Here is a 57,671-nt window from a genome sequence, read left to right on the forward strand (position 1 = left end):
ATATTGTTGTAACTGGTATTTCAGACCATGCACAGGATGCCTTAGGCGATTTAGTCTATGTTGAAACACCAGAAGTTGGTCAGCAAATCACTGCAGGCGAACAAGCGGGTGTGGTTGAATCTGTAAAAACGGCTTCTGATATTCATGCACCGGTTTCTGGCACCGTGGTAGAAATCAATGCCAATTTGGAAGATGATCCTGACTTCGTCAATGATGACCCCTACGGCAAAGGTTGGATTTATAAAATCAAACCAGACAATATCGCAGATGTAGAACAACTCCTTTCAAGCACAGCCTATGAAGCAGGTCTATAAGCCTAGTATTCATATTTGCGGCTCAAAAAATCAGTCTGCGGACTGATTTTTTTACAACAATTCTCTTATTTTGATAAATTAACTAGATATTTATGTATTCATCTCGATTAAATATCTGTATTTATCACTATAATTATACTTTTCACGTGCATTATCTTATAATTTGATTGTTTCAATTTCACAGCCGTAACCTAGCTTCTGCATAAAATAATAACAACAGTTTACGTTCTGTGGCCTCATCTTCGAGCCAAGGGTTCTGCATGTCTGCTCTCAATACATCATCACTATGGAATAAGTCTTTTATTCTTTGCTTAGCGAACAATCTGTTTTTGTTCATTTTTTACTTTGCACAGACCTCAATCCTTCCAATCTATATTTTGAATGATTTGGGTGGAAGTCTTGCACAAGCAGGCTTAGCTATGACTTTGTTCATGGCATCGTCTATCGCAGTTCGTCCTTTTAGCGGACTCATTATTGAAAAATTTGGCAGTAAGAAAACGCTTTTTATCGCGGAAGCCCTATTTTGTTTGTTTTCCTTGGCTTATTTGTTTGCTGATAATTTACACCTATTGTTACTGATTCGTTTTCTACATGGCATTTGGTTCAGTATAGTCACAACAGTTGCCGTACCTATCGTCAATGAGTTTATTCCAGAAAAACGTAAAGGCGAAGGCATGGGCTATTTTATCATGTCCATAAATCTAGGGATTGTACTTGGGCCATTCCTCGGCTTAACCCTGATCCAATCTGCATCCTATCCAATGATCGCAGGGATTTTAGCGTTTAGTGTCTGTCTCGGTTTCTTGTTTTGCTTCTTTATCCCAATTCAGCAGACCACTCAAAAATTGACACCACCCGTGAAGCGCAAGCTCAGTATCCATGACTTTGTTGAAACTAAAGCCTTAAATATTTCAATTATGGGCATGATCGTTTCTTTTTCCTATGCCAGTATCATGTCGTTCATTTCAACTTATGCAGAGTCTAAACATCTGCTGAACTATGCAAGCCTGTTTTTTATCGTCTTTGCAATTTCTATGATGAGTCTACGCCCGATTACAGGAAAAATTTATGACCATCACGGAGCGAGCTATGTGATTTACCCAGCGATTATATTATTTAGCTTGGGGCTTGTGATTCTCAGTCAGATTCAATCTCTGACGGGTTTATTGGTTGCGGCAGTATGCGTTGGCATGGGCTTTGGTTCTGCACAGCCTTGTCTACAAACTTTAGCTATTCAAGGTACGGAAAAGCATCGGATTGGCCATGCGACCTCTACATTCTTTACCATGTATGACTTAGGCATTGCATTTGGCTCTGTATCGTTGGGCATACTCATTTCTAAGCAAGGTTATAGCTTTACCTATTTATTCTGTGCTCTGACAACTATTTTAAGTTTAACTTTCTATGCCTTTATTACGAATAGAAAGAAAACCGCTTAAAACATCAATCCGTATGCCCATAGTAATGAACATACGGACTCAAAAATTAAGCGTCGTCTTTCTCTTCTTCAGCTTCTTTGGCCTTTTCGGCAACCGCTTGATCAAAAGACAAAGCACTACTTGAGTTTAACTGTGGATTAGCACGACTACTCTTTAATTTAATCTGTAGACGTAATTCATTGACCGAGTCTGCATTTCGCAGCGCTTCTTCATAAGCAATTGCACCTTGATTGTATAAATCAAACAAAGCCTGATCAAAGGTCTGCATACCTAGCTCTCGTGACTTCGACATCACTTCTTTGAGTTCATGAAAATTCCCTTTAAGTATCAAGTCTGACATCAACGGGGTATTGAGCATGATTTCCACTGCTGCTCGGCGACCACGACCATCTTCAGTTCGCACCAGACGCTGTGAAATAATCGCCTTCATATTGGAAGATAAGTCCATCAAAAGTTGATTGCGACGTTCGTCTGGGAAAAAGTTAATAATTCGATCTAAAGCCTGATTTGCATTATTAGCATGTAATGTGCCTAGGCATAAGTGGCCTGTTTCTGCAAAAGCTATGGCATGCTCCATAGTCTCTGTGTCACGAATCTCACCAATTAAAATGACATCGGGCGCTTGGCGCAAAGTATTTTTCAAAGCATTGTGCCAAGAATGACAGTCTACACCCACTTCCCGATGAGTAATCATCGATTTCTTATGTTTATGTACATACTCCACAGGGTCTTCAACCGTAATAATGTGCCCTGCCGAGTTTTCATTTCGATGATCAATCATGGCTGCCAAAGACGTCGATTTACCCGACCCTGTACCACCGACAACAAGTACCAAACCACGTTTTTCCATAATCACGTCTTTTAAAGACGTTGGAAGTTGTAACTTAGTGAAGTTGGGAATTTCCGCGGTAATCGTACGAATCACCATCCCCACATGCTGTTGCTGCTGAAAAACATTGACACGAAAACGCGAAACATTGGGAACGCTAATTGCAAAATTACACTCAAGCTCAGTTTCGAACTCCAATCGTTGCTTTTCGTTCATTAAACTATAAGCAAAGAGTTTGGTCTGATCAGATGGCAAATTTTGTTGACCCAATGGCTTCATAAGGCCCTGATGCTTAATACTTGGCGGAAAGTCTGCAGATATAAATAAGTCTGAGCCACCATACTCAACCACTTTGCTGAGCATGTGAAACATCATCCGACGGGCTTCTTCTAAAAGTTCTGCAGAATACATAGTGTTCTCTAAAAATTAGTGCAAATAGCTGACTTAAAAAGCATTTCTTTTATTCAAAATACAATTTTTTATCGTGTTATTTCAGGCTTCTGATTTTGCATAAGTTTTTGCTCTAGCTCAACCTAATTTATCGTTTGATAAATAACTTTTAGCTTATTTTTCAATTTATTATCTTCATTTATTGAACTGGATCACAAAAAAAAGACCTTTCATTGAAAGGTCTTTTTGGCTGCGTTGATTAAGCACTACGTTGAACGGCATGGCTGCGTAATGTGTCGGCAACCTCTAAAAGGACTTGCTCAGTTTTTTCCCAGCCTAAACAGCCATCCGTAACAGACTGACCATAGACCATGTCATCTGAAATTTTCTGGTTACCATCAACCAAGTGACTCTCAAGCATGACACCACACACATTGCTTTGCGTGCGTTCCGCAACAATTCGACGCAGTACATCAGGTTGATTAAGTGGATTTTTACTACTGTTCCCATGACTACAGTCAATCACCAACGCGGGTAATTCACCTTTGACTTTATCTTGCATATGACGAATATCTGCTAAAGCATAGTTAGGCCCTGAGTTTGCACCACGTAAAATCAAGTGTGTCTTCGGATTTCCTTGGGACTGAAGCATACATGCCATGCCTTGCTGCCCAATTCCCATGAGCTGGTGCGGGTTTGATGCAGACTGAATCGCATCCAGTGCAATTTGAATTGAACCATCTGTACCATTTTTGAAACCAATGCTGAACGGCATATGACTCGAAATTTCACGGTGAATCTGCGACTCGCTGGTACGCGCACCAATGGCTCCCCACGCCAACAGATCATCGAAATAAGCAGTCGCCATTGGGCTTAAAATTTCTGTAGCAATCGGCAGACCCATTTCAATAATCGCTAAATACAATGCTCGAGACTGCTCTAGTCCCAACTGCATATTGGAAGATCCATCGAGTAGAGGATCGTATAAAAAACCTTTCCAACCCACTGTAGTCCGAGGTTTTTCAATATAAGCACGCATTACGAAGAAAATCTGATCTGAAACTTTGGTTTGTAATTGTTTTAACTTTTCAGCGTATTCTAAAACCGCAATAGGGTCATGAATGGAACACGGGCCAGTAATGACCATTAAACGATGGTCTTTGCCTTCTAATATATTTTGAATGGTTTGACGCTGTTCAGCAATTTGTAGTTTTAATGGCGCTGAAAGTGGCAACTGCGCTTTAAGTTGCTGCGGCAAACTTAAAAGTGTTTCTTGAACTGTTGTTTGTGTACTTTGTAGTGCAGTATTTAGAGCATTCATTGGTTTGTATCCTTTGGACTGTGTTCTTCAGTCCGATCTTTTATTTGAGCGTTATGGGTCTAATGGATTGCTGGGCTAAAGTCATAAATTGACTAAAGTAAAACCAATAAAAGTTGCTAAAGTATGAATAGTTAGTTGTTTTCATGAAATACTCCAAAATTTATTAAAACAGCAGATATAAAAAAACCTGACCAGGGTTGCCGATCAGGTATTAACTAGGTGGGCAACCTTTTGATGCCCGAACGCATTCAGGCAATTATCTAAATTGCCAAAAGTAATAATTTGCGTTAGAGGTTACAGGTTGCTTTAACATTTTTATATCTTCAAAAATATGTTATCTGAATTTTAAAATACGCTGATTTTTTTGCTTTTACAACACTTTTTTATACAAAAAATTCTGTTCTATCCTGTTTAAGTTGCTGTCTTAGCCTTTAGCTCAATTGCCTCATCATATTTGAGTTCATGAGAACTGAAGCCAAGCCTAGTGCAGTTTTAGCAACTGCATTTCTGCCTGCTGAGCACAAACAGGCGGGCTAAATAAATAACCTTGCCCAATATGGCAGCCCATATCTCTTAAAAGCTGCAATTGCGTTTCAGTTTCAATCCCTTCAGCAACGATATCCATCGATAAAATCGGGCCAAGTTTGGCTAACCCTTCGACGATGGCATAAATCGATTTATCATCACTTAAACGTTGCACAAAAGAGCAGTCAACTTTAATAATATCAACAGGATAGTCACGTAAATGAGTAAGAGAAGAATGTCCAGTACCAAAATCATCCAGTGCTATTCGCACACCATTTGCTTTGAGTTTTTTTAAGGCGCGAACCACGTATTCATAGCCACGTTCAGCCAAATGATATTCAGTAACCTCGATTTCAACAAATTTCGAGGGGATGCGGTAGGCTTTGAGACGTTTTAAAAAGATCTCTGCAAAATTATCACGCATAAACTCAACAGGTGCTGCATTAATTGAAATGGGTACAATCTGTAAGCCTTTTGCCCGCCATTCAGTAATCTGCTTGAAGACCTGATGCTGCATAATCTCACCAATACGGCTGGATAACTCATAATCATTAAAGGCTGCTGCAATTCGTGCAGGGCTTTGAATGTTATTTTGATCATCACGCCAGCGTAATAGCGCTTCATAACCAATAATTCGTTCTGAATCTAAACAGACTTTCGGTTGAAAGAAAGCCTCGATTGCAACATTACGAATAATTTGATGCGCACAATTAAGTTGTTCAGATTGCTCCCGTACCGCATTAAACATATCCTGATCAAACATGCGCATACCACCACGCCCTTGTGCTTTAACATCATTGAGTGCTGTGTCAGCACACTTGAGTAACTCACTGAGGTCATTGGCGTCATCTGGATAGAGGCCACATCCAATGCTCATGCCGCCATTGATGTAGTTACCCGAAAACGTAATGGGGATTTCTAGTTGTTGCAAAATCTGTTGGGCAATTTGATTGAGCTCGCCTATATCCTGCACATGCGGAATAATCACACCAAACTCATCCCCACCAAGACGCGCCAAGAAAGCACGTCCTTCTAAAATTTGTTTTAAGCGTTTCGATAAAATTCTTAAAAGGTGGTCACCTGCGGCATAACCGAGTGTGTCATTGATGGTTTTAAAGTGATCTAAATCCATCAACATGACGGCTAACTTTTGTTTTTTATCACGTGCACTACTATACAGTTTTCTGATTTTTTCTTTAAACGCACGTCGGTTATTTAAACCGGTTAACTCATCACGTTCACTGCCTTGTTTTAATTTTTTTTCTGTCAGATATTGTAGCGTGATATCACGTGAAACACATAAAATACTCTGGGTCTCTCCGTCAACATCAAGTACAGGTGTCAGAACATTATCCCAATAATAAACTTTACCGTCCGATAAACTCATGCCGTTAAAACGGGAAATTTGGCCTTGGCCTGCGTCATGCAATGCTTTTTTGGCTTTTTTACGCACCGCAGGAGGCAAAAGTTCGACCCAAGACATACCAAAGTCCTTAGCATCTGCACTTCCCAATAACATGACACATGCCGACTTATTCATATGGGTGACCATACCATCTGGCTCAACCACAATAATGCAGTCTACGCTGGCATTTAACATATCCGAATGGGCACGTAACAGCGCCAAAGACTCGATATAAATTTTCATGCCCTGATGAATATCAGTGCAACTCAGTTGAAATCCAGCCGTAGAGCGATCCATTTCACCTTGGACTAAGAACCAATGATACTGGCCCTGATGATTACGAATCCGACAGGTTTTTTCAAATGTGAGCTCGGCAATTATCGGTTGATGCAAAAATTCATCTAATGCTGGCACATCTTCTGGATGAATATATTCGACCAAATTGAAGCTATCTGCGGATAAATCCATTCCTCCCACATACTGGCGTAAGGGTAAATTTATATATTTGCAGACGTCATTATGAATCCAAAAAAGCTGAGGAATAATATCAATCAGATGGTGGTCTTTTTTTGAAGTAGAACTCTTTCCTGCCTGTTGATCATAAGCAATATTTTTAGATTTATTCTTAGGCTGTGAATGGGTTCGAGACATAATAATTATCTGCAACTTAAACTTGCTGGTTTAGTCCATAACCAGACATATTGTTTAAAAAAGAAATCAAGCAAAGTCATGAAAAACAATGAAAAAACAAAAAGTAAATATAAGTATAATGACGCTGCGTGATTACCATCACAATATGCATCATATACAACTTATATAAGCGTATACCAATGAAAAATTGCAACTATTACACAAATTAGACAAATAACTGAGAGCCGTTTTCAATAGCAAATGAGCATGCATTTGAGCGACATAGCAAAGCTAAACAACTTTCACTGAAAAACCAATATTAACAATAATTTATTTTAAGTAAATACCGACTATTCACATAATGATTAAATTTAATCCGACTTACACAAAGACATCATATAGAGGGGTTTTACGCCCTACTTTTGTGCAAAAAAAAAGCAGAAACCTAATGGGTCAATATTATCCAATAAAGTTTCTGCTCTGGTACATACTTGTGAGCTATGATTTAAAGATTTTTTTCTTCAATAAACTCAAATTATGTTTCAGAAAAGACTGTGTAGGGTCACTTTTTTCATAACATTCATTTGGCAGCGAGTATTTAGCCAATTTCACCCAAACAGATGAAAACTGTTTGATAAAGCTCGCTTCATTGTAATGAATTCCATACTCTGCACACAGTGCTTTAATTTTGGGCGCGACTTGTGCGTAGCGATTGGCTGGCATGTCCGGGAAAAGATGATGTTCGATTTGATGACTCAAGTTCCCGCTTAAGATATGCAAGCCCTGTGTCCCACTAAAATTACTTGAGCCTCGAATTTGACGCAGATACCATTCGGCCCGTGTTTCATTGTCGATATTGTCCATTTCAAAGTTTTCAGCGTCTTCGGTAAAGTGACCATTAAAAATCACCGCGGATGCCCATAAACTACGAATAACATTGGCTACCGCATTTCCTGCAAAAACTGGCAGTGCATTTGGCCCGGCAATGATTGGGAAAAAGACATAGTCCTTAATCACTTGGCGTTTCATTTTCTGCCTAAAATCATATGACTCTGCCCAAACTTCGTGCCAAGTTTTTGTTTTATAGGCGACCACATCCTCTATATGCAGATTTTGTATACCAACATACCACTCAAAAAACACCATCAATTGTGCAGCTAAAGGTAGATTCAACAAAAAGCGAGGTTCCCAGACCTGTGCATCGCTCACACGGACTAAGCCATAGCCGACATCATGGTCCATACCAACAATATTGGTGTAGGTATGATGGATATAATTATGCGTATGTTTCCAGTCGGGGCCTGTGGCCATAGTATCCCAGTCATAATTTGCCCCATTGAGACTCGGGTCATTTAACCAGTCAAACTGACCATGCATGACATTATGCCCAAGCTCCATATTTTCTACGATTTTAGATACCCCCAATAAACCTGTGCCCAAAATCCATACTGGAGGCAGCCATCCTGCAAACATAAGCATCGTTCGTGCGCTTATTTCGCTATAGCGCACAAAATTTCGAATTTTATAAATATACTCAGCATCTTTTTCATTGAGACTTTCCATCACTTCACGACGGATCGCTTCAACTTTCGCACCAAACTCTTCGACTTGCGCAGGGCTTAAATATTTGGATTTACTGCTTTCACTAAAATAAACGGGAAGATTCATATCTATGCCTTCTTAAAGGTTGATCACAACAGGACTAACCGCCTGTGAAATGCATAATTTAATTTGTGTGTTATTGTTTTGATCAAGCTCGCCTGTGAGCAGATTCCGCACCACACCCTGAACTTTGGTACATGAACAAGTATTACAAATGCCCATACGACAACCATGTGCGGGACGTAAACCCGCCTGTTCTGCACTGTCTAATAAATTGCTTTTGGCCTGAAACTGTTGCTGCGAACGTTGAAACGTGACCACTTGAGCACTTTGGGTGTGATCGACAACAATTTGAAAGTATTCGGTATGCAGATGGTCCACTAAGTCTAAAGCTTGATAAATTTCTGTCAGGCTTTGCATCATATTGGCAGCACCGCAGGCATAGCATTCACGTTGTTCAAAACCTTCAACCTTTTGGCTAAGCAACTCTAGGCTCAAATGTTGTTTATGATTCAGTGTATTAATATGGTGGTATTTAAACTGCGGATAATGTTCCGTCAGAAGTTGTAGTTCTGCATGAAAGCTATCATCCCGCGTAAAGTAAATGAGATCAATATTGGAAACTGTTTGTGGGCGTTTTAATGCAGCCTTAATCAATGCGTAAATTGCAGTAACACCACTTCCCGAGGCAATCATCAGTGCAGAGTGAGGCCGAGTTTTCAAAACAAATTCGCCCTGCGTTTGGGAAATTTCAACTACACTTTTTACAGGCTGTTGAGTGAGCGCATTTGAGACTTTGCCCTGTTGTTTGACAGCAACCACAAGATTGCCATTTTCTATAATCTCGACAATCGAATAGCTGCGCTGCCAACGTACACCAGCAATGAGTACTGTCACTAAGATACTTTGCCCAGCTTGATAGTCGGTTGCTTTAAAATGATGATTTGGCTGTAACTGCATGTACACGAAGTCATCTGACAAGTGATGTTTTGCAACAATCCGCGCTTTGGCTTTTTTCCATGCCCATAGCGGATTGACTTTTTCAGCCAGAAAATCGATGAAATCTTCACGTACCCATTCAGGACGGTATTCAACATTCTTTCCCATAGTCACCCTCTGCTTTAGTTTATTTTTATACAAGTGTGCATTATTGAGACATCAAGATAAGGTGAGAACCTATTTTCGACTATGTCATAAAAGGACAAAATCTAACGAATTGACATTTTTTATCATTTTTGTCTAACAACATGAACAGTTTTGCCAATTCCCTTTTCTTCTAATCAAAAACAAAAAACCAAGCCGAAGCTTGGTTTTTTAAACATATTACAGCGAATTAGTCTTCAAAATGAATCACAGTACGGATTGATTTTCCATCATGCATTAAGTCAAAGGCTTCATTGATTTTGCCGAGACCCATGGTATGCGTAACAAATGGAGCTAAACGAATGTCGCCAGTCATTGCTTCTTCAACCATACCAGGCAGTTGCGAACGACCTTTTACACCACCAAAAGCTGTCCCTTTCCAGGTACGGCCAGTGACCAGTTGGAATGGACGCGTTGAAATCTCTTGGCCTGCACCTGCCACACCAATAATCACCGACTGGCCCCAACCACGGTGTGCACATTCAAGTGCTGAGCGCATGACATTAGTATTACCAATACATTCAAATGAGTGATCAACTCCCCAACCAGTCATTTCAACAATGACTTCTTGTACAGGACGGTCATGATCCTTTGGGTTTACAAAATCAGTTGCTCCGAATTCTGCTGCTAATTTATATTTGTCAGGGTTCGTATCAACCGCAATAATACGGCTGGCTTTGGCTTTTTTTGCACCTTGTACAACTGCTAGACCAATACCACCTAAACCAAAGACTGCAACGGTATCACCCTCTTGTACTTTGGCTGTATTTTTGACTGCACCTAAACCAGTGGTCACGCCGCAACCCAATAGGCAGACGTGTTCAGGGTTAGCATCTGGATTGATTTTAGCCAAAGACACTTCTGCGACAACGGTATATTCAGAAAAGGTTGAACAGCCCATGTAGTGATAAATCGGTTGTCCATTATAAGAAAAACGCGTTGTACCATCGGGCATCAGACCTTTGCCCTGCGTCGCACGGACTGCAACACATAGATTGGTCTTGCCTGACTGACAGAATAAACACTCGCCACACTCAGCCGTATACAGTGGAATAACATGATCACCCGGCTGAACGCTGGTTACACCTTCACCGACCTGAACTACGATACCCGCACCTTCATGGCCTAAAACTGCTGGGAAAACACCTTCAGGATCATCACCAGATAAAGTAAATGCGTCTGTATGGCATACACCTGTATGGGTAATCTTGACTAAAACTTCACCTTTTTGCGGTGGAGCAACATCAATTTCTACAATTTCCAGAGGTTGTCCAGGTCCAAAGGCAACAGCTGCACGTGATTTCATTTTCGCTATCCTTAACAGGTCTTTAACAGATGCGCTACAGTAACCGCTTTTTATTCTCTGTTTCAACCTATAACATGTGAAATATATAACTTATAAAAATTAGGTCTTTAAAAGAAATATGGCGATACCAACTCATTGTCGACCGCTAATTTTACTGAGCACCGTATTGACACTCGCGGGATGCCAACTCGCCCCCAATCAGGCTAAGCCTTCAGCCCCTGTAGAAGTATATGCAGAGCATTGGCTTGATGGTCAAGATGTATCTGCACAGCAAAAACAGGGTCTTACGGCTTATTTGACGCTAGACGAAGCGTTTATGAGCATTGCCTCACGTCTGCACTTGATCCGAGAAGCCAAGAACAGTCTAGATGTCCAATACTATATTTGGGGAGATGACTTTATAGGCCATATGATGTTGCACGAACTGCTGAATGCTGCGGATCGTGGGGTGAAAGTACGTTTATTGATTGATGACCAAAACGGCACGGCACTTGATGAAACTTTCAAAAAGCTGACCGCTCATCCCAATTTTGAAATCAAATTATTTAACCCTTACAAATACCGTCATTTACGTGTGATTGATTACGCTTTTCGCTTCAATCACATTAACCATCGTATGCATAACAAACTGATCATTGCTGATGGTGCAATTGCGGTAACTGGTGGTCGTAACATCAGCAGTGAATACTTTGATGCCAGTGAAAAATTCCAATTTACCGATTTGGACATTTTGTTTTATGGGAAAGCTGTAGAACATGCTAACAGTGTATTTCTAAATTTCTGGAATGATGATCTCAGTTACACAATTCCCCAATTAGTGGGTCGTGGTACAAAAGAAGAACTGGCTCAATTAAAACAGCACTATGAAGCGGATGCCTTAGATAAAAATGTGATTGAACAGAAAATTGATTTGGCTCGGATACAAGTCGATTCAGAGCTAACTAAACATCCTGTTAACTGGGCAAAGGCTCATTTCATTGCCGATTCTCCCAATAAAATTCGTGGTGAAGCAAAGCCTAATGAAATCATTGTCAAACAAATGTTCGATTTGATGGGTAAGCCTGAAAAGCATATGGAGTTGGTCTCCGCATATTTTGTTCCAACCACAGCAGGTGCCGACTATCTCTCCAATTTGGCAAAAAATGGAACTCGAGTTCGGGTCTTAACCAATTCGTTATTGGCTAATGATGTTGCCATTGTGCATGCATTTTATAAAAAATATCGCCGTGGCTTACTCAAAAATGGCGTCAAATTATATGAATTTAAACCCTATATCGAACGAGAAAAATACACATGGTATGAAGTAGCAACTGGGCATGTAATTCCAGCTAAAGGTCGAAGTTCCTCACGGCTCCATGCCAAATTTTTTGATATAGACGGAAAAGTCTTTGTCGGTTCGTTTAACTTTGACCCACGCTCAGCCCATTTAAATACAGAAGTCGGCTTAGTGGTGGAGTCAGATCAATTGCAAAATGCAATCTCACACAAGTTAGATGAATTTCTCCCGCATATTGCATATGAGTTAAAGCTTAATCCTCAAGGCGATATCATTTGGCTTGAACATCAAAAAGATGGAACTGTCATTGAACATCAAAAAGAACCCGAAACTACAAAATTTCAGCGTTTTATGATGAAAGCCGTGTCATACCTACCCATTGAATGGATGATGTAATTACAGGTGAATGATGTTATCCATATTCCCTAATGTACGATAGCTTTCTGTTTAGGCTGAGTGCTTTGTTTTTAGGCTCAGCTTAAAAATACTTTATCTATTGCTCTTCTTAATAAACACCATTGAATATAAGACTCGAACAGAATAATTGGATCTCATACCTAAATTCATGCAAGGTCTTGAAAGGTTTTACTCTGTACACCCTTTGATTTAATATGCAGCCATTCTTTTTTATCTCTCCTTTATAAAGTTTAGTAATGCAATTTTTTGATTTAAGTCGTCAGTTTAATCTCAGTAATATTTTACCCCCTTACAAAACACTAGAAGATCTTGCTCGACAAGAATGGTTTCTAAGTAAAGTGCGTGTTGAGTATGACTGCTTGAGTGACAATGACATGGTTGAAGGGCAAGTCGTTTTAAAATCCAATCAAAATATCCAAATTGAACTGGAGTGGCTAATACAAGATACAGGCCATGAACTTTTGGTTCAGTTTAAAGGGATCGAAACAGCTGCAAGCGAAGAGACTTTTGTTTTGGTGAAAGGTGCACAATTGATCGATGAATCGCAACAGCCACTTTCGGCAGGTGCACTCAGCCTATGGATTGATGGAACATTATTTCCTATGCTGCCACAACTACGTAAACAGATTAAAGCGCGGCTTAATCTCTGGGACTATGTTGAGTACGAAGACTAAAGCAGACCAACTATCTACGAATGGTTGGAACATTCAGTCATGTGGATAATCCAAATAGTTACCTAAAGTAAGCCTATTTCAAAAAATAAGTTGTGATAAGCCTCGGCCTTTTCCTCTAAAGCCAAAGGATAGGCACGAGAAGAAGATGGCATCCGATAAAGCCTCAGGTCTCGCCCAGCAAAATGTGTCTCGGACTTCATGCCAATTTGTGGTTTTAACGTACCCGTAGGCATAGACAACATGAGCGTATCAGTAGCTTTATCGCCAGTGGTCATCACACTATGACATTCGGGCATTTTTTCAAGTAAATGTTGTATATTGGTTGGGGTAATAATGTGCAAAAACTTATCTGAAGCATTGCCTTTTTGGCGAATCACTTCATAGGCCGTATCAAAAATCGCAATGCCCCGTTCATTTAAAAATGTACGGATCTGTTGTTCTTTAAAGGTCTTCTGCTCGATATTGAGAAAATAATTTTTATCTTGAAAAAAACACAGGCCAAATATTTTCCACATATCATTTTGAAAATTTGGATAGTAAAAGTCCATTTTCCAGCGGGTCTTGGGCGGCGGAAAGCTGCCCAGCATCAATAATTTGGCATTAGCTGGCAGGAACGGCTTAAGTGGATGTTTTTCAATTTCAACTGAATGTGTCATAAGCTATAGAAAATTTGTCTTTATTGTATTTTAAAAAGATTGGCGTATTTTTTCAGCCACTTGTTTACCCCAATACTGATAAATTTCTTTGCTGGGGTGGAAACCGTCTTCAGCCATAGCTAAGTTTAAAGCCAAAAACTTCTTTAGATCGTACTCTATCCAGTCTATCTGATTTTGCTGTGCGACAAATTGGCCTAATTCTAAGTTCATCGCTTTGGCATATTGACCGAACAACCATGCAAGTGGGTTTGGAAGTGCAGGAAACTGATCCATCGGCGGTACACCAGATGCAATTGTTAGTTGTGGACTAAACTTATGTTTGAGTATTTGATAAAGCTGCTTCTGTTTTGCGATCCAAGCCTGTGGCGATGTGAATTTTGTAATGTCATTTACGCCCACAGAAGTAATGATGACATCAAAATGCTGTGTCTCAAGTGTTTGGATGGACTGAATGACCTGATCTGTGGTGAATCCCGTCGTTGCGTGTAAATAAAATTGAATACTAAATTCAGATGACAGTTCTTTTAAAATTGAACCCAATAATGCATCATCTTGAGCATTTACACCAACACCTGCCGCTGCTGAATCCCCCAAAATGAGCAAGGAAAGCGACTTACCCACGCCCTTTTGTCCAATGCGCTCTCCTTCGGGTTCAGCCAATCTTAGTGTATTTTTTTTGACGGCATAGCCCTGAAAAAGAATGACTGGAATCAAAGCCAACGTATAAATTTTTAATCGCATATTCAGTGACTGGGTCTAAGCTAGCTAAGAGATGAAAATAGTATACGTTGAATTGCACCGATACACAGACTTAAATATTCTTCAGAAATCAAGAATTAATGTTGTTGTAGCCATTTTAAGTCTTTGTCTCCGGCTATTTTTCTAAGTGACAAATATAATCTACGACTTCACTTGCCATCATACTAAAGCGACTGTTGGCAGGAACATCAAAACTTTCACCTGCATGATACAGTCTCATTTCAGTCTGTAGCCCAATTTTAACTTGGCATTGACCTGAAACAATTTCAATATGCTCCGCGACATGCGTTTCAAAAGTCAGTGGTTGATCTGTAGGCAAAATAACGCCAAGGGTCTTTTGTGAACCATCTTCACATTGAATAACATGGCTAATTGAGCGCCCACCAAAATGAACATTGGGCTTTTTTCTGACTGAAACAAAGTCGAATTGTGTGGACATCTTGATCACCTTTTTCTTCAATCCTACCTTGAGTTTATGACCAACTCATGAATGCACTCAAATGCTGATCTGGAAATAGCAAAGTGTGTTTAGAAGGCACTCACATAGTTAAAAATAAAAAGGCTGATTCACAGCCTTTTATTTCAATCATTAGCCCAGTTTATTGACCAATTTCAGCGGTAAAATTTTCATTGCTAAACCCAGTGGTAACCATGGCCATTTAGGAACATAGGCTTTTACAGGGGCTTTTTCAATTTCTGCGGCCAACAGTCGTGAACCTGTTTTTTCATCCACTTCAAAAGGCAGTGGTTTTGCGCCCTCATTGATTTCTGTACGAATATAGCCAGGGAAAATCGTAGTGACTTTGATTGGGGTATTAAGCAGTTCTGCACGAATACCTTCGGCCAAATGTGCAACACCCGCTTTACTTGCACCGTACGCTGTCAAATGTTTCGGCATACCGCGGATTGCACTCATAGACGAGATAACAACCAAATGCCCTGCATTTTGCTCACGGAAAATTTCAACTGCAGCTTCACACTGCGCTAGAGCTGAAATAAAGTTGGTTTCAACCGTGGCTTTATTAATCGCAAAACTGCCTTTACCAATTCGACGTCCATCTCCAATTCCAGCATTCACAATCACACGGTCTAAATGACCAAATTCTTGTTTAAATGCACGAAAAACTTCAAACACTTGATCGTAATTGGTCACATCTAAAACTTTAGGGATGACTGTTATCCCGTACTTGCTTTCAAGTTCCTGCTTTAAACTTTCAAGGCGATCTAAGCGTCGTGCGCAAATTGCCAAGTTATAGCCTTTTTGTGCAAATTCGCGCGCCATACCTGCACCAATGCCAGAACTTGCCCCTGTAATTAAAATTGTTTTAGCCATGTTTTAATCCTGTCCTTAGATCCATGTCAGTAAGTTTGAGTTTTCGGCTTTAATAAAATGATGTTCATTGAGACTTAAAAGCTGCGGTTCATTCCCCACCAGTCGTAATGTGGTCATACTGCTGTTGGCAATAGCCCAATTTAGCGCAAAGGTTTTATTTGGACTTAAACCCAACAGCTTACCTGCAACCACTTAAATTACACCGCCTGAAGTAAACACCACAGCATAACGGGGTTTGCTTTGAGCCAATTCATCACACAAATCTTGTAAAGCGACTTCAATCCGACTTTTAAACTCAGGCCATGATTCATCGTATTCATGGTGATAGTCGCCACCTGTCCAGCGTTCAATTGCCCCTTCAAATATCTTGGCCAAATAAGCACGTGGGTTCGACTCTTTAGCCACATCGGCTTTTAGTAAATGTGGCTCATTAAAACGCGGTTCGTAATGAGCAAAGACTTGTTGATGATTGAACTCATTCCATGCAGAATTTGTTAAAACATCTACTTCAGGAAAGCATTCTGCCAAAGAAATACATGCCGTTTGCTGATGTCGCTGCATGGAGCCTGACACCACCACAGGCGCTTCTTTTAAGATCTGATCAAAATATTGACCCAAAATTTTGGCTTGGAGTTCACCATTGGGAGAAAGTTGATCATAACTTTCTGCACCAAAAGATGCTTGCCCGTGGCGAATGAAATAAATAGTGGTCATTTGCCTAATATTTCCTTCATTTTAACAATGTATTTTTGAGCAACTTCATTGGCTTCAATTTTCTGTAAACCAATCAACTTAAGTGCGCGAATATGGAGAGCGTGAATTAAAATCCAAAAATCTTTGAAGGCAGGGTTATTGGTCTGTTTGTGGTGATAGCGATAATAAATTTGCTGGGCAATCACGGCTAAACGGAAAATGCCAAAGACTTCATAAAAGGTCCAATTCTCTACTTCTAAACCCGTTTTTTCTAAATAATAATCGACCACTTCTTTACGTGTGAACATGCCTTTAAGATTTGTCGGTTGGCGACGTGTCGCTTTAAAGAGTGCACTATCCGACTCTTCAACCCAATATGCCAAAGCCGAACCTAAGTCCATGAGTGGATCGCCAAGCGTTGCCATTTCCCAATCTAAAACGCCAATAATTTGCGTCGGATGATTCGGATCTAAAATGACATTATCAAACCGCCAATCGTTATGAATTACACAAGTTTTTGAGTCTGCTGGAATGTTATCCTTCAGCCACTTACGTACATATTTAAATGAAGGGACGTTGATGGTTTTGGCTTTTTCAAAACGAGCGTCCCAACCTTCCACTTGACGACGACAGTAACCATCACCTTTACCAAGGTTCTCAAGTTCTGTGCCTTGGTATGGGACTTGATGAAGTTCGATCAGTTTATCAATCACATTGATACACAACTCACGAACTTGGGCTTCTTTAAAATCTAGCTCTCTCGGTAAATTGGCACGTGGAATAATGCCTTCTACACGTTTCATCACGTAGAAGTCACAGCCAAGAACAGATTCGTCCTGACACAATGCAACCATTTCGGGAAGTACAGGATAAAAAGGGGTTAAATTCTTTTGCACATGATATTCACGTGCCATGTCATGTGCAGATTTAGCTTTGGTACCTTTGGGTGGGCGGCGTAGAATTAGATCGACATTGTCGTATTTCAATCTATACGTCCAGTTAGATGCACCGCCTGAGTATTGCGTGACTTCAACCTGCCCTTGTAGATCGACACCTTGTGCTTTGAGCCAGTTTTCTACGGCTACAGCATCCAGTTCTTCACCCGCCCGAACTGTTCCACCTACATCAATCGCTGACATTCTTTTTTCCCAAACTATCAATCTTTTCTTTATAACTAAGAAGATCATCTATTCTTATTTCAACACGATGAATTAAAGAGATGATCTTCTCCTCTATTATTTTTTACGACGCGTACTATAGCCGCGTTTTGCCAGTTCTAATTTTGCAATCATACCTTTATGCACTTCATCCGGCCCATCGGCCAAACGCAGTGAACGTGCTTGAGCGAAGAAACCTGTCAAAGGCGTATCACGCGACACACCTGCTCCGCCGTGAATTTGAATCGCCATATCAACCACTTTTTCAAGCACACTTGGCGCAACGACTTTAATCGCAGAGATTTCGGTTAACGCTGCCATATTCCCTAAAGTATCCATTTTATACGCAGCATACAAGGTTAATAAACGTGCTTGATCAATTGCAACACGTGCATCAGCCACGCGCTCTAGGTTTCCGCCTAATTTTAAAATCTCTTTCCCAAATGCTGTACGACTCATGCCGCGATCAATCATCAACTCTAAAGATTTTTCCGCAGCACCAATACAGCGCATACAGTGATGAATACGACCCGGCCCTAAACGACCTTGGGCAATTTCAAAACCTTGACCTGCACCACCAATAAAGTTGGAAACAGGAACACGAACATTACTAAAGCTAATTTCGCCGTGACCATGGGGAGCATCGTAGTCACCAAAGACTGGTAACATTCGTTCTATTTTAACTCCATCTGTTTCAACAGGCACTAGAACCATCGAGTGTTGATGATGACGATCTTTGGTTTCATCTGGTGTATGCGCCATAAAAATAATAATTTTGGCATTGGGGTCACCTAAGCCTGAAGACCACCATTTACGGCCATTTAACACAATTTCATCACCTTCGATCACGGCTGTTGCTTGCATATTGGTCGCATCGGATGAAGCAACAGCTGGTTCTGTCATGCAGAAAACAGAGCGAATTTTTCCATCTAAAAGCTGCGTAAGCCACTCTTGCTTTTGAGCTTCAGAACCATAACGCCACAATACTTCCATATTGCCACTGTCTGGTGCATTACAATTAAATACGGTCGGCGCAAGAAGACTCCGACCTGTGAGTTCTGCAATATGAGCATACTCTTGAACCGATAGACCTTGACCAAATTCAGGACATGGCAAAAACATATTCCATAAACCCGCAGCTTTGGCTTTGGCTTTGAGCGTTTCAAGTTGTGCAGGCCACTGCCATTTGGTCCAGTCGCCACCTTGGTTCAGTTCATGTACCTCATGCCAAAAGTCAGTTTCGATCGGCTCAATTTCGTTTTGAATAAATTGTTTGGTACATTCTACATAATCTTGAGCACGTGCTGAGAGTTCAAACATGGCTACTTCCTTCGATCTATTTTGATATTTTCGCTTTACATCAACATAACCTGAAAACTAATATGAACAAAATGATTTTATTTTATAGATCAGCATGAACAATATTCATAGTAAGTCACCCATTGATATGGGGCTTTTTCATCGCATCGATATCAATTTATACCCGCTTTTTATTGCGATTTATGAGCAAAAAAGTATTTCAAAAGCAGCTCAAATCTTGTCGATTACGCAGTCTGCTGCCAGTCATGCCTTGCAGCGTCTACGTAGCCATTTAAAGGATGATTTATTTGTTCGCTCTGGCAGCCAAATGCTTCCAACACCTTTTGCAGAACAAAATTATCTGATTATTAAAAATGCTTTAATTGCGATTCAAAGTATTTCCATGCAGCAGCAAAGCTTCGACCCGAACATGGTTCAAAGCCTAAAAATTGCGATTCATGATGAAATCGAGCCGATTGTTTTCCCAAAGTTAGTCGCTCACTTTCAGAAACTTGGATTAAGTATTCAGTTTATGAGTAGCAAGCTTGACCGCAAAACGGTAGATGCCGATTTAGTTTCTCAACAAATTGATTTTGTGATTGATTTGGAACAAAACTTTGGCGATAAAATTCAATTTGAGAGCTTGGTCAAAGACCAGTTTGTGGCTTGTACTCAGCTCCAGCAAATCAATGCTGAATTGTATTTGGCTGCACCGCATATTGGTGTATCTTCGCGGCGTACTGGTGTTTTGGTTGAAGATGTTCATTTAAATCGTAAGCAACTGTCTAGGCAGGTTTTTTTGCGTTGTCAGCACTACTCCACTGCGCTACAAATTTTAGAGCAATATCCAAGTGCAATTTTAACGATTCCTCAAAATATTTTGAGCCATTTACATGTTTCCCCTTTACTCAATATTTTTGATGTTCCTGTGAAACTGCCGCATATGAATATTGGAATTTTTTGGCATAAAAATTTAATGGAAAATAAAAGACACCTTTTTTTAAGGAGTGAAATTTATAGAATTTTTACTTAGGCTATTTTTATATCTCATAAATTCACATAGGCTATTTCTTAATGAACTATAAGTTTATGCAACTCAACTAGTTATTGGCTTTTTTATTTCGTTAAAAATTTGTTCCAGTTTACTTGTTTAATTAAACATCTATTTTGTTATGAAAAATAAACACTTGAGATCACTTAAAGCATTTTAAATAGTGTATCTACCATACAATGTCTTTTTGATATTTTTATTTTCCATTGCTCTCCTCTATGTTTGATCACCTGTCCAATAGCTGGCTCATCGGTATTGGCTTCGCCCTTTGCCTGATACTGGTATTTACTTTTTATAAAATAAAAAATGCTCTCAGCCAATTTCTCCATCCCTTTAAAAAAGGTAGAACCTATTGGTGCCGAATTACGGCTATAAGTGATGGTGATACACTGACATGCTATCGGTTTAACTTTCGACGCTCTGAAACCAAATTACGCTTTGCCTATATTGATGCTCCTGAGTCCACTCAAAGCTATGGGCCTGAATCCAAACGCTTAATCAAAAAAATGGTTTATCGGAAAGTAGTTCGTGTTCGCATTACAGACATTGACCGTTACGGTCGATGTGTAGGTGAAATCTACCGTTTTCGGAGAAGTATGAATGAGGAGATGGTTAAACGTGGTGCAGCATGGGTCTATGAGGACTATATTAAGGATAAAAAGCATTTGAAACATATGAATGCTTTACAAAGTCATGCGAAAAAGCACAAGAAAGGTTTATGGCGCGGCACCCGCCCTATTCGCCCGAGTGACTACCGCAAAATGAAGAAGTAGTCGACCTGTAAAAAACTCAGCCTAAAAAAAGCCGCTCCATCGTGTAGAGCGGCTTTTTCATTAATTATTTGAAGACTTTAAAGCGTACAGCATCATCCACAAAGCCTTTTTCTTTAGCTTCCCCCTCAACCGAGCCGAAGACCAGTTGTGCACGCAGTTTCCAACTTGCAGGCACATTCCACTCAGCATGGACTTCTTCATCTACAATTGGATTGTAATGCTGTAAAGATGCACCTAAACCTAAGGTATGTAATGCAGTCCAAGTTGCAAACTGTGCTATTGCAGTTGAATGCTCTGCCCATACTGGGAAATTTTCAGCATAAGATGGAAATTGCTCTTGTAGGTTCTGAATTACATCTAAATCTTCAAAAAATAAAACTGTACCTATACCTGCTGCAAAACTGGCCATTTTTGCCGTTGTTTTAGCCGCACTTTCTTCATCTTTAGCATAAGACTTCAGTTTTGCAGCCACAAAAGTCCAAAACTTTTCATGTTCCGCATTAAATAAAATTACCGCCCGAGATGACTGTGAATTGAACGATGATGGGCTTTGTTTAATGGCAGTTTGAATCAAATCAGTTAAAAATTCAGGGCTGTGCTCGACCTTTTTACCAATGGCATAAATGGTACGACGCTTTGTGATTAAGTCGATGAACTGATTTGACATATTATAAAATCCTTACGGCTATAGTGTGAATGATGACGCAATGTATCAAGCAATATTAATTCCAACATTTGACCAAATAATAAAATTTAGTGCTTTAGATGCAGTTTAAATACTTTCTTGTGCTCGCAAATACATAGTTTTGCTATCGATATAAAAAATCCTCCATTTGGAGGATTTTTTGAATGACTTAAAATTTGGCTTCTAAGACTTGAGTTGGAATTTTATTTTTCCATAAGTCACGAAGAACGGGTAAATAGAACTTTTCACCCAGTTCAACCAATTCTGCATCGATCAATGCATGAATCTCATGCATAAATAAATAATCAAGTTCAACTGTTTTCAACTGTTGCTGTGCTTTTGCAAAGTCTTTGCGCTTTTGTTGTGCACGTTTCACTAGAGCATCTGCAAAATCTTTATCTTTAAACTGTTTGATCGCGTTTAAACGTAGCTCAATCACGCCCCAACCACTCAACAACAGTTTGAAAAGTTCAAAGTCAGCCGTAGTTGATTCCCATGTCATTTCTTCAAGATTTTCATTTTCAGGTAGTACAGGAAGCAATAACTCCATAACACTTGGGAAAATCTTTTTGAAATTTAAAACAAATTTAACAGGATGTTCACCCGGATAATCGTTAAATTGCACGTTTTTCTGAACATCTGTCAAATAAATATCAAGCATGGTAACTCATCAGCAGTTTATCTTTAGTCGACCATTGTACCGACTTCGCCCAAAGATAAAAACCGCTGATGTTCATTTGCTCTTTAGTTGAGCATCTGGGCTAAGGGCTATTTTACATTTGGGGAAATCATTTGCTCTGGACGTACCACTTCATCAAACTGCTCAGCCGTGACTAAGTTTAACTCCACAGCCACTTGTTTTAGGGTTTTGCCTTCTTTATACGCTGTTTTGGCAACTTTCGCTGCATTTTCATAGCCAATCACTGGGTTTAAAGCCGTAACTAACATCAATGAGTCATGTAAGAAGTGGTCAATTTTTTCACGGTTTGGTTCAATACCTACTGCACAGTGATCATTAAAACTATTACATGCGTCACCCAAAAGCTGAATCGACTGCAACAAATTAAACGCAATCACTGGCATGAATACATTCAACTCAAAGTTACCCGATGCGCCCGCAACATTAATCGTGGTGTCATTGCCTAAGACTTGAGCCACCACCATGGTCATCGCTTCACTTTGAGTCGGATTCACTTTCCCCGGCATAATACTTGAGCCTGGCTCATTTTCTGGAATACGTAACTCGCCAAAACCACAACGCGGGCCACTTGCCAACCAGCGAATGTCATTGGCAATCTTATTCAAACTTACCGCAAGCGTTTTTAATGCACCCGAGGCAAACACTGCTGCATCACGCCCAGCCAATGCTTCAAATTTATTTGGTGCAGTCACAAAAGGTAGTCCAGTCAACTGTGCCAGTTGCTCCGCTGATTTTTCTGCATAATCAGGATGAGCGTTCAGTCCTGTTCCTACAGCTGTTCCACCTAAAGGTAGTTCATACAAACCTGAAAGTGCTTGTTGTAAACGCTTTAAGCCGTGATCGAGCTGAGAAACATAACCGCTAAATTCTTGGCCTAAGGTTAAGGGTGTCGCATCTTGTAAATGAGTTCGGCCAATTTTGACGATGTCAGCAAATGCTTGAGACTTTGCCTCTAAAGTATGTCGAAGCTGGGTAACCGCAGGAATCAGTAATTCATTGATCTGAATACTTGCTGCGACATGAATCGCCGTTGGGAACGAGTCATTGGTCGACTGAGCACGGTTCACGTGATCATTCGGGTGTACAGGCTTTTGTGCGCCTAAAGGATTGCCGAGTTTCTGATTGGCGATATTGGCAAGCACTTCATTACAGTTCATGTTGCTTTGTGTGCCTGAACCAGTTTGCCATACCACCAAAGGAAACTGGCTATCCCACTGTCCTGCAATCACTTCATCCGCAGCACCGACGATGTATTGCGCTAGTTCTTGTGGAATTTGGTTAAGTTCAGCATTGGTCTGCGCTGCTGCTTTTTTCACTAAGCCCATGGCACGAATCATTGGACGTGGTAAACGTTCACTACCAATTTTAAAGTTTTGCAAACTACGCTGAGTTTGAGCCCCCCAAAGTGCTTCACTCGGTACTTCAACTTCGCCCATCGTGTCATGTTCAATACGTGTTTGCATTTTAACCTCTTCCTTTTTAAGTGAATTGCAAAATAATTATTTTGCGCTTGTTTCCCTTATCTTAATGATTAAGCAAAAATATGTAAATGATAATTATTATCGGTAAATTAATTAACGGCCATCTAAACTTTGTCGGTAGAAACGCCATCCATCTTCAAGAGTCTGTTCTAAGCCACGCTTCGCTTGCCAGTGTAAAACGTTTTTCGCTTTACTACACTCTGCTGCGACCTGATCTAATTCCACAATGTTCGAATCAACTACATCGACTGTAGCAATGTCACTTTGCGTCATGCTTTCAACTTTTTCAACCAACTGCTGTATCGACACACTTTGACCTGCGATATTAAAAGCTTCACAAGCAAACTGTTGAGTGCTTAACCATTGTAACGAAGCTGCAATCGCATCACAGGCATCGAGGATATGTAAAAAACTACGCTCTACACTATGGTCTGTGGTTTGTGCACTTTTTCTAAGTTCAATATGATCACGCTGTTTTGCAGCGACTTGCATCAACAGGGGAATAATATTTTTCGGTAAAGGCGGAAACAGTTCTCCGAGCATCGCATTTTCAAATGCACCAGCAACATTGCCCATTCTTAAAATTGCAATTTTCCATTCATTATCCGTTTTTGCTGTATCTCGAATAATTTCTTCGACCATTTGCTGCGATTTGATATACGGGTTTGGATAGCCGTAATTCAGTTCTAAATCTTCTTCTAAATGTAGGCTGGATTCACCATAGACCGCAAGACTGGAAAGATGAACCAAAGTTCTGACACCTGTGCGCTGCATGGCACGCAGTAAACTCATGATACAACTGACATTGTCATTATAGTATTCCAAAGGCTTCAGTACTGATTCTTCAAGCGATTTGAAACTTGCTGCATGCACCACTGCATCGATGGAATACTGCTCAAAAACTTTGTTTAAGGCAGGTGTATTTCGTATATCAATTTTGACAAAAGGCACGTACATGCCACTAATAAATTCTAATCGTTCAAGAGTTTGTAAGTTCGCATTGGATAAATTGTCTACAATAATGACCTCTTGCCCATGCGCCATAAAGCTCAAAGCAATATGAGAGCCTATAAAGCCTAAACCACCAGTCACTAAAATCATTGTATACTACCTTTTTATTATGAAGTCCGAATGTACCAAGCAAGATTTGGACATTCCTCTAGTGAAGTTTGATGAGTACTTTATTACTAATTACCTCCGCACCGAGTTCAATTCATGCATGGCATGCTCTAGGTTTAGCGCAAGCACTGCATGGGAAAAATGAACCCTTTCGAGTGTTTTTCTACCAAGATGCTGTTCAGGTTGCCAATGATCTGCAATGGGTACCTGACGACCAACGGAATCTATGTTCTGAGTGGCAAAAACTCGCCATTCGCCTACCAGTTTGTGTAAGTGCAGCCTTGGCCCGAGGAATTACCGATGCCGAAAATGCACAGCGTCATCAGTTAGCACAGCATAATCTTGCTATAGGTTTTGACTTGGTAGGCCTAGGGGAACTGGCCGATGCTGTTCAGTCTGCAGAGCGCTTAATTCAATTCTAAGTGCTAAGTTTTCAAGAATTTGTTGCTTTTAAAAGGTATATTGTGTGAAATCTGTACTGGTTATTTTAACCCAAGCCAATTTGAACTCTTTGCAAGTGCATGAAAGCCTGTCTGCAACGATGGTTCTTGCGACTTTTGGCTGTGAAGTCAAAGTCTTATTACAAGATGCTGCACTCAGCTTATTAAACAATGCTCAGTCATTTGAACCCTTAAAACATGCGTTTAAACTGGCTTCAAACATGGTTGATAGTTTTGAATTTTATGACCTGAGCCCAATTTGGATTGAAACCAAGAATCAAGCTTCTGCCTTTGTTCAACAAACCGAGCAAGAAATAGAATGTATTGAACTTAATGCCAATTTAATACAACAGTTTGACCATGTATTGTATTGGTAAGGAGACAGCTATGAGCAAAACACTTTATCTCGTGCAGTCTCCATTTTCCGCGACAGAGCTAGCGCTGAGTAAATTACAAAACCTGTATCAATCAGGGGATGATGTGGTTTTAATGGGAGATGTAGCCCTTTATATAGAGCATACTTTTATTCAGCAGCTAGCTTGTGTATTTGTGCTTGAGCAGGATGCTGAAAATATTGCTGCTGCCCATCCGAGTAACCTAGAAACCATCAGCTATGCTAGGTTTGCTGAGCTATGCTTAAACCATAGTCGTTGTATCAGTTTGAAATAGTTTTGAGTGTTTAGATGAATTTAGAATTAGACCAAGATGGTCATTTAGTCGATTACACCATTTGGAATCAAGAGGTTGCAAAAGAGCTAGCAAAATCTCTAGAGCTTGAATTGACTGATTGGCACTTTGAAATCCTCATGGCAGTGCGTCAATTTTACCAACAGTTTGGACACTCACCTGCAACACGTCCGCTGATTAAGTTTTTAATGAAAACAGTCAGTGCAGACATCAATAATGCCATACTGCAAGAAAAGTTTAATACTGGGCTTGTAGCGCGCCATCTGAGTCGTTTGGCAGGCGTGCCAAAACCTGCAAACTGTTTATAAACTTAAGCTTGTTTAACGTCTGATTGAGCAGCTAAAGCATCGACATAAACCTGTGTCGGTATCGCTTTGATGTCTTTGGCATGTATGGCATCACCACATTCGTTACAAACCAAATGTGGCTGAATGCTATGCCCGCAGGTTTTATGAATAAATTGCACGGGACGACCTAAGCCCTCGTCCATCCATTGATCGGCCCATGTTGCCATGGACATCAGCACTGGGTATAAAGCTAGGCCTTTTTCAGTCAGACAATATTCAAAGCGCTCTTGGCGATCTGTATAGGGTCTTTTCTCCAAAATATCATGTTCAACCAAACGCTTTAAACGCTCAGAAAGCACATGACGAGTGACGCCTAAGTTTTGTTGAAAACTTTCAAACCGCCGTGCACCCAAGAATGCATTTCGTAAAATCAACATCGTCCACCGATCGCCAATCACCGACAGCGTTCGTGCAATTGAACACGGTTGTTCCCCGATCTCATCCCATTTCATTGTAAAAAAACCAAGTCTCTCTTAGGTCTAACGTTAAAAGATTTAAGACCATAAGAAAAGCTCTTTTTACCCAGCTTTTCTTATGTTGTTTTCACATTTTAGTCGGCTCAAAGACATCTGAATGTCATGAAGACTTAAGCACAGCTCATTTCAGCCTTTTGAGGTTGGTCAGGGATCATAAAGTCTTCCATTCCCAACTCACCTTTTTGATATTCATTGAGACGTTTTTGAATGACATAATACAGCGCTTTTTTGTGCGCTTTTGACAGGTTCATCTGTTGAAGTTGTTGCTTCAAATGCCCTAACAACACATCTATGGGCTGTTCCTCTTCTTCCATCAAATACAAATAGCCAAAGATCGCACCACTTAATAGCGCTTCAAAAGAAAATCCATGCGAGACATTATACGCTACCGATGAAAATACACGTTCAAATGCACTCAACTTACGCAGTGGATCACGCCCAACCCGACTACATGGGTCTTTATAGGCATACTGGCAAGATTGATCAAAACTTCGGGCTAAACGCGTTAAATCATTTTTGCGTTTTGGCAAATAATGCGCCAGACCTTGCGTCACTTCTGCAAGCAGTTTTTCAACGTAGTACTGTACTCGCGGGTCGCCCATCGCTACACCAATGGTCTGATGCCCGAGTAGGCTTGCATACCACGCAGTCATGGCATGTACGCCATTCCATAAGCGGTTTTTAATGAGCTGAATATCTGAAATTTGATCTACCAAGATCATTTGACGCATTTTACTGAGTAAGGGACTTTTGTTTTCCACATAGATCGGCATATCCATTTCAGCATTGAAAAGGATTAAATCCATATGCTGTAAAATATGACTCGGTTGAAAATTTTGTCTTAAATCTTCTACATATTCACTGGCACGGCGCTCTTGTTCTGCACTCAGTTTACTGACATCTTCAACTTCAATTTGATTACTCTCGTCATCAAGTTGATATTGCTTAAAAATATTGTATTTAATGCACAGTTGACGATATAGATTTTTATCGCTCAGCTTAGACACCATACGGTTGACTACCGTATCGCAGAAATAGTGCTGCTCTAAAATAAAATCAGCAACAGCATGGTCTGTTAATTCTACCAATGCTTTACGTACCTGCGCTAGAACCAACTGCTTGGCACCAATTTTATTTAAGATAATTAACAGCGTCAGTGGAGTTTGAACTTGCTCATCTTGCGCCAGATAGCGTGCATAGAGGCCCTGTGCAATGGTTGCAGCTTCACTGGCTAATGCATTTTCAGCTAAACAAATCGCAATTAAACTCGACTCGACGTACATGGCATGCATCTGCTGTAAGTCTTCAGCATCAATAATATGCATATTTTCAATACGCTCATCATAAGACACTTGCCCATAGCGAATACAATACGCCCCAAAAGCGTTTACAGCTGAACGGTATAAACTGTTTCGGGTAGATGCATAGATTTTTTTAGGACGCGTATAGCCATCCCAATGCGACAGGATTTGTGCAATATAGCCTCCGCCAATGGCGCCAAATCCATGAATCCCCACAGTTAGTTGATTTAAAGTTTGAGGAAAGCTTTCTTGTAAATTAGGCATTTCCAGATGCGAGCTATAGATATCTAATTCCGTTAGATAATCATACATATTTTCAAAATAATAATTGGCATGTGCCAACATGTTTGCATTGGGTTCTTTAATATCTTTGAACAGTACACAGATACCCCCTGCATCATGTGCCGAGCGGATACCATTTTCTGAGTCTTCAAACATGAAACACTGCGCTGGTTCAAGATTTAGTTTTTGCGCTGCACTTAAAAAAATTTCAGGATGTGGTTTCCCTTTTTCAACTTCATCACCACACACCAAGACGTCAAAAAACTTATAAACATTGGCATTGATTAAATACTCTTCAGCAATCGCTCTTCGACTAGAGGTCGCCACAGCCATACGTAATCCTGCTTTACGTAAGCGTTCTAGAACTTGTACCAAACCTTTTTTAATCGGCACACCATATTGGCGCACTGTTTCTAATTCTAATTCGTCTGCACGCTTACGAATCTCCGCATAGGGAACTTCCTGTCCATATTGCTTTTGCGCCAAGGCTTCCGCACTTCGGGCGCTTAAGCCTAAACATGCCATAAGGTAGGCATCTGAAAACTCGACCCCAATTAGCTCTTTGGACGCCTGTTTCAAGGTTTGAAACCGTAAACGCTCGGTATCAAACATTGTTCCATCCATGTCAAAAAGCGCACCGTGCACAATATCATTCTTAAATTTAAACATTTAGCCTCCGTTTTTATGTTTGCACTTAGACTATACAAAAATCGGGCACAGAGACTCTGTTCTGATTTTATGAAACATTTTTATTTATTTATTAACCAATAAATTGGTATTTAGACATTTTTTTGTAACCAAAAGGTAACCTCATGTAATCAGAACGTAACCAAAGTGATCATTTTTTAATAAAGCGTGTCTGAAGATAAAACTTCTAAAAATGAATTTGATCTTTATATTCATCAATGATCGATAACCATGCACGAGTTGCAGGATTCATCACTACGGTTGAATTCCATGCCATATTTAAGTTCCACCGCAAACTGGGTTGTTCCACTAAACTGACACTGAATTTTGCGCGATCTAACTGCTCACAATAAATTTGCGGCAATAAAGCAATACCGACACCTGACTCGACCATTTTGGCAATAAAGTCCCACTGGCTACTTTTGCATAATACTTTGGGTTCAAAACCAGCCGCCATCGCCGCATCTAGAATTACATGGTTTAAAGTAAAGGTGTCTGCATACAGTAAAAATGACTCTTCTTTAAGTTCAGCAAACTGCACCACATCGCGCATTCTCCACTGTGAATCGTAGTTGGAAAGCAAACACAACGGTGAATCGATAATTTGAATACCTTGAATACTGGGTTTTAACTCGCCCAATAAAATCCCAACGTCAATTTTTTTGGCCAATATGGCTTCTTCAATACCTGTTGCACCGACTTCTAAAAAGTTCAACTCAATGTTGGGATACAATTTGTGAAATTTAACGATTAAGGAACTCAACAATACTGAGCCTAAAGGTGGCAAACCCAATCTCAACACACCTTGTTTCAGCCCACGAATTTGGTCTGCTGCTTCAAAGATCTGTTGCTCCTGCTGCAAAATCTGCACAGCATGTAAATAGACTTGTTCTCCCATATAGGTCAGTTTGACTTCTCGCTTTCGCCCTGCTTCACCTTTATGAAATAGAGGCAGCCCTATCTCGTCTTCTAACTGTTTTAAAGATTTACTAATAGTGGGTTGAGTCACAGATAGTTCCTCCGCAGCAAGACTAAAACTGTGACTTTTCACCAGCTGCACAAATATTTTTAGCGCTTTAAAATCCAAAATTATTCCAAATGAGCATAATTATTATTTTATTATTCATAATTATAAGTTCAGGTCAAACTTAAAATAACACCAACAACTTATACCCTGTGGTCTTCCAATGCGTCCGTTCAAATTGCCTTATCGTTCTACTCTTCAAGTAGCTTTGCTGATTGGGATTTGGTATCTCGGAACGCTGATACAAGTCGCCCTGTCTTTACCGATATCAGGTGGGGTCGTGGGTCTAACGCTTTTACTTATTTATCTGTTAGCGGGTGTATTTAAGCTGGACTGGATTAAGTCAGGTTCGGATCTACTTTTAGCTGAACTGTTGTTGTTTTTTATTCCTTGTATTATTGGCTTAATCAAATATAAACATCTTTTTCTTACCCAAGGTTGGCAACTGGTTTTATCTATTGTCCTTGGGACCATTTGCGTGATGACCTGTACTGCTTACTGTGTTTTCTTGGGCTTTAAGCTTGAAGCCAAGTTTCAAAAAAAGCACAAGCAGTCACATCAGTTGAAAAGTCACATTTAAGGAACGATCATGCATATTCATTTCGTTGCCTTGATCTGTTTTATCGGAACGGTACTGGCCTATCTTTGGGGTAAAAAGTTTTATCAGAAACACCCATATGTATTGCTCTCACCAGCGGTTTTTATTCCCTGTCTGATTATTTTATGTCTGGTGTTTTTCAACATTCAGTATGACAACTATATGTACTACAGCAAATGGTTAGTCTGGATGTTAGGCCCTGCAACGGTCGCATTTGCCATCCCGATCTATGAATATCGCAAAGTCATTCAACAGCATGCTTTTTCGATTGCTTTAGGCATTATCGTGGGTATGTTGGTTGGCGTAGTCAGCTCTTTTTACTTGGCACGTTTATTCCATTTTGATGCTGTGACCAGTTACAGCTTGATGAGCCGCTCTATCTCTACCCCTTTTGCCATGGAAGTCACACAAGCCGTCGGAGGCTCAGCCGAGCTGGTGATTTTATTTACTGTGATTACGGGTATCGTTGGTGGACTCTTGGCCAACACAGTATTGCTTGTTCTAAAATTGGATTCTAAATTTGCTCAAGGTGCGTCATTGGGTAGTGCCGCACATGGTTTTGGTACCAGTACCGCTTTCAGACGTCATAAAGAAGAAGGTGTCGCGGCCTGTCTCAGTATGGTTTTAGCTGGTATTTTCATGGTTCTGTTTGGCCCAAGTTTAATTCACGCTGTCGTTTATCTTCTTGGTTAAACATCCTGGATAAGGATCTCATGCCACACTACTGAGATCCTTGTTGGCTTGTATGTGTTTAAAGCTAAAGTACAGCATCAGCCCCGTCATCAATGCCAATAAAAAATAATAGGGTAAATGCTGATTCCACTGATATAAGCCTGTACTTAACAACGGTGCAAAAACGAAACTCAGTGCTTGCGTAGCCGTGCATAAACTGGCTATTTTAGTTTGTAGCGTGGTTGGTGCGGTTTGGGCTGCCCCTGTGGTAAAAGCTGGAATTAAACATGCCACGGCGATACCATAAAAAATATAGGCTGCTTGAAAAGTCCAAATCTGACTGGCACTCAGTGAAAGTAATAAACCTAAAACCATCGTCACAAGGCCTACCCAAAGCAATTGTTTAATTGACCATTTAAACCATTTTGAAATCGCCAATTGCATCAAAACGAGCGCTATCCCCACAATCAATGAACACTGAGAAAAATACACTGCACTCTGATACGTGTCGAAATGGAATCGATCTTGGATATAAAAACCAGCAGTTAAATTCAGGGTGACAATCGCGACATATAAGCTAAAGCCCAGCAATAACCAAATACCTAACTTTGACCATTGCAGCTTTTCTGTAGACACGTCTTGTAATTTAGCTGTGGTTTCGTCCCGTTCTTGTGTCTGTGATGCTTGCTTCCCTTGAAAGCCCAGTACAATCCAAGCCGCCATAGCCGTTAAAATAGCCACTGCGCCCCATAACGGTGTCAACATACTCCATGTCAATAATAATGTCGTCGCTAAAGGACCTATCACCACGCCTAAACTATTCAGTGCGCCAAATTTCGCCATATTCTGACTACGTTCCTGCTCACTTTGAAAAACCGTCATGACATAACTTTGCAGCGCAATTTGTGGCATCGCCATAAAAAAGCCAGTACTGGCACGGGTCAATATCAGTAAACTAAACAAAGCAGCAAATGAAATGGCATAACTCAGCCCATAGCTGAGTACCGCCGCAAATAAGCCCCATGTGATCGCCATACCGATAAAACCGATACTTAACAATTGATAAATGCTGAATTTTTGAGTTTGTTTAGAAATATAAATAGCTGAGATGGCCATCACCAAAGCACCAGCCGAAACCAACGCTCCACCTTGCAGTTCAGTCAACCCCAGTTGCCGAATGAACGGCGCAAGTAAAGGTAAAATCATCGAAAAACAAGCGCCATTGGCAAGGCTGCCTGCAATAAAGATTTTGTTATTGCTATTCATTTTATTATTTAAACCATTTATTAAGGCAAGATTACAAAGCAAAGAGGTAGCTGAAAGCTACCTCTGGTTGTGCAATTAGTATTTTAATGTGTAGCTCAAACCATAGGTTCGACCTTGAGCAGGTAAGCTTGAAATAGCACCATAAACTGACTCCACCGCTTGACTATAGACTGATTTGTAGTCCGTATTCCAAACGTTATATACACCAAATCCGACCGTACCTGGGCCTGCTTTGGCATTGGCTATGACGTCCATTGTTGCGAAACCTTTGATTTCAGCAGGAACCGTTGAACCGTACTTTACAGCATCTTTTTTGGCTTTATCAGTACCACCGATAGCAAGTGCTTGAACACGCAGGCTCATATCGTTGTTAAACTGCCACTCAGAAAATGCTGTACCTTTCAGTGGTGCAACACGGATTGCATCTAGCTCTTGCCACTTTCCTGCGGTATTTTTAAATTGTCCGCGGGTATAAGCCATGGTTCCACCCACTGTCCAATTTGGCTGTAGTCGATATGACAGATTTCCTTCAACACCATAAACGCGCTCATCGGTATCTAGTACTTCAATCGTGTAGTTGGGACGTCCAAATTTTAGACTTTTATCTGAGTCATTATAGAAAGTGGTCACACTCGCATTTAAACCATTTGCAGCTTGTACACGCCAGCCCAGCTCATAGTTATTGACTTTAATTGGATCAATAGTTTGACTATTCACAGTAAAACTTGCGGGTACATCACGAAGCATACGTTGAATATCAGGTAAATTTGATCCTTGAGAAAAGTTTGCAAAAATTTGTTGAGCATCTGTTAAGTGATAAAGCGCGCCCAAATTAAATAATGTCGCATCATGCTTTACCTTACCGCCATTTAAAGTTTTGGCTTGGTAGCCTGGCTGCAAGTCCGCTGTAATTGCTTCCATATACGGCGTCGACTCATCTACTTGGCTTTCTACACGCTCATAACGTACCCCTGCTTTTAAACCTAAACGATCCGTTACATCAAAGTCCGTTTGCACAAAAGTACCCAACTTTTCTGTTTCTACATCAGGTCCAAAGGCATAATAATTAAAAGGTTTATAATTTAGCCCGTTGCTGGCAACAAATGCAGCACTATCATACATTTGAATATTTTGTTCATCTTGTTCATTTTCATAATCAATGCCGTAGCTGAGTCCCAAATTGTGACCATTTAAATCAAACTGTTTCTGCAAAGCAACACGCGCACCGTACACATCAATATCTGTTTCCGATTGATAAACGAGGTATAAACCGCCACCCATGGCTTGTGCTGAAGGAAACCAACGCGCCTGTTCGTTACGATAATACGCTTCGGCATTTAAGGTATGACCCAATACATTTTGATTTTCATATTGTGTATTAAACGCATAGCGTTCAGTTTGAGGTTGAGTCTCAAGTTGCATGCCTTTAACTGCTGCAAGACTGGCTGTATAGGTCGGGTCTCGTTTTACATAAGCTAAATTTGGACCATAGTCAGGTCCATACTCACTGTCTTGTTCATCATTAAAATATTGTGCACCAAAACTTAAACTTTGTTCATCTGAAATATTCCACGTCAAACGACCATTGAGGTCCAATGTGTCCGTATCTTGACGGTCAGTCTGCGCAACCTCAGGTCCTATCCGGTTGCCGTGGCTATCCTGAATTTCACCGCGTGTGGTATAACTTGCACCGAAAGCTCCTTGCAATGCACCTTGATTAAATAAGACACTTTGTGATGCTTCATAAGCCATAGCATCTGATTTAAAGTTATTACCCGCCGTCACCCCAACTTTAGTTTCAAAGCTAATTGGGTCTTGACCACCACGTTTAGTAATAATATTAATAATCCCGCCTGTTGCTCCAGAGCCATAAATACTGGTCGCCCCTGAAACCACCTCAATACGTTCAATCATAGACGGTTGAATGCTATTTAATTGGCGTGAACCATCGCGATAACCCGTTTGTGGCACACCATCAATCATGTATTGCACCACACGACCGCGCATGGTCATGCCATAGTTTGATGTTGTTCCACTACTCGGTGTAAGGGATGGAACCAGTGTTCCCAAAATATCGGCAATGCTCTTGCCAGCATTGGCCTGTTTTTCAATTTCAGCTTGATCGATGCTATAAACGGTGCCCGCAATGTCTGCAATACTCTTTGCAGAGCGGGTTGCTGTCACTACAATCGGTGCAAGTTGTGTGGTTTCTTTTTGTTGGGCCTCAACACTGCTCGTCTGACTTGCTGAATTTGTTACAACGTTATCTTGAGCATATAACTGTGTACATACAGCCAGTGTTAAACAAGTCAACTGCATAGGTAACATAAAACGGTTCATTTCTTTTTCCTTTTATTAAATTTCTTGATTCAACAGTTTTTGTTGAGTTTTTTGATGACGTGCAATGATGTATTGGCTCAGTAGTACACTGACTACAGACGCAACCGCCAACACCACATAAAAATTGCCATAGCCAAGTGATTTGGCTAAAAAGCCCGATGCGGCTCCCCCGATGAAATAAACCAACAGTTCAAAACACACCAAGATGGTGAAGTCGGTGCCTGCCTGTTCTTTGGAACTGCTTTGCATGAAATAGGCATATAACGAAGTCATCGCGACATAACGAATCGCAAGCATAACAATGACAAATCCCCCCAAGAGCAAATGCCAATGGTTTAACCAACCCAAAATAATGGCTGCGCCAATCACCCCATACAATGCTGTTCGGCACCACCCCGCCCAAATGAGCAACTGTGTAGCCTGAATTTTTTTCAATAAAAATGCGGCACTCACAGCAGCCAACAACCCCACAGCGGCACCAATCACAGACATCAGCACCCCAATTTGCGCAAGCGTCCATTTCTGGTCAATCAGCATTGGATTGAGCATCGCCATTGCAGGTGCTTCAACCACGCGATAACACAAGATCAGTGCCAAGGCAGATAAAATCTCTGGTCGTTTAAAAGCACGGATTAAGCTTGGGGCTTGTTTAGCGATATTCGTCTGTTCGTTTGCATTTTCTTGAATATAAAAAACAGCAAACATCGTTAAAGCGGTCATGAGTGCTAAACACACCAATGCGCTTTCCCAACCGTAATATTGATATAGCCATAATGTCGCTGCACCACCCAACATACTCCCCAAAGCGACCCCTATACTCTGAGCCATACTGCCTAGACGATATTCAGACGCTGAAAAGGTTTCTACGGTATAACCATCTATGGCAATGTCTTGAGTCGCCGCAAAGCTTGAAATCCACAAGCCAATCACAACAAACACCACCAGCCCATAAGAGAACTGGGTAAATGCCAAGGCCAATACCCCAAGTACTAGGGCTACTTGTGTAAAGAGCAGCCATGTTTTTCGTTTACCTAACTTCTTTATATAAAGTCGGTCAATGAGTGGTGCCCATAAGAACTTAAACGCCCATGGAATATAAAGCAGCGACAGCATTCCAATCCAACGTAAATCTACTCCCTGATGTCGCAAAATAGCGGGCAATGCCACATTGTAAAAATACAAAGGCAAGGCATGTGCCAGATATAAAACAATGACAACGGCTAAGCTCAAAGCTGAGATTTGGCTTGTTGCTCTTTGTGTATTTAGGTTTTGCATATCCACCTCTGCACTGCCCATTGCAGTGCATCAGAATGATCAAGTGTGACGTAGTAAGGCACCCGCCATGCAGCATGCAGCGAAGGTGTATTCAGTCGTTGTTGGTCGGTTGGGTCTTGTGCAATTCGAACCAAACCCAAGCAGTATTGAAAAAAAAGTTGTTTGTATTTTTTGTACCAAACCGCTTGCAGTTGACGGTATTCCTCAGGAAATTCCGTACCGATATCGGTTTGCATGACCAAAACAAAGTGCTGTTTTTTTAAGAAAAAACGTTCGACTTGACTGAGCCATTGTTCAAATTCGGCAACAGTGACATGCGCTGAAAAGCGCATATCCATGATTTGTATATGTTCTGAGCTATAGCTCATGTAAGTTCCTCAGTCCTATTGAGTGGGTTATGGTTTTGCATAAATGCATTTGAATCAGTTAAATACCCTCCAAATTTTTCATAGAATTTTTGTTTAAAGCAGTAATACAACATGGCCGTTTTTTAAGGCATCGGGATCAAGCGCTGTGCCTCATAGCACATTTCTTCGACCACTGCTGCATAGGGTTTAACGGTGTGGTCAGGCTCCCCGACAATTTTGTCGGAGGGTGCATTTTCAAAAATATAGAAACCTAATAGCCGCATTACTGGACGCAAGTAGCCTTTGCCAAAAGCCGACTTTTCACCAAACAATAAATGCCACCCGAGGTCTAAATCATCACCATCGTAATAACGTCCTAGACGGTCACGCTTACCTTCATAGATTTCGGTATAACCCACATCCTGACCATTCACCCCAACGATCAACAAACGGTGATGGTCATCGGCCAGCATTTTTTCAAAATACACCGCGAGATCCATTTCAGACTTATTCAGCTGCCACTGTGGAATAACATGAGGCTCATGCATCCATTTATGTAACAGTGCTAAGTCCTGCGGATACTGTAGTTGGCGCAAGTAAAATTGCGTCTCATTCTCATAGTATTCGTAAAAATCGGGAAGTTGCTGTGAAAGTGTTTTCATATGGTAGCCTGCTAAATTCTTTGGTTTTTTATGATGCAATACGCTTTGTGGTTGTATCGCCAGTTGATTTAGATACCTGCTCTGACCAGCGTTTTAAGGTTTCAGGGCTGACAGGATTGGCAATTGGATCTAAAAATACTGGGACAGGACGTTCTGCTTCGTCGTTGTAACTGGTGGTAAATAGACGCACTCGGTTTAAACAAATTTTTTCAAATTCGGCTCTAAACATGGCAAATTTTTCGATGCGTTCTGCCAACTCTGGATGCGCCTGATGAAAAGCATCAATGACAGATGAAATGGTTTGCCAAAATTCAACTTCGCTATGCTCAGGGTAGTCTTGTAGGAATACATTACAGATATAACGGTAATGCACCATAAACAGCCCAGTGAAAATAAAATGACTGAGTTCATGCGCAGGATGACGCAGTAAAATTTGTCCTTCGATAGGTAAACTGGCCAATTCTGGAAAGTCTTCATCAACCAAATTGACATCATCAATAAAGTCTTTCAGCACCATTTTCTGCGGTACGCCATTGGCATGAATGAGCATGGTATTTTCCCCATGTGGAGAAAAAGCCAAGCCATATTTGTACAAGCAGATTAAGAGTGGAGTAACAGATACTTCGGCAAAGCGTTTTAACCACTGTAATGGACTCAAACCCGACGCCTGAATCAACACAGCTAATATTGACTGTCCGTTGATGTCTCGATGTAATAAAGCCGCTTGAGAAAGTGCCTGTTCGCCTGTTCCAATCATTGGGTCTACACTTTCACGCCACAAACATCCAAACAGTTCTTTAAACTGATACGGCGCACCTTCAATCTGATCAAAACATGGCTGATGAATAGTCAAAGTTGCCACTTCACCTAAGAATGCAACGCCTGACTGTTTCAAGTCTGAATCTTGAGACTGGATCTGCTTTAACCAAGCTGTGACGGCTGGAGCTGCTAAGTTTCGTTTAGACGGCAACCCACGATACACCGCAGTATTGAAGATACTGACAGGTAATTTGACATAATGACGCTCAGGCTGACTGATATTGCAAAGCGTGCGAATCGACTGCATAGGTACATAGTCATCTTGCCCAACGCCTAGTTCAATAATGCGCTGATCCACGATTTCATTGGCATAGGTTGGCACTAACCATTGATGCCACTGCCATGCATGTACTGGAATGAGGAAATAATCACGACAAGAGCAGCCTCTCTCATGTAATTTTTGTTCAAAATTTGCGAGTTCTTCTGCACTTAACTCATGTTGATAAAGTCTCCCTGCTTGCCACTCCTCGGTAGAACGGAACTCTGCCAAATCACGATGCACCGCGAGCCACAGTACTTTGACCGTTGGTGAAAGTTCAGGAGCGGCACTTAAGTAGTCGTCATAACCAAAACCCATACGACCCTTGCTCATAATCAACCACGGATGACCACGGAGCATGCCTTCAATTTCATGATGCGATGCCGTCAATGCTGCTTCACTGCTTAAACGACGTTCATCAAATAAATGCGCCTCGGCTAACCATGTATTGTTCATTTCTTTGATGAGATATGCCTTGGTAAAAGGCTTAACTTCGGTTTGATTTGAAAATGCGCGAATAAAAGTATGTAAGTTCCATGCAGGCAGGTCTTCAACCACGCTCAACTCACGTACTGAACCCTCCTCAATCTGCCAATGTCCCAATAAATAGTTTTGTGCTTTAAAAGTATAGGTTTGATCATCCAACGTCAGCTGGTAACGATTGTCCTTTAAATCGGTCACTTGAATAATTTCTTCATATAAAAATTCAGCAATCGCCATTTCAATTAAGCGCTGTCCTGCCAAACGCCACTGTTTCTGATTCACTTGAAGTTGTGCAAAGCTCATATGATTTTCTCGAATGTATAAGGCTGCATAGAGAGATGTGACCCTGTTTGTATTTTGCGCTGCTCAATATTTTTTGATTTAGGAATCGATGGTGCTAAAGCTGCTGTTCGTGTAATAGATGTGTCATGCTGCACATACATTTCAGGGTTCTGCTCAGCGCTGAAATGCTGAAACGTCTGTTCGTTGCTGTCCAGCTCATACAGTTGATAACCCAGTAGTTGATTGGCAATGGTCGCAGCCCGAAAAGCGCCTAAACCTAAATCAGGTGTACCTACGCCATGACTGTGCATTTCTTGGTTTTGCACATAAATTTCACCCATTGCTGTATGCTGCAAGCGATAGTCTTGGCTCACTTTCCAACGCCCCGCTTGATCTGTTGCAATCAAGGGCTTTAAATATTTTAAAAATGAAAACTCAGGGCTGTAATAACCTGTAGATGCCACCACAAAATCAGCATCTATATAAAAACGTTGCTCGGTTACAGTATGTTCAAGGCTCAAGCGAATCTGCTGACTTTCCACTAACTCAGCATCAAGCAACTGGATTTGTGCATGCAAATGTGTTGCTTGTGTAGCAGAGGCAATACTACGGTGGTAAAGTTTTTGGTAAATCTCACGTATGGTTTTGGCACTAATACCTTTGTACAGCAAGCTTTGATCTTTCAACTGCGCTGCTTTTTGTGTTTCTGAAAGTCTATAAAAATGTCGGGTATAGTTCGGACTAAAATGTTCCAAGCCCAAAGGTGCATATTCCATCGGGAAAAAGCCATTGGAACGCGTCAGCCAATGCAACTTGAAGTCAGCCGTTGATACACAGTCATGTTGATACTGCTGATCGAACAAATCTAAAAAGACTTCAGCAGAAGACTGTCCTGAGCCTAAGACCACAACATTGCCTTTGAGCTTGCCTTTTTTATGGATTAAGTACTCTGCTGAATGAATGCACTTTTCAGGGACTTGTTGTTGTAACTTACGCAGACATTCAGGTAGATAAGGCTGGTTGCCCGAACCAATCACCAAGTTTCGACACAAGTAACGAATAAAACGCCCGCCTTGCTCAACCACCACCTCAAAACCTTCGCTTTTGGCATAAATTGCCTTCACCGTTGACTGGTACTGTATATGCCCCAGTTGATCTGCCACCCATTGGCAATAGTGATTATATTCACGGCGCGGAATATGGGGCTGCTCAAGGAAGTAAAACTTATATAACCGCTGCTGTGATTTTAGGTAATTCAAAAAACTCAACGGACTGGTCGGATCGACCATCGACACCAAATCCGCCATGAATGGAACTTGCAAGACCGTATTGGGAAGTTGCATACCTGCATGCCAGTCGAACTGCGCTTTTTTTTCAAAAAATAGATAGTGCAATTCAGTCTTTTCATGCAACAAACTGGCTAGGCTTAAGTTAAATGGCCCAAGACCAATCGCAATAAAATCAAGCATAGAGGGCATCCTCTTGTTTGATATATAGCGGATTGGCTAACTGAACATAAACAGACTGATTTTCAACGGGTGCAATCAATTCATCCAGCTCATATAAACGAGTCAGTAAATTACCTTTATAAGGCAGCGTTGGTTGATACAACAGACTTTGAATCAAACTACTGTCTGGATACTGTTTCAACAAGTCAAAAAGGTGTTGCTGTAAAATAGACAGTAAATCTTGCTCACTTACAAACCCAGTTGCACCGATGGCATTGATGATGCCAAACAAGGTATTGCCAAAGAAATAATAACTAAAACGTTCATCGACAAAAGCCTTTGAACCTACCGCATGGGCTTTATCATGCAGTTCTGGAAATTGTTGTAAAATTTCACCTGCGAATTCTTCGATATAATAAAAACCTTGATTGTCCCGTAGCCATAGCCACTGTGGCCAGCCATCTTTGAACTCAACCAAGACATTTTGCTGATGCGACTCAAAGGCCATACCATAACGATGGTAAACATACATTAGCGGGGTCAGACTGATGTTTAAGAAAGCCTTAAACCAATCATGTGCGATTTTCGCCTTATCCTCCAACTTTTGTTGAAAAGCAATCTGATCAAATAATGCATTAAAACGATTACGTTCTTCTACGGGATGATCCTGACACAATGAAGCAATACACGTGACTTGCTGTTCGGGAGTAAACGGCTGATCACGTACAATACAAATCGTTTCATCGATGATTTCACCATCCAACTGAAGAGCAATCCATGCAGGATCATTGACCGCTTTTAGGCTTGGACATTGTTTTAAAATATCTCGACCCAATTCACTGTGCCAAAGCCGATGCGTCATTTCACCGCGGTGACATTCTTTTGCTAAATTGACGCGAATAGAGTTGGTAATCATCACTGAAAGCGAAGGTTTCAGCATCCACGGCGCGTTAAAACTCGCCAAAGTACGTACAGAAGTGGTTGGTGAAAATATCCATGCTTTTTCGCCCAAATCGATGATTTTCAGTTTAGCCTTTAAACTTTTAAACCATGCTTTACTTTGTAAATAGCGGGCTTGCCATGGATGCAGTGGTAGCAGTTTGTAATGTGCATGTGCAGCTAAGGTTTCAAGTTCCGATTCAGACAAATGCCATTTGATTTCTTGTTTAAGTTGTATTGAAAAAGCCTGCTCAAGCGCTGTTCCTTCTGCAATATATTCAGGTGCCACCAGCCAATAATGTAGCTGGGTCTGACCACAAGCTTCGGGGGAATATTTTTGCCATTCTTCATGGACAAAACCTGTTCGGCTTTTCGGTGCAGGATGCATGCTATGACCTAAAATCAAAGCCTGTTCAGACTCTATAAAACCTTGTTCAACCTGTACGAGCGCATCAAAATCCTCTGCCCGAATATTTAAAAACTGTTGTAATGCATCACGACTTTGAATCCAACGCTCAACCAAGGATGCAGCATCGACAAGGCCTTCGGATTGTTGCACTAACTCTTCTAGTAACAGACAGACCATGGCTGCTGCGCTAAAGTTAAGCTTTTGGCCTTTTTGAAAAATTTGCGGTAAAGCCGCAATACGATGTCGCCCAACACGACTGACATAGCTTAACGGAACAAAAAGTTGTGCTTGGATTAAACTAAGCGGCAAAGATAACAGCGTCAAACCTTGGCTAAACGCGAGTTGAGTTGAATTTTGTTGATACTTCTCAAACAAGCTCGCTTTGCCTGTTTCTTGTGAGTATGCATTGACAAGATGCTGCATCGCCAAGCGATTGGCTAGCTCTTTCATCTGACCATTTCCTCTTTTTAAAGCTTATTCCAAGCTCATTTCATGTAATTATGTTTCTTAAAGGTGTTCACGTTGGCCAACGCTGCAAAAGCATGTTAATGGTAATTATTATCATTTATCTTTGCAATTTTGTTTACTTTTGAAAATATACGCACAACACCAACATATATTATTGTTTTTTAATACTTTTAAAAATTTAATCAGTTTTTCTAATAAAGCCTATATAAAATTACACCATAGCTTTAAATGATAGTTTATGAATTTATAATTGATTCGAACTATAAAATTTCCCTATATTTCATAAGGAAAAGCCCATTCAGTCACCTGAATGAGCTTTCATTTGTGCTCAAATTAATACTCAAAAGAACTCAAGACTAAATTAATATAGATAAAGCAGCGAAGACGTCACTGCTCTTTATTCATCGAGTACATCAGCAAAAGTGGCTGAAAGTACTTTTGCTAAATCCTGCGGTTTTAAACCGATATCTAAGCCGCGCTTCCCCCCACTGACATATAATTTTTCCAACTGTACTGCGCTTTGGTCAATCACGGTTTTTAACCTTTTTTTCTGTCCAACAGGACTAATCCCACCGACCAAATAACCTGTCAGTCGTTCTGCATCTTTAGGGTCGGACATTTTTAGTTTTTTTGCCCCCACTGCCTGTGCAACTTTTTTCAAATTTAACTGATAGTGTACAGGAAGAATCGCAACAAAATAGTTTTTTTCATCGGTCACTAAAAGTGTTTTAAACACCTCTTCGACACGTAGATTTAATTTTTCCGCGGCTTCAAGCCCAAAGCTTTTTGCATTGGCATCATGTTCATATTCATGAATAGAAAAATCGATTTTATTGGCTTTTAAAAGTTTGGTTGCAGGTGTCATTTCTGTTCAATATATTCACTACATACCCAGCATTATATGCCTATTCAAAAAGAAAGTTTAGCGGTACGCCTATCATGATCATCGAACTTACAGGCACTCAACGAATCAATGACTGTAGTTCGATGTCAACTATGTATTCAGCTTGTTATCGCTGAAACATCGCAGTTTAGTCCGCACTTAATCCAAATTTCTTAAAGATTAGAGCACGGCGCTTTGGCAAGATATTGGCTTTGCTCAAATCACCTTCGTAGTGATCGAACACACGTTGATCCATCATTTTAAACCATAGCTTTGGAATTAACGCTGGAATCAACATGGTGGCATAACCACTCGGTAGCTCAGGGGCTTCATCAAAATGTCTTAATGCCTGAAATGGGCGAGTTGGATAGGCATGATGATCTGAATGGCGTTGTAACTGGTATAAGAATAAATTGGTCACAATGTTGTTATTATTCCAGCTGTGTTCTGGCATGGTTCGCGCATAGCTGCCATCTTCTTTTTGGCTACGCTTTAAACCATAGTGTTCAATATAATTAATAATTTCAAACAGACTCACGCCATAAAATGCTTGTGTAACCAGATATGGCGTCACTTTTTTACCAAACAATTTCAACATGGTTGCATGAAAACCAGTACTCATCGCCCATCCATGAAACAGTTCATTTTCTTTGGAGAAGAAAGACAGACCCTTTCGTTTTAGGCGTTTATGTTCAATTTCAACTGCTGACTTCAATCCACCAAAAACGGTACGCGGCCAAAACTCATAAAAAGTCTCGCCCATTTTCGATGAAGCAGGATCTTCTGGCGTCGCAGCACGTTTATGATGCCCATAAGGGTGCTCAATGCGGAAATGGTTGTAGACCAACGGCGCTAAAGTCATATGTGACCAATAATGATCTGATTTTTTAGGACGGTGGCACAGCTCATGTGCTGTATTTACCGCTACTCCATTAATTGCCCCCATGGAGACACCCAATAATATTTGGTCGAGCATCGATACATTTTGGCGAGTCACCACATAACCTGCAAACAAATTGGCTGCCATTTGTAGCGGAATGAACAATTTCACAATACGATCATAGTACGGGTCATTTACCAAGACCTTAATTTCATCATCCGAAGGGTTGTTTTCATCCGCACCGACCAGACCATCTACCGCTGGAATAATCACATGCAGTAACAGCGGCCCACCCAAAGCGAATATTTTCTTGGTGGGTTTCGGGCCAAAATGATAGCCCGCTAAAATGCCCATGCCAATTACAGGAAGCCCAGGACTCAATAGCCAGCCAAAACGCTTTTTATCGATCCCTGCTGCATTTTTGACGACCACGCTAGCATTCGTCATTTTCACTGATGCATTCATTACCATTCTTCCAATTTTCTTGTTATGCCTTTATATTTCTAGAAATGGGACATAAAGAACAGTTGCTAACGTCCAAGAAAACAGCGTAATCGTCCTTGGCCTAAAATGACTTAAATTGACCCTAAATCAAATATTAAGCCTAAGAAATAAAGACTAGAAACCGTAAAGTATGGATGCTTTAAGTAAAATTTTTGAAGATATACACCTCAACCAATCTGAATACCTCTACCTTAAACCGCATGGTGAGTGGGCTTTTCGCTATACCGAACAATCCACCATGATGGCCTATGCAGTACTTCAAGGACAATTCACCATTTGTTTAGATGCTAAACAAATTATTGTTGCTGAAGTGGGAGACTTGATCTTACTTCCTTCAGGGCCAAGTCATGAATGTCGGTCGTCAAGCAAAGACCAACTATTAGAAGTATTCGATATTTCTGACTTATTTGCTCAAAACCAACACAAAGAAGTCACTTTTGGAAGTGATGCGACACAACAAAAAACCGTAATCTTGGCCTTACATGCACATATGGACCCCATTATGGCGCGTCCGTTGGTACAAGCCTTACCCGCGTTTATTCACCTGCAACACCAAGACCTCAGCACGGTTCCTGAATGGTTGCAAATTGGATTGCAGTTTCTCGCTCTAGAAGTCCAACGCATACGCCCGGGTCGCGACAAAATTTTTGATCATTTGGTCAGTATTTTATTAATTGAATGCGTACGTGATTATATTGACGCGCTGCAAGACTCGAACAATTGGCTGAGTGCTTTATCTCATCCTGAACTATCCAATGCTCTTGCTAAAATTCATGCGGAACCTGCACAGCCTTGGACAGTTGAGTCCCTTGCAGAACAGTGTTGTATGTCACGTTCTAAATTTGCCACATTGTTTAGCCAAATTTTAGGCACCAGCCCTTTGGCTTATTTGCAGCAACACCGTCTGCGTTTAGCCGCCCAATACCTGCGTAATGGACAAGGTAGCATTCAACAAATTGCACATCGGGTCGGATACAACTCTGAAACGGCTTTTAGCCAAAGCTTTAAACGACAGTATCAAATGAGCCCAAGCCAATATAGAAATAATTCAAACCCAACTTAAAGTGCTAGTCTGTAATGGTTTAATAGCAGTCTTCACTTTGCTTATGTCTTTGTGCACCGAGATAAATACCCTGAACTTGCAGACAAAGATTAGCATCTTGTGAAAATCACACTATAATATCCCGCATCCTTGCTAGAGATGGCTTCAAACCACTGCTTGTTTGTTCTTTTTCGCTCTAGCCACACTTTTTTTAAGTCCAATTTTCATCCGTGATTCGGCTTATTTTTCAATATTTTATCTCTTGTATGTCCAGGCTGACATATAAGAAAATTTAGGTGCCAGCATGGAAATCAAGGTTAATTATCTCGATAATCTTCGCCAAGAAGCGAAGTTCGATGATTTTACAGTCATTGCCGATCAACCGATTCGCTACAAAGGTGATGGCTCTGCACCCGGTCCATTTGACTACTTTTTAGCATCTTCTGCGCTTTGCGCGGCTTATTTTGTCAAAGTGTATTGTTTGGCACGTGACATCCCAACCGACAACATTCGCTTGTCTCAAAACAACATTGTTGACCCTGAAAACCGCTATAAACAAATCTTCAAAATTCAAGTTGAGCTCCCAGCGGACATTTCAGAAAAAGATCGCCAAGGTATTTTGCGCTCTATCGACCGTTGTACGGTTAAGAAAGTAATTCAAACAGGTCCTGAGTTTATTATTGAAGAAGTCGAAAGCATTGACGCCGATGCACAAGCCCTGCTTATTCCAAGCCTTGCTTCTGAAACTAGCACAATCATTGCGGGTAAAGACCTGCCTTTAGAAGAAACCATTGCCAATATGTCAGGTATTTTGGCTGGTCTAGGCATGAAAATTGAAATCGCTTCTTGGCGTAATATTGTGCCAAATGTGTGGTCTTTACATATTCGTGATGCTCAATCGCCCATGTGTTTTACCAACGGTAAAGGGTCCAGTAAGGAAAGTGCATTAGCTTCTGCGCTGGGTGAGTTCATTGAACGTCTGAACTGTAACTTCTTCTATAACGACCAGTTCTGGGGTGAAGACATTGCCAATGCCGAGTTTGTGCATTATCCAGATGAAAAATGGTTCATGCCAGGTCCAAATGGTGAAATGCCTGAAGGTGTACTGGATGAGTACACCCTTGAAATTTATGACCCTGAAGAAGAACTGTTAGGTACGCATTTATACGACACCAACTCAGGGAAAACTGAGCGCGGTATTTGCGCTTTACCTTTTGTTCGCCAGTCTGATGCTGAAGTGGTTTACTTCCCATCAAACTTGATTGAAAACTTGTACCTTAGTAACGGGATGAGTGCAGGAAACACCTTAGCTGAAGCACAAGTACAATGTTTGTCTGAAATTTTTGAGCGTGCGGTAAAACGTGAAATTTTGGAAGGTGAACTGACCCTGCCAGATGTACCTCAAGAGGTTTTAGCGAAATATCCTAGCATTTTAGCAGGTATTCAAGGTTTAGAAGAGCAAGGTTTCCCTGTACTGGTGAAAGATGCCTCTCTAGGCGGTCAATACCCTGTAATGTGTGTGACGTTAATGAACCCACGCACAGGCGGTGTATTCGCCTCTTTCGGTGCACACCCAAGCTTTGAAGTTGCGCTAGAGCGTAGCTTAACTGAGCTACTGCAAGGTCGTAGTTTTGAAGGTCTGAACGACTTACCTCGCCCAACATTTAGCTCAAATGCGGTCACTGAACCCAATAACTTTGTTGAGCACTTCATTGACTCAAGTGGTGTGGTGTCATGGCGTTTCTTTAGTGCCAAATCGGACTATGACTTTGTCGAGTGGGACTTTACCAATCAAGGCCAAAACTCAAATGCCGATGAAGCTGATGCACTGTTCGGTATTTTGGAAAATATGGGCAAAGAAGTCTATATGGCCATTTACCAACATTTAGGCGCAACGGCGTGCCGTATCTTGGTACCGGGTTACTCAGAAATTTACTTGGTTGAAGACTTGGTTTGGGATAACACCAACAAAGCGCTGCTTTACCGTGAAGACATCCTCAACTTACACCGTTTAGGCGACGAACAGCTTGAAGCTCTGGTTGAACGTTTAGAAGAATGTGAACTAGACGACTATACTGAAATCAAGACTTTGATCGGGATTGAGTTTGATGACAATACCGAATGGGGTCAATTGACTCTGCTTGAACTCAAACTACTCATCTATCTTGCATTAGAGCAGTTCGAGGAAGCGAAAGATTTGGTTGAAGCATTCTTACAATACAACACCAATACCGTTGAACGTGGTCTGTTCTACCAGTGCATGAATGTCGTGCTCGAAGTGATGTTGGATGACGACATGGAACTGGAAGAATATGAAGCCAACTTCCGCCGTATGTTCGGTGATGAACGTATGGATGCAGTAATAGGCACAGTTGAAGGTCGTATTCGTTTCTATGGTTTAACCGAAACCAGTATGAAACTTGAAGGCTTAGACCGTCACTTACGTTTAATCGACAGTTATAAAAAGTTACACGCTGCACGTGCCAAGGCTGTTGGACTAAAACCTTAAAATAAAAAGAAACAACCCAAATACGTTTGGGTTGTTTCTCACTGCACCATCACGATGTCTTAAAGAGAATTAATCTAAAATATTTAAAATCGCCTCAACAGGGTTTTCACTATTGCCTGCAAGTAACTGTTTATGCATGGTAATGTGCTGCATAGCCTGAATCTGCGCGGTTTCTATATTCATTAATTTTTCAATTTCAGCCGCCAATTTCTCAGGCGTTGCATCTTTTTGGATTAATTCTTGTATCACTTTCTTGCCTGCAATAATATTCGGCAATGAATAATATTGAATCTTGATCAAGAATTTCACCACATGATAGGTGAGCCAGTTCAACTTATAGAAGGTCACCATTGGTCGGTGTAACAGCATAGCTTCTAAAGTTGCTGTACCTGAAGCCAAAGCTACAATATTAGCGGCATTCATAACTTGACGCCCAATCTTCGACTCGGTGCCTGAGTTTTCAAGCAAGTCAATTTGATCGACCAGTGCTTTTGGATACTGGGCAAGCAAAGCTTCGATTTGTTGCTTACGTGCATCATTGATTGCTGGTATCACAAAGCGATAGTTTGGATATTTGGCGTAGAGCAATTTTGCAGCATCTAAAACCAGTGGACCGAGCTTTTCAATTTCACCACGTCGACTTCCCGGCAATAAGGCAATATGCCTTTGGGTCAGATCTAAACCCAGTTCTTCTTTGGCTTGTAAAATTGGGTTTTCCAAAGGCAATTGGCTCGCCAAGGGGTGTCCTACAAAAGCAGCAGGAACATCCCATTTTTTATAAAATGCTTTTTCAAACGGAAATAAACACAGTACCAAATCAATAGAAGCTTTGATGCCATGAACCCGTCCCTGACGCCATGCCCAAACGGAAGGACTAACATACTGCACGGTTTTTATTGGCAGTTGTTTTTGCTTTAAACTTTTTGAAAGGCGCATATTAAAGTCTGGCGCATCAATCCCAATAAACACATCGACAGGATGGGCTGTCCACTTCTCTACCAGTCCATCACGCACAGCAAAAAGCTTTTTAATGTCTTTAAGAACCTCAACTAGCCCCATGACAGACAAAATATCCATCGGATAAAAGCTCTTGAAACCCTCTGCAATCATTTGCGGGCCACCAATACCCTCAAATTCTGCATCAATTCCTTGCTCACGAAAACTGCGAATAAGTTTAGCACCTAAAGTATCACCTGATACTTCACCCACTACGATTCCAATTTTAAGTTTCCGATTTTGCAAAGCATTATTCCTTATTTTTCAACCCATGCATCATAACATAGCGTCTTTTAGATTGGCGTGGGTATGTTAAAGCAACAATGATAAAGTGCAGTCAACTTACATCAATGGCCTTCATAAACCCTTAACCACTTCATATCGCCTCAATCAAAGATAATTTTTGATTTATTTTTTCAATTGTAAATAACTTGTAAAGCACACAAACAAACAATAAACTTATTAATAATTATTCTCATTAGTATTTATTAATGCTCAACATCTCCTCTCGCAGCTTTAAGCTCTCTATCATTAGTTTAGCTATTCTTAGCGCTCAGTATAGTTTTGCGCAAGACACGCAAAACTTAGCAACCATTACCGTACAAGCAAGTGATGATCAAGCAACACAAAGCTCTGAACAGTCTAAGTCCTATATTGTTCAACAGTCCATTAGTGCAACTAAACTAAATATCCCACTCAAAGAAACACCTCAAACAGTCAATGTTGTGACACGTCAACAAATTGATGACTTCGCACTAAATAGTACACGTGAGGTTTTGCGTAATGTTCCTGGCGTCATTGTTAGTAATCAGGAAACGGATCGTACAACTTATCTTGCACGTGGTTTTGAAATTTCAAATGTGCTTGTAGACGGTGTTGGCTTTCCTCTAGAAAGTTATAATTATAATAACGACAACCCAGACAGTTTTTTATTTGATAGAATTGAAGTGGTAAAAGGTGCAGATGCTTTAAATAATGGCGTAGGTGACCCTAGTGCAACCATTAACATGATCCGTAAACGCCCGACTCAAGACTTACAGTTTTCATTTAATGCCAGTTATGGCTCTTGGAATACGCAACGTTATGAGGCTGATGTGTCATCTGCGCTAACCCAAGATGGTAAAATTCGTGGCCGTGTATTTGGTTATGAGCAAACGGGTGATAGTTATTTAGATAACTATGAACTTGAGAAAAATGGATTTGGTGCAATCATTGAAGCAGATCTCACTGACTCAACTTTATTCACTGCGGGTTATACCGAAACCAACAATAAATCGAATGGTAATAACTGGGGCGCAAACCCACTGATTAATACTGAAGGTGAGCAGTTAGATTATTCAAGAGACTATAATTACAGCCCTAATTGGACCTATTGGGATACCAATATCAAAAATTATTTTGCCGAGTTACAGCAAAAACTTGGTGGTGATTGGGTTGCAAAACTGTCTTATGATGAAAAGCATACAACACGGAATTCAAAACTTCTGTTTTTATCGGGTAACCCAAGTGCCGATGGAACTTCAGGCGTATACCTATGGCCTGGTATATATGAGGATGATAATAAAGCTCGCCAAGCAAATCTTAATATTTCAGGGACTTATCCATTATTTGGACAACGGCATGAAGCCACTGTCGGATATTCATGGTCTGAAAACGACAGTAATGAATTAGGCTATAGTGGTAGTTATGCTAATCACCTCACTACAGACCTAACCAGCTGGACACCTGCTGAACCGACTTGGGATTTTTCTCAAACCAGTGGTGAAATGCATATGAAGCAAAAAAATCAAAGCTATTATGCGGCGACACGTCTGCATTTAAACGATGATTTAAGGCTTCTTTTGGGGGCAAACTATGTGCAAGCTGAAAGCAAAGGCACAAGTTATGGCGCAGACACTATTTATGATGAAGATAAAGTTTTGCCTTATGCAGGCATCACTTATAATTTCACTCCTGAATATACAGGTTACATGAGTTATAGCTCAATTTTCCGCCCACAAACGACTAAAGCTGTAGATGGTGGTATTAATAAACCGATCGAAGGTGAAAGCTATGAGGTTGGTGTAAAAAGTTCGTGGCTAGATGATAAATTGACTGCAACAATGGCTATTTTCCGTACTGAAGAAAGTAACTATCCTTTACGTAATTCAGATGGCTTACCAACAACACGTAAAACTCAAGTCAGTGACTTACGTTCACAAGGTTATGAATTTGGTCTTGCAGGACAGCTCACAGATCATTTAAATCTCAGTTTTGGTTATACCCAATTAAGTTTGAAAGATTTAATTAATGGTGGTGACGCTCGTACATTTAACCCTACCCAATCTTTTAATTTATTGACAACTTATCAAATCCCACAAATCCCTAAATTAAAATTAGGTTTAGGCATCCAGTGGCAAGATAAAACTTATTTAGATGTTCCTGAAACGACTAATGCTAGCGGCGTTGTGACTCAAAAATCAGGCATTATTCAGCAAGATGCTTATGCTTTAGTCAATGTGATGGCAAGCTATGAAGTGAATAAAAATATCACCTTACAAGCCAATGGCAATAACATCACTGATGAAAAATATTTATTTAATTTCCCAGATGCACAAGGTTTTTATGGTGCACCTGCCAACTATAGTGTTGCTGTAAAATTCAAATATTGATTCAATAGCGCCTTGTTTTCTGTTATTTAACAGCACAGAAACTGAGGCGCTTTTTTGTGGGTTAAATGGTTCGTCATGCATAAATTTCAATATCTCCTACCCGTCTTGTATCGGTTTTTGATCGCATTTGGCTTAGGCTATTTATGTACATCCATGTTATCAGAACTACTAACCCTTAGTTTTTACCCTCACTTAGCTAAAGCAGAATCCATTTATTTAGCGGCTTTTCTATCTCTTATTTTCTTTATCATTTTTGTCATTTTGAGCTTTTGTGTTCAATCCCTGAAAAAGTTAAGCGCTTCAACTATTTCTCTTTCCCTTTGCTTTTTTCTATTGCTGAAGTTCGTAGGTTAAACCATGCAAAAATCTGTTCGCCAATCAATGGCATGGCTACACTCTTGGCTTGGACTAACACTGGGATGGTTATTATTTGCCATTTTTTTAACAGGTGCTGCGACCTATTATCGTCATGAAATAAATTTGTGGATGCAACCGCAATTTGCCACCATACAAGTCAAACAAGACACTGCGATGAAGTCGGCATATCAATATTTACAAAAAAATGCTGCAGATGCGCAAAGTTGGTATATCGGCGTAGCTAGTCCTAGTTCACCTGTTAATAAAATCTACTGGCAAAAGGCCGATGGTGGCTACGAAAATAAGACTTTGGATGCGAACACAGGTAAAGAAGTCACCTTGTCTGCAACCCAAGGAGGTGAATTTTTCTATGGCTTTCACTATCAGCTGTATGGTGTGCCCTATTTCATCGGTAGGCTTTTAGTCACTATTGCAGCCTTCTTAATGTTGATCATCCTCATTTCAGGCATCATCACACACAAAAAGATATTCACCGAATTCTTTACCCTAAGAGCCTTCAAAGGGCAACGCTCGTATCTAGACTTTCACAATGTCACCTCTGTCATTGCTTTGCCCTTTTTCCTGACCATTACATTCACTGGTTTAGCCATTTTCTTTTATCTCATTCTTCCCAATGGCATGAAGAAACTTTACCCAGAGCAACCGTTCCAATATTTTGATGAAATTAGAAATATTAGCATCAGCTCTGAGGCTAAACCGACACCTGCTACGATGCGACCGATTGAGTACTTCATACAACAATCTGAGCAGCGTTGGGGTAAAACAGAAATTGGCAATATTACGGTCAAACACCCCAATACCAATATCGCTCAGATGAACTTGGTTGAGTCAGCTGACCGAAGCATCACGCGAAACCAAGCCCAACTCAGCTTTAACGGCGAATCTGGTGCCCTGCTCGGTGACACTCGGAATAATAGTGCAATCGCCACGCTCAATAATGGAGTTTATGGTTTACACGTGGCACACTTTGCGCAGCCGTTATTACGCTTTGCATTATTCTTCTCAGGGCTTTTAGGCTGTGCCATGATTGCGTCTGGGCTTTTACTCTGGAGCTTAAAACGTCAGCTACAAAATAAAAAACAAAGTTTCCACTTTGGACATTATGTGGTTAACCGCCTAAATACGGCTGCCATCATTGGCTTGCCGATCGCCATGCTCAGCTATCTTTGCACAAACCGTTTACTTCAGTTAGAAGCTGGTCAACCTAACTACGAAATCTATGCATTTTTCGGCACTTGGTTACTCAGTTTAGTCATTGTATTACTCACGCCGCAGCAACACCTTTGGAAAACTCAACTGAAGGTCTTCATTTTACTGGCTGTATCTTTGCCTATTTTCAATTTTTACTATTTAATCAGCCACCAATATGTGCATGACTTACATGAATATTGGTTATTCTTGCGAGTTGATCTTATGATCATCATCCTTGCGATATTGGCTATTTTTTTACATCAAAAAATCCAGCCCATTCAACAAAAAGCTGTACAAAAAATTCAGAAAAAATATGCCAACACTGCGGTTCAGGAGTCCAATTCATGATCTACCTGATTGCAGGACTTCTCATCACTTTCGGGTGCTATGTGTTATTTCTGGTGAGCGATAAGCAGCGCCCTAAAACTCAAAAGTCACGTTGGGCTAAGTGTGCAGAACATTATCAAATCTGCCGATATTTGGCTTTTGGTGTACTGGCCGCGGCTTTAACTTTATTGATTCAATTCACGGGTCGCGGTGTGGGAAGTGTCTGTTTATTTGTATTTGCTACTCCGATACTTTTTATACTGATTCTGAGCATCAACGACTTAAAACCAAAAAAAACTAAATCTAAATAATCACTTACACTTCAACTCACATGCCTTTATATTTGGTTCATGAGCCAAACATAAAGGTGTATGTAAATATATGAACCAGAACCATTGCAACAGAATTTTAGAGCCTAATCAAAATCATTTAAGTTGAAGCATCGTGATTTTTTAGTTATAACACGCTCAATAATAAGCACTTTTAAACCTCTTTTCACGGGACAAACATTGCGCTCAGCTTTAGATTGGTTACAACAAGAAATCATCACCCCCTTTCAACAGCTCTGCAGTTGGTCGAAGCATCATTTTGGCTGGACACTTTTTATTTCCCTCATTTTCAATTTGCTTGTATTTATTTGTTTCCCCAGTAGCTGGATCCCCTCTCAGATTCAGAGTAAAACCTTTGATCAAATCACCGTTAAAGTCGGTAAAGGACGAATCAGCGCGTTGAAATTTAAACAACAGCATCATTTATGGATCGCAAACTGCGCATTGATGGGAGAACCTGTTCAAACACTATGTGACCAGTCATCACATCGTCACCAATTTACAGCAAAGTAGGTCGAGGTTTACTATTTGGAGCGTATTTTTTGGAACCTAAAAAATGCAAAAAAGGAGGTGTTTATTCAACAAATCACATTAGCTGATCCACGTCAGCAGCACTTAGATATGACAGATAGCTCGACCGCAGCGGATTTTGAGCAATGGAAAAAGCATCAGCTAGCCCCTCTTTATATTTTACGAACACTCATAAGTCTTAATCTATGTTGGTTGCTGACAATTGTAGGCTTAAAAATAAAAGCACGGATACAGCTCAAACAATAACTCCTATATCTCTTTTTAGAATAAGTAAATCAACAATCAAGACAACGACTTATATGAAAACGTCATAAGATATGCACGTTTTTTGATATTTTGGCATATAACAATGTTTGGTCCACTCGAATTTATTCTCGCAGGTGTTTTAGTCGGTTTTTGTGTGGGAATTACTGGCGTGGGTGGTGGTTCATTAATGACGCCGATCCTCATCAGCCTTTTCAGAATTGAACCTCACATTGCCATTGGTACAGACTTGCTCTATGCCGCAATTTCAAAATTCTGTGGTTCATTTGTACATGCAAAAAAACTAAATATTGTGTGGCCGATTGTGCTTTGGCTTGCAATTGGCAGTATTCCAGCTTCCTTTGCAACGCACTGGGTACTCGACAACTATTTGAGCCAATCTACCCACTATAAAGCCGTGCTCACTATGGTTTTAGGCTTCATGTTGACCATTACAGGTTTATCAATTGTCTTCCGTAATCAAATTGAAAAATTTTTCAACAAATTACGTAAAGATGAACTCCCAGACATGACCGAAGACTTAGAAAAAGTTCAGCTTCAAACCAGCAATAAACGTAAGTACATTGTGATGATGGGTGTGGTTCTTGGGGTCTTCGTGACACTGTCATCAGTTGGTGCAGGTGCTTTCGGAATCATGGCTTTGGTGATTATGTTCCCAAACCTACCGATGATTCGTATTATTGGTTCTGATGTTGTGCATGCGGTGTTACTTACGTTCGTTGCAGGTATGGGTCATATGACTTCAGGCAATGTCGACTTCCACCTCCTTATGTGGTTATTGGTGGGATCTATTCCAGCAATTATTATTGGAACACTGATTAGTTCACGCCTTCCTGAAAAAATCATCCGTAAAGTGTTGGGTATTACCCTGTTTGCGCTGGGTGTGAACTTCATGTTGAATCCGATCAAAGCCAAACCTGTGAAGCCAGCCGAAACTGCTCAAGTTGTTCAAATTTCAACAGTTAAGAATGCCTCAGTGTAGGCATTCTGATTTAAAATAAACCTAAGATTCATCACTTTTTTTTCAAAGATTCATTCGACTTTTTTATAACCTTTTATCAGCTAAACCGTGTTATATTCAGCTTATAAAGCAACTTAATACGATCGAACCAGTGACGGCAATGAATACTCTACAGTCAAACTCTATTACCCAAAACGACATCGATGACGTGAATTTACAAAGCATTCATCCGCTAGTTACCCCAGCGGAATTAAAAACTGAATTGCCTCTCACTGAGTCTGCATATCAAACTGTACTTCACGGTCGTGAAACAATTAGCAATATTTTAGATGGTAAAGACAAACGCATTTTTGTGGTAATTGGCCCATGTTCAATTCATGACCCTGTCGCTGCTCACGAATACGCAGACCGTTTAAAAGTTTTAAGCGATAAAATTAAAGACTCAATCTATGTCGTAATGCGTGTTTATTTCGAAAAACCACGTACCACAGTGGGTTGGAAAGGTTTGATCAATGACCCTGACATGAATGACTCATTCAACATTGAAAAAGGTTTACGCATTGGTCGTAAACTTTTGGTTGAGTTAAATGAAAAAGGCTTACCGTGCGCGACCGAAGCCCTTGATCCAAACTCACCACAGTACTACCAAGACTTAATCTCTTGGTCAGCGATTGGTGCACGTACCACTGAAAGCCAAACACACCGTGAAATGTCTTCTGGTCTTTCTTCACCCGTAGGTTTCAAAAATGGTACAGATGGTGGCTTAACTGTTGCAACCAATGCCATGCAGTCGGTCAAACATGGTCACCACTTCTTGGGTCTAAACAACCAAGGCCAAGTCTCTGTGATTCGTACTTCAGGTAACCCGTATGCACACGTGGTACTTCGTGGTGGTAATGGCAAGCCAAACTACGATGCTGGTTCTGTAGCAGAAGCAGAAGCAGCCTTGGCTAAGGCAAAAGTCAGCACCAAAATCATGATTGACACCAGTCATGCAAACTCGAACAAAGACCCGTTCCTTCAACCGCTTGTTCTGAAAAATATTACCGAACAAATTATTGATGGAAATAAATCTATTATCGGCATTATGGTTGAAAGTCACCTTAAAGGTGGTCGTCAGGAAATTCCTGAAAACCTATGCGATCTTGAATATGGCAAGTCAGTAACCGATGGTTGTATTGACTGGGATACCACAGAAAAGGTATTACTAGAGATGCACGAAGCACTCAAAGACGTTTTACCGAACCGTTAAGTTTTTAAAACGCCATCTTCGGATGGCGTTTTTCATTCTAAGATTAAGAAATAATTATGAACGCTATTGAAACACACTTAAGCCAAACACTTAACTTTCAATTTATCCACGAGCATTTGTTTACTTCTGGACAACCGACTGTTGAGCAATTACAGCAAATTAAAGAGTATGGCGTAAACACAGTCATCAATCTTGCGCTCAGTAATAGCAATAACTATTTAGCGAATGAAGATCAAATCTGTTTAGAGCTCGGTTTGAACTATATACATGTGCCCATTTCATGGGATACACCGTCTGATGATCAGTGCTTATTGGTCTTAGATATGATTGATCATTTGGTGCAAGAACAAACCATTTGGGTCCATTGTTCAGAAAATTATCGAGTCAGTAGTTTGATGTATTTATATCGTCAATATTATATGAATATCGATATGCCAGCGGCACATGAAGCCATGCATCAAATTTGGGAACCGAATGACACATGG

At 40.6% G+C, this 57,671-nt stretch carries 51 protein-coding genes and 2 pseudogenes (1 of these 53 running past the window's edge); 21 read left to right on the forward strand and 32 right to left on the reverse strand.

Annotated elements, in window-relative coordinates; genetic code table 11:
* Together gcvH and WH214_RS13640 are read left to right on the forward strand one after the other, a co-directional pair.
* The coding region (gcvH, locus tag WH214_RS13635) for a glycine cleavage system protein GcvH (RefSeq protein ID WP_339993586.1) at positions 1–314 on the forward strand (314 nt) is incomplete at its 5' end.
* 260 nt (positions 315–574) lie between these two features.
* Complete coding sequence (locus WH214_RS13640; RefSeq protein WP_339422805.1) at positions 575–1,753, forward strand: MFS transporter; 1,179 nt, start codon at positions 575–577, stop codon at positions 1,751–1,753.
* Between the two features lie 46 nt (positions 1,754–1,799).
* On the opposite strand, the gene WH214_RS13645 is transcribed toward WH214_RS13640, so the two are convergent.
* From WH214_RS13645 to WH214_RS13670, 6 genes are all read right to left on the reverse strand, one after another.
* Complete coding sequence (locus tag WH214_RS13645; RefSeq protein WP_339422806.1) at positions 1,800–2,993, reverse strand: PilT/PilU family type 4a pilus ATPase; 1,194 nt, start codon at positions 2,991–2,993, stop codon at positions 1,800–1,802.
* 238 nt (positions 2,994–3,231) lie between these two features.
* Positions 3,232–4,293, reverse strand: a complete 1,062-nt coding sequence (locus WH214_RS13650; RefSeq protein WP_339422807.1) for a 3-deoxy-7-phosphoheptulonate synthase — start codon at positions 4,291–4,293, stop codon at positions 3,232–3,234.
* Positions 4,294–4,774: 481 nt separating this feature from the next.
* Positions 4,775–6,874 carry an EAL domain-containing protein gene (locus tag WH214_RS13655; protein WP_339993589.1) on the reverse strand — a complete coding sequence of 700 codons (2,100 nt, stop codon included), beginning with the start codon at positions 6,872–6,874 and terminating at the stop codon, positions 4,775–4,777.
* Positions 6,875–7,351: 477 nt separating this feature from the next.
* A complete protein-coding gene (locus WH214_RS13660; RefSeq protein WP_339422809.1) occupies positions 7,352–8,521 on the reverse strand; it encodes a fatty acid desaturase family protein in 1,170 nt (389 codons plus the stop codon).
* 12 nt (positions 8,522–8,533) lie between these two features.
* Positions 8,534–9,562: a flavin reductase family protein gene (locus tag WH214_RS13665; protein ID WP_339422810.1), complete on the reverse strand. Its 1,029-nt coding sequence runs from the start codon at positions 9,560–9,562 to the stop codon at positions 8,534–8,536.
* A 226-nt stretch (positions 9,563–9,788) separates the two neighbouring features.
* Positions 9,789–10,904 (reverse strand): S-(hydroxymethyl)glutathione dehydrogenase/class III alcohol dehydrogenase, encoded by a 1,116-nt coding sequence (locus WH214_RS13670; RefSeq protein ID WP_339422811.1) that lies wholly within the window; start codon positions 10,902–10,904, stop codon positions 9,789–9,791.
* Between the two features lie 118 nt (positions 10,905–11,022).
* On the opposite strand from WH214_RS13670, the gene WH214_RS13675 reads away from it, so the two are divergent.
* Positions 11,023–12,576 (forward strand): phospholipase D family protein, encoded by a 1,554-nt coding sequence (locus WH214_RS13675; RefSeq protein ID WP_339422812.1) that lies wholly within the window; start codon positions 11,023–11,025, stop codon positions 12,574–12,576.
* Positions 12,577–12,833: 257 nt separating this feature from the next.
* Positions 12,834–13,271, forward strand: a complete 438-nt coding sequence (locus WH214_RS13680; protein ID WP_339422813.1) for a hypothetical protein — start codon at positions 12,834–12,836, stop codon at positions 13,269–13,271.
* A 62-nt stretch (positions 13,272–13,333) separates the two neighbouring features.
* On the opposite strand, the gene WH214_RS13685 is transcribed toward WH214_RS13680, so the two are convergent.
* The 7 genes and pseudogenes from WH214_RS13685 to WH214_RS13715 form a co-directional block, all read right to left on the reverse strand.
* A complete protein-coding gene (locus tag WH214_RS13685) occupies positions 13,334–13,927 on the reverse strand; it encodes a uracil-DNA glycosylase family protein (protein WP_339422814.1) in 594 nt (197 codons plus the stop codon).
* A gap of 30 nt (positions 13,928–13,957) precedes the next feature.
* Complete coding sequence (locus WH214_RS13690) at positions 13,958–14,668, reverse strand: SGNH/GDSL hydrolase family protein (protein WP_339422815.1); 711 nt, start codon at positions 14,666–14,668, stop codon at positions 13,958–13,960.
* 133 nt (positions 14,669–14,801) lie between these two features.
* The gene (locus WH214_RS13695) at positions 14,802–15,125 is read right to left on the reverse strand and encodes a pyrimidine/purine nucleoside phosphorylase (protein ID WP_004693265.1); all 324 of its coding nucleotides are present in this window, start codon (positions 15,123–15,125) and stop codon (positions 14,802–14,804) included.
* Positions 15,126–15,275: 150 nt separating this feature from the next.
* Entirely contained in the window at positions 15,276–16,019 is a 744-nt protein-coding gene (locus WH214_RS13700) for an SDR family oxidoreductase (RefSeq protein ID WP_339422816.1), read from the reverse strand.
* A gap of 15 nt (positions 16,020–16,034) precedes the next feature.
* A pseudogene (locus tag WH214_RS13705) lies at positions 16,035–16,733 on the reverse strand (histidine phosphatase family protein).
* Positions 16,730–17,851: a phosphotransferase family protein gene (locus WH214_RS13710; protein WP_339422817.1), complete on the reverse strand. Its 1,122-nt coding sequence runs from the start codon at positions 17,849–17,851 to the stop codon at positions 16,730–16,732. The pseudogene WH214_RS13705 and the gene WH214_RS13710 overlap by 4 nt, the downstream one beginning before the upstream one ends.
* Positions 17,852–17,947: 96 nt before the next feature.
* The gene (locus tag WH214_RS13715) at positions 17,948–19,189 is read right to left on the reverse strand and encodes an acyl-CoA dehydrogenase family protein (protein WP_339422818.1); all 1,242 of its coding nucleotides are present in this window, start codon (positions 19,187–19,189) and stop codon (positions 17,948–17,950) included.
* Positions 19,190–19,283: 94 nt separating this feature from the next.
* Here WH214_RS13715 and WH214_RS13720 point away from each other — a divergent pair, with 94 nt between their 5' ends.
* Positions 19,284–20,201, forward strand: a complete 918-nt coding sequence (locus WH214_RS13720) for a LysR family transcriptional regulator (protein ID WP_339422819.1) — start codon at positions 19,284–19,286, stop codon at positions 20,199–20,201.
* Between the two features lie 236 nt (positions 20,202–20,437).
* Positions 20,438–20,992: a thermonuclease family protein gene (locus tag WH214_RS13725; RefSeq protein ID WP_339993594.1), complete on the forward strand. Its 555-nt coding sequence runs from the start codon at positions 20,438–20,440 to the stop codon at positions 20,990–20,992.
* Between the two features lie 64 nt (positions 20,993–21,056).
* On the opposite strand, the gene WH214_RS13730 is transcribed toward WH214_RS13725, so the two are convergent.
* The 4 genes from WH214_RS13730 to WH214_RS13745 all read right to left on the reverse strand — a co-directional run bounded on the left by WH214_RS13730 (position 21,057) and on the right by WH214_RS13745 (position 24,959).
* Positions 21,057–21,659, reverse strand: a complete 603-nt coding sequence (locus WH214_RS13730) for a nitroreductase family protein (protein WP_339422820.1) — start codon at positions 21,657–21,659, stop codon at positions 21,057–21,059.
* Between the two features lie 187 nt (positions 21,660–21,846).
* A complete protein-coding gene (locus tag WH214_RS13735) occupies positions 21,847–22,338 on the reverse strand; it encodes a hypothetical protein (RefSeq protein WP_151836388.1) in 492 nt (163 codons plus the stop codon).
* Positions 22,339–22,445: 107 nt separating this feature from the next.
* A complete protein-coding gene (gene fumC / locus WH214_RS13740) occupies positions 22,446–23,840 on the reverse strand; it encodes a class II fumarate hydratase (protein ID WP_339422821.1) in 1,395 nt (464 codons plus the stop codon).
* Between the two features lie 111 nt (positions 23,841–23,951).
* On the reverse strand, positions 23,952–24,959 hold the full coding sequence (locus tag WH214_RS13745; protein WP_339422822.1) for an NAD-dependent epimerase/dehydratase family protein: 1,008 nt from the start codon (positions 24,957–24,959) through the stop codon (positions 23,952–23,954).
* 71 nt (positions 24,960–25,030) lie between these two features.
* Here WH214_RS13745 and tusD point away from each other — a divergent pair, with 71 nt between their 5' ends.
* From tusD to WH214_RS13765, 4 genes are read left to right on the forward strand one after another with little or no spacing between them, the layout of a single operon-like run.
* Positions 25,031–25,399: a sulfurtransferase complex subunit TusD gene (tusD, locus tag WH214_RS13750; protein WP_339422823.1), complete on the forward strand. Its 369-nt coding sequence runs from the start codon at positions 25,031–25,033 to the stop codon at positions 25,397–25,399.
* A gap of 44 nt (positions 25,400–25,443) precedes the next feature.
* The gene (locus WH214_RS13755) at positions 25,444–25,794 is read left to right on the forward strand and encodes a hypothetical protein (protein WP_279678082.1); all 351 of its coding nucleotides are present in this window, start codon (positions 25,444–25,446) and stop codon (positions 25,792–25,794) included.
* Positions 25,795–25,804: 10 nt separating this feature from the next.
* Positions 25,805–26,086 (forward strand): DsrH/TusB family sulfur metabolism protein, encoded by a 282-nt coding sequence (locus tag WH214_RS13760; protein WP_339422824.1) that lies wholly within the window; start codon positions 25,805–25,807, stop codon positions 26,084–26,086.
* 14 nt (positions 26,087–26,100) lie between these two features.
* Positions 26,101–26,412 (forward strand): TusE/DsrC/DsvC family sulfur relay protein, encoded by a 312-nt coding sequence (locus WH214_RS13765; protein ID WP_004979945.1) that lies wholly within the window; start codon positions 26,101–26,103, stop codon positions 26,410–26,412.
* Positions 26,413–26,414: 2 nt separating this feature from the next.
* On the opposite strand, the gene WH214_RS13770 is transcribed toward WH214_RS13765, so the two are convergent.
* The 3 genes from WH214_RS13770 to WH214_RS13780 form a co-directional block, all read right to left on the reverse strand.
* Complete coding sequence (locus WH214_RS13770; protein ID WP_058869534.1) at positions 26,415–26,903, reverse strand: winged helix-turn-helix transcriptional regulator; 489 nt, start codon at positions 26,901–26,903, stop codon at positions 26,415–26,417.
* Positions 26,904–27,037: 134 nt separating this feature from the next.
* Entirely contained in the window at positions 27,038–29,179 is a 2,142-nt protein-coding gene (gene mtlD / locus WH214_RS13775; RefSeq protein WP_339422825.1) for a bifunctional mannitol-1-phosphate dehydrogenase/phosphatase, read from the reverse strand.
* Between the two features lie 205 nt (positions 29,180–29,384).
* Positions 29,385–30,284, reverse strand: a complete 900-nt coding sequence (locus tag WH214_RS13780) for a LysR substrate-binding domain-containing protein (protein WP_339422826.1) — start codon at positions 30,282–30,284, stop codon at positions 29,385–29,387.
* A gap of 100 nt (positions 30,285–30,384) precedes the next feature.
* On the opposite strand from WH214_RS13780, the gene WH214_RS13785 reads away from it, so the two are divergent.
* Together WH214_RS13785 and WH214_RS13790 are read left to right on the forward strand one after the other, a co-directional pair.
* On the forward strand, positions 30,385–30,801 hold the full coding sequence (locus WH214_RS13785; protein WP_339993599.1) for a CidA/LrgA family protein: 417 nt from the start codon (positions 30,385–30,387) through the stop codon (positions 30,799–30,801).
* A gap of 9 nt (positions 30,802–30,810) precedes the next feature.
* Positions 30,811–31,512 (forward strand): LrgB family protein, encoded by a 702-nt coding sequence (locus WH214_RS13790; RefSeq protein ID WP_339422828.1) that lies wholly within the window; start codon positions 30,811–30,813, stop codon positions 31,510–31,512.
* Between the two features lie 18 nt (positions 31,513–31,530).
* Here WH214_RS13790 and WH214_RS13795 read toward each other — a convergent pair whose 3' ends face one another.
* The 10 genes and pseudogenes from WH214_RS13795 to WH214_RS13840 form a co-directional block, all read right to left on the reverse strand.
* Positions 31,531–32,757: an MFS transporter gene (locus tag WH214_RS13795; RefSeq protein WP_339422829.1), complete on the reverse strand. Its 1,227-nt coding sequence runs from the start codon at positions 32,755–32,757 to the stop codon at positions 31,531–31,533.
* A gap of 75 nt (positions 32,758–32,832) precedes the next feature.
* Positions 32,833–35,097: a TonB-dependent receptor gene (locus tag WH214_RS13800; protein WP_339422830.1), complete on the reverse strand. Its 2,265-nt coding sequence runs from the start codon at positions 35,095–35,097 to the stop codon at positions 32,833–32,835.
* 15 nt (positions 35,098–35,112) lie between these two features.
* Positions 35,113–36,372: an MFS transporter gene (locus WH214_RS13805; RefSeq protein ID WP_339422831.1), complete on the reverse strand. Its 1,260-nt coding sequence runs from the start codon at positions 36,370–36,372 to the stop codon at positions 35,113–35,115.
* Complete coding sequence (locus WH214_RS13810) at positions 36,360–36,740, reverse strand: hypothetical protein (protein ID WP_004979960.1); 381 nt, start codon at positions 36,738–36,740, stop codon at positions 36,360–36,362. Before WH214_RS13810 ends, WH214_RS13805 begins: the two co-directional genes overlap by 13 nt.
* Positions 36,741–36,865: 125 nt before the next feature.
* A pseudogene (locus WH214_RS13815) lies at positions 36,866–37,381 on the reverse strand (GNAT family N-acetyltransferase); the annotation flags it as partial.
* A gap of 28 nt (positions 37,382–37,409) precedes the next feature.
* Positions 37,410–39,245, reverse strand: coding sequence for an IucA/IucC family protein (locus WH214_RS13820; protein WP_339422833.1), 1,836 nt, complete (start codon positions 39,243–39,245; stop codon positions 37,410–37,412).
* Entirely contained in the window at positions 39,242–40,693 is a 1,452-nt protein-coding gene (locus WH214_RS13825; protein WP_339422834.1) for a lysine N(6)-hydroxylase/L-ornithine N(5)-oxygenase family protein, read from the reverse strand. Before WH214_RS13825 ends, WH214_RS13820 begins: the two co-directional genes overlap by 4 nt.
* The gene (locus WH214_RS13830) at positions 40,686–42,470 is read right to left on the reverse strand and encodes an IucA/IucC family protein (RefSeq protein WP_339422835.1); all 1,785 of its coding nucleotides are present in this window, start codon (positions 42,468–42,470) and stop codon (positions 40,686–40,688) included. Before WH214_RS13830 ends, WH214_RS13825 begins: the two co-directional genes overlap by 8 nt.
* A 415-nt stretch (positions 42,471–42,885) precedes the next feature.
* Positions 42,886–43,353, reverse strand: a complete 468-nt coding sequence (gene ybaK / locus WH214_RS13835; protein WP_339422836.1) for a Cys-tRNA(Pro) deacylase — start codon at positions 43,351–43,353, stop codon at positions 42,886–42,888.
* Positions 43,354–43,519: 166 nt separating this feature from the next.
* Positions 43,520–44,716: an alkane 1-monooxygenase gene (locus tag WH214_RS13840; protein ID WP_339422837.1), complete on the reverse strand. Its 1,197-nt coding sequence runs from the start codon at positions 44,714–44,716 to the stop codon at positions 43,520–43,522.
* 169 nt (positions 44,717–44,885) lie between these two features.
* Between WH214_RS13840 and WH214_RS13845 the strand changes: the two genes are divergently transcribed.
* Together WH214_RS13845 and WH214_RS13850 are read left to right on the forward strand one after the other, a co-directional pair.
* On the forward strand, positions 44,886–45,818 hold the full coding sequence (locus tag WH214_RS13845) for an AraC family transcriptional regulator (RefSeq protein ID WP_339993604.1): 933 nt from the start codon (positions 44,886–44,888) through the stop codon (positions 45,816–45,818).
* A gap of 283 nt (positions 45,819–46,101) precedes the next feature.
* A complete protein-coding gene (locus WH214_RS13850) occupies positions 46,102–48,306 on the forward strand; it encodes an OsmC domain/YcaO domain-containing protein (protein ID WP_339422839.1) in 2,205 nt (734 codons plus the stop codon).
* A gap of 69 nt (positions 48,307–48,375) precedes the next feature.
* On the opposite strand, the gene lpxB is transcribed toward WH214_RS13850, so the two are convergent.
* Positions 48,376–49,548 carry a lipid-A-disaccharide synthase gene (gene lpxB, locus WH214_RS13855; RefSeq protein ID WP_339993606.1) on the reverse strand — a complete coding sequence of 391 codons (1,173 nt, stop codon included), beginning with the start codon at positions 49,546–49,548 and terminating at the stop codon, positions 48,376–48,378.
* 245 nt (positions 49,549–49,793) lie between these two features.
* Here lpxB and WH214_RS13860 point away from each other — a divergent pair, with 245 nt between their 5' ends.
* The 3 genes from WH214_RS13860 (at position 49,794) to WH214_RS13870 (ending at position 54,160) form a co-directional block, all read left to right on the forward strand.
* Positions 49,794–51,953 (forward strand): TonB-dependent siderophore receptor, encoded by a 2,160-nt coding sequence (locus tag WH214_RS13860; RefSeq protein WP_339422841.1) that lies wholly within the window; start codon positions 49,794–49,796, stop codon positions 51,951–51,953.
* Positions 51,954–52,310: 357 nt separating this feature from the next.
* Complete coding sequence (locus tag WH214_RS13865; protein WP_339422842.1) at positions 52,311–53,870, forward strand: PepSY-associated TM helix domain-containing protein; 1,560 nt, start codon at positions 52,311–52,313, stop codon at positions 53,868–53,870.
* On the forward strand, positions 53,867–54,160 hold the full coding sequence (locus WH214_RS13870; protein ID WP_339422843.1) for a hypothetical protein: 294 nt from the start codon (positions 53,867–53,869) through the stop codon (positions 54,158–54,160). The genes WH214_RS13865 and WH214_RS13870 overlap by 4 nt, the downstream gene beginning before the upstream one ends.
* 219 nt (positions 54,161–54,379) lie before the next feature.
* Here the strand turns inward: WH214_RS13870 and WH214_RS13875 are convergent, their stop codons facing one another.
* Entirely contained in the window at positions 54,380–54,601 is a 222-nt protein-coding gene (locus WH214_RS13875) for a hypothetical protein (protein WP_339422844.1), read from the reverse strand.
* Positions 54,602–54,706: 105 nt separating this feature from the next.
* On the opposite strand from WH214_RS13875, the gene WH214_RS13880 reads away from it, so the two are divergent.
* The 4 genes from WH214_RS13880 to WH214_RS13895 form a co-directional block, all read left to right on the forward strand.
* Positions 54,707–54,955 (forward strand): hypothetical protein, encoded by a 249-nt coding sequence (locus WH214_RS13880; RefSeq protein WP_339422845.1) that lies wholly within the window; start codon positions 54,707–54,709, stop codon positions 54,953–54,955.
* Between the two features lie 103 nt (positions 54,956–55,058).
* Complete coding sequence (locus tag WH214_RS13885) at positions 55,059–55,955, forward strand: sulfite exporter TauE/SafE family protein (protein WP_062034869.1); 897 nt, start codon at positions 55,059–55,061, stop codon at positions 55,953–55,955.
* Positions 55,956–56,094: 139 nt separating this feature from the next.
* Positions 56,095–57,186: a 3-deoxy-7-phosphoheptulonate synthase gene (locus tag WH214_RS13890; protein WP_339993609.1), complete on the forward strand. Its 1,092-nt coding sequence runs from the start codon at positions 56,095–56,097 to the stop codon at positions 57,184–57,186.
* A 56-nt stretch (positions 57,187–57,242) separates the two neighbouring features.
* Positions 57,243–57,671: the 5' portion of a protein tyrosine phosphatase family protein gene (locus tag WH214_RS13895; protein ID WP_339422846.1), read on the forward strand. The gene runs 96 nt beyond the window's last position; the window shows 429 of its 525 coding nt (coding positions 1–429); it begins with the start codon at positions 57,243–57,245; the stop codon falls past the right edge of the window.

Origin of the sequence: Acinetobacter sp. MYb191, from assembly GCF_037572605.1 — a bacterium.
GTDB lineage: Bacteria > Pseudomonadota > Gammaproteobacteria > Pseudomonadales > Moraxellaceae > Acinetobacter > Acinetobacter johnsonii.

Bases quoted from the DNA above. Each gene is read 5' to 3' on its own strand.
- WH214_RS13640 (WP_339422805.1), top strand. From the start codon at position 575: ATGTCTGCTCTCAATACATCATCACTATGGAATAAGTCTTTTATTCTT.
- WH214_RS13645 (WP_339422806.1), bottom strand. From the start codon at position 2,993: ATGTATTCTGCAGAACTTTTAGAAGAAGCCCGTCGGATGATGTTTCAC.
- WH214_RS13650 (WP_339422807.1), bottom strand. From the start codon at position 4,293: ATGAATGCTCTAAATACTGCACTACAAAGTACACAAACAACAGTTCAA.
- WH214_RS13655 (WP_339993589.1), bottom strand. From the start codon at position 6,874: ATGTCTCGAACCCATTCACAGCCTAAGAATAAATCTAAAAATATTGCT.
- WH214_RS13660 (WP_339422809.1), bottom strand. From the start codon at position 8,521: ATGAATCTTCCCGTTTATTTTAGTGAAAGCAGTAAATCCAAATATTTA.
- WH214_RS13665 (WP_339422810.1), bottom strand. From the start codon at position 9,562: ATGGGAAAGAATGTTGAATACCGTCCTGAATGGGTACGTGAAGATTTC.
- WH214_RS13670 (WP_339422811.1), bottom strand. From the start codon at position 10,904: ATGAAATCACGTGCAGCTGTTGCCTTTGGACCTGGACAACCTCTGGAA.
- WH214_RS13675 (WP_339422812.1), top strand. From the start codon at position 11,023: ATGGCGATACCAACTCATTGTCGACCGCTAATTTTACTGAGCACCGTA.
- WH214_RS13680 (WP_339422813.1), top strand. From the start codon at position 12,834: ATGCAATTTTTTGATTTAAGTCGTCAGTTTAATCTCAGTAATATTTTA.
- WH214_RS13685 (WP_339422814.1), bottom strand. From the start codon at position 13,927: ATGACACATTCAGTTGAAATTGAAAAACATCCACTTAAGCCGTTCCTG.
- WH214_RS13690 (WP_339422815.1), bottom strand. From the start codon at position 14,668: ATGCGATTAAAAATTTATACGTTGGCTTTGATTCCAGTCATTCTTTTT.
- WH214_RS13695 (WP_004693265.1), bottom strand. From the start codon at position 15,125: ATGTCCACACAATTCGACTTTGTTTCAGTCAGAAAAAAGCCCAATGTT.
- WH214_RS13700 (WP_339422816.1), bottom strand. From the start codon at position 16,019: ATGGCTAAAACAATTTTAATTACAGGGGCAAGTTCTGGCATTGGTGCA.
- WH214_RS13710 (WP_339422817.1), bottom strand. From the start codon at position 17,851: ATGTCAGCGATTGATGTAGGTGGAACAGTTCGGGCGGGTGAAGAACTG.
- WH214_RS13715 (WP_339422818.1), bottom strand. From the start codon at position 19,189: ATGTTTGAACTCTCAGCACGTGCTCAAGATTATGTAGAATGTACCAAA.
- WH214_RS13720 (WP_339422819.1), top strand. From the start codon at position 19,284: ATGAACAATATTCATAGTAAGTCACCCATTGATATGGGGCTTTTTCAT.
- WH214_RS13725 (WP_339993594.1), top strand. From the start codon at position 20,438: ATGTTTGATCACCTGTCCAATAGCTGGCTCATCGGTATTGGCTTCGCC.
- WH214_RS13730 (WP_339422820.1), bottom strand. From the start codon at position 21,659: ATGTCAAATCAGTTCATCGACTTAATCACAAAGCGTCGTACCATTTAT.
- WH214_RS13735 (WP_151836388.1), bottom strand. From the start codon at position 22,338: ATGCTTGATATTTATTTGACAGATGTTCAGAAAAACGTGCAATTTAAC.
- fumC (WP_339422821.1), bottom strand. From the start codon at position 23,840: ATGCAAACACGTATTGAACATGACACGATGGGCGAAGTTGAAGTACCG.
- WH214_RS13745 (WP_339422822.1), bottom strand. From the start codon at position 24,959: ATGATTTTAGTGACTGGTGGTTTAGGCTTTATAGGCTCTCATATTGCT.
- tusD (WP_339422823.1), top strand. From the start codon at position 25,031: ATGAGTACTTTATTACTAATTACCTCCGCACCGAGTTCAATTCATGCA.
- WH214_RS13760 (WP_339422824.1), top strand. From the start codon at position 25,805: ATGAGCAAAACACTTTATCTCGTGCAGTCTCCATTTTCCGCGACAGAG.
- WH214_RS13765 (WP_004979945.1), top strand. From the start codon at position 26,101: ATGAATTTAGAATTAGACCAAGATGGTCATTTAGTCGATTACACCATT.
- WH214_RS13770 (WP_058869534.1), bottom strand. From the start codon at position 26,903: ATGAAATGGGATGAGATCGGGGAACAACCGTGTTCAATTGCACGAACG.
- mtlD (WP_339422825.1), bottom strand. From the start codon at position 29,179: ATGTTTAAATTTAAGAATGATATTGTGCACGGTGCGCTTTTTGACATG.
- WH214_RS13785 (WP_339993599.1), top strand. From the start codon at position 30,385: ATGCGTCCGTTCAAATTGCCTTATCGTTCTACTCTTCAAGTAGCTTTG.
- WH214_RS13790 (WP_339422828.1), top strand. From the start codon at position 30,811: ATGCATATTCATTTCGTTGCCTTGATCTGTTTTATCGGAACGGTACTG.
- WH214_RS13795 (WP_339422829.1), bottom strand. From the start codon at position 32,757: ATGAATAGCAATAACAAAATCTTTATTGCAGGCAGCCTTGCCAATGGC.
- WH214_RS13800 (WP_339422830.1), bottom strand. From the start codon at position 35,097: ATGAACCGTTTTATGTTACCTATGCAGTTGACTTGTTTAACACTGGCT.
- WH214_RS13805 (WP_339422831.1), bottom strand. From the start codon at position 36,372: ATGCAAAACCTAAATACACAAAGAGCAACAAGCCAAATCTCAGCTTTG.
- WH214_RS13810 (WP_004979960.1), bottom strand. From the start codon at position 36,740: ATGAGCTATAGCTCAGAACATATACAAATCATGGATATGCGCTTTTCA.
- WH214_RS13820 (WP_339422833.1), bottom strand. From the start codon at position 39,245: ATGAGCTTTGCACAACTTCAAGTGAATCAGAAACAGTGGCGTTTGGCA.
- WH214_RS13825 (WP_339422834.1), bottom strand. From the start codon at position 40,693: ATGCTTGATTTTATTGCGATTGGTCTTGGGCCATTTAACTTAAGCCTA.
- WH214_RS13830 (WP_339422835.1), bottom strand. From the start codon at position 42,470: ATGAAAGAGCTAGCCAATCGCTTGGCGATGCAGCATCTTGTCAATGCA.
- ybaK (WP_339422836.1), bottom strand. From the start codon at position 43,353: ATGACACCTGCAACCAAACTTTTAAAAGCCAATAAAATCGATTTTTCT.
- WH214_RS13840 (WP_339422837.1), bottom strand. From the start codon at position 44,716: ATGAATGCATCAGTGAAAATGACGAATGCTAGCGTGGTCGTCAAAAAT.
- WH214_RS13845 (WP_339993604.1), top strand. From the start codon at position 44,886: ATGGATGCTTTAAGTAAAATTTTTGAAGATATACACCTCAACCAATCT.
- WH214_RS13850 (WP_339422839.1), top strand. From the start codon at position 46,102: ATGGAAATCAAGGTTAATTATCTCGATAATCTTCGCCAAGAAGCGAAG.
- WH214_RS13860 (WP_339422841.1), top strand. From the start codon at position 49,794: ATGCTCAACATCTCCTCTCGCAGCTTTAAGCTCTCTATCATTAGTTTA.
- WH214_RS13865 (WP_339422842.1), top strand. From the start codon at position 52,311: ATGCAAAAATCTGTTCGCCAATCAATGGCATGGCTACACTCTTGGCTT.
- WH214_RS13870 (WP_339422843.1), top strand. From the start codon at position 53,867: ATGATCTACCTGATTGCAGGACTTCTCATCACTTTCGGGTGCTATGTG.
- WH214_RS13875 (WP_339422844.1), bottom strand. From the start codon at position 54,601: ATGATGCTGTTGTTTAAATTTCAACGCGCTGATTCGTCCTTTACCGAC.
- WH214_RS13885 (WP_062034869.1), top strand. From the start codon at position 55,059: ATGTTTGGTCCACTCGAATTTATTCTCGCAGGTGTTTTAGTCGGTTTT.
- WH214_RS13890 (WP_339993609.1), top strand. From the start codon at position 56,095: ATGAATACTCTACAGTCAAACTCTATTACCCAAAACGACATCGATGAC.